Below are 57,671 nucleotides of genomic sequence, written 5' to 3' on the forward strand. Positions count from 1 at the left end.
CGAATTTGCGAGCCAATGTAACCATGGTCGCCCAACTTGGCGTGCATTTCCATTATCTCAACTAGATAAATTATTTGCTCGAGGAGAGTAGTTTTACATGTCAAACCAATTGCCCGTCATCAATTTAATGGGACCGACTGCAAGCGGAAAAACCGCTTTGGCATGTGAACTCTATGAACGTGGAAATTTTGAATTAATTTCAGTTGATTCTGCACTTGTATATAAAGATATGGATATTGGTACGGCTAAGCCAACACGTGAAGAGCAGGAGCTATATCCACATCATTTAATTGATATTATTACTCCACTTGAGGTCTATTCGGCTGCTCAGTTTGTTGAAGATGCTTGTGCTTTAATTGATGAGATGCATTCACGTGGCAAAACTCCTATTTTGGTAGGAGGAACCATGCTGTATTTCAAAGCTCTCTTAGAAGGATTATCAAGTAACTTGCCAAGTGCAGATGCAAATGTTCGCGCAGCAATTGAAGAAAAAGCAGCAAATGAAGGGTGGCAAGCTGTTTATGATGAGCTGGTGGCAGTAGATCCGGCGGCTGGAGTGAAGTTTAAGGTTTCTGATAAACAAAGAATTATTCGGGCGTTGGAAGTTTACCGTATTACAGGTCAACCAATTACCAAATTGCAGGCAGAACAACCAAAAAATGTACCATATCGATACACATTTCATAACTACGCTTTACTTCCAGATCGGTTAGAATTACATCAACGCATTGAGCAAAGATTAAGCAAAATGTGGGATATCGGTTTTTTGAGTGAAGTCGAGTCTCTAATTGAAAAATACGATTTAGATGAAAATTTACCCTCTATGCGTTCTGTTGGTTATCGACAAGCTCTAGAATTTCTATTAAAAAGTGATATGAGTCTCAAAAAAAAGCAGGAAATGGAGGATAAAGCCTTATTTGCAACACGACAACTTGCCAAACGTCAATATACGTGGTTACGTTCTTTGCAAGAAATACACGATTTTAAAACTTACTTGACGATAAAGCAGGCGAAAGAAGACTTGCGAAACTCTTATGGATAAAGCAAAATTTGCACACTGTCTTTTTATAATTTTTAGTTGAAAAATAAAGATAGTTTTTTTGCGCTGATTTAAAAATTTTTTTTTGGAGTTAAAAATGTCTAAAGGTCAAACTTTACAAGATCCGTTCTTAAATTCTCTCCGTAAAGAACGCATCCCAGTTTCTATTTTCCTTGTTAACGGTATTAAATTACAAGGTCATATTGAATCTTTTGACCAATATGTTGTTTTATTAAAAAATACTGTAAGTCAAATGGTTTACAAACACGCAATTTCTACAGTTGTTCCAGCTCGTAACCCACGTCCAGCAGGTGCACAAGGTGCAGGTTTCCCAGCTCAGGGTGGTAGTCAAGGTGGCTTCGGTGGTCAAGGCGCTGGCTTTGGTGGTGCTCAAGGTGCTGGCTTCGGTGGCCAAGGCGGCTTCGGTGGTCAAGGTGGCTTCGGTGGTCAAGGCGGCTTCGGTGGTCAAGGCGGCTTCGGTGGTCAAGGTGGCTTCGGTGGTCAAGGTGGCTTCGGTGGTCAAGGCGGCTTCGGTGGTCAAGGCGGCTTCGGCGGACATCAAGGCGGTTTTGATAACGATTCTAAATTTGAAGATGGTCAAGACGACGAAAACAATCGTTAATTGATTAGCTTGAAAAAAACCAGTCAGTGATGACTGGTTTTTTTATGGCTTTAAAAATATAAAAAAGCATATTAAAGCTACCTGCGGTCCATCTCTGTTTCTTAAAATTTAGATTAATAGGTTCTTTGCAAATGGTATTAATATTTGCTGCAGCATTGTGCAGTGTTCTGGTTTCTGTACTACTTAAAAATTTAAAGAAAAAGGGATATCAACCCATGCAAATGATTGCATGGAATTACGCAAGTGCCAGCTTGCTATGTTATCTGTGGTTTAAGCCAGATATTCAGCATATTTCTATACAACATACACCTTGGTGGCTAATTGTGGCGTTAGGCGTCATTCTACCGAGTATTTTTTTATGCCTTGCTAAATCTTTAGAGTACGCAGGTATTGTCAAAACCGAAATTGCTCAGCGGCTGTCCGTGGTACTTTCTTTATTGGCGGCTTATTTCTTTTTCCAAGAGCAGTTTAATTCTCTTAAATTATTAGGGATAGCTTTGGGAATTTTTGCTGTTCTCTTAATTTTATTAGGTCATTTCAACGAGTCTTCCGGATCTCAGTCAAAAAAAGCAATTTTTGCTTTGATGAGTGTCTGGTTTGGATATGCCGCTGTAGATATCTTGTTAAAATATACGAGTAGCTTAGGCCTACAGTTTACTTTGACTTTAAATCTAATTTTTATAACGGCCTTTGTTTTATCGATTATTTATTTAATATTTCAAAAAAATTCAGCATGGCATTTTAAAAATACTTTTGCTGGGCTAATGCTAGGTGTACTAAATTTTTCAAACATTGCCCTATACGTTAAAGCGCATATTTTACTCAAAGATTCTCCGGCCATTGTCTTTGCGAGTATGAATATTTTGGTCGTGTTACTTGGAATAGTTTGTGGCGTAGTTTTATATAAAGAAAAATTAAAATTACCAACCATCGTAGGAATTATTTTAGGAATAAGCGGACTGGTGAGTTTAGCCTTAGCTATGAAATAGGAGTTCAAAAGACTGTTCTTTTGAACTCCACTGAATTCTTATAAATGTGTAAAAATAACTTCATCCGGCAGACGAGATTTTGGCAATTGCGCATTGAAGTCATTTTCGCTTCTATAACCCAGTGAAACAATTACAGAGCTACGCAGGCCTTTTTCTTTTAAGCCAAATTCTTCATTTAAAACATTTTCGTCAAAGCCACCCATTGGGGTTGCATCTATGCCTTCAAGACCAGCTGCAAACAGTAGTTGTCCTAAAGCGATAAAAGTTTGATTTTCCATCCAGCCGAATAAATTCTTTTGCTCATTGCGGTAAAACTCAACATAGCCATGACGAGTATCCTTTTGACCAAGTTTGGCTTTCTCATCTTTAAAACGACCACTTAAATCATCTTGTTCAAGTAACTGGTTTAAATATTCGGATGAAATATCTGTTCTCGTACAAAATACAAGAGTATGTGATGACTCAAGAACCTTGGGGGCATTGTAGGCATATCGTCCTGTTAAGGCTTTGGCAATGCGTTCTTTAGCAGTAGGATTGTCTGCAACCAAGAAATGCCAAGGTTGAATATTCACTGAAGAAGGGGTAAAGCGTAAAATTTCTAATAACTTATTGAATTTTTCTTGAGGAATTTTTTTCTCGGGATCGTACGCTTTGGTAGTGTAGCGACTTTTAACCGTATTTAATAAATCCATACTTTACTCCATATCAATCTTATTACAATGGAAGGGTTCTAATCTTTGGCATCATACGCGATTTTAGAGAAAAACATCTGCATTTTAATGTGATAAAGAAATATAATACTTATATAAATTTTTTACTAATTTATTGAAAATGTTTGAATTAATACCAATTAATCGAAAAAGTAAGCTGCGAGAAATTAGAATTATTAAAGCCTTTCTGATTTTTGCATTTGTATTGTGTCTTTTAATTTTATATATCGAATATCAAAAGTATGCACATATAAACTGGAAATTTGTATTTATTACCTGTCTATGTATGATTTGGGATTTTGATTTAAATAAACAAGCTAAGCATTTGAAAAATAACTGAATATTAATTAATAATACCAATCAGTTAGTTTGATTTGCTGCAGATGTGAAGAGGGATCAATTTCTAAAATTTGTGCATGATCTTCACGCCAATCGCCAAGAACAATCCGCTGTTTATGTTGTAATTGATGAATTGCTGGACGGTGAGTGTGTCCATGAATAAGTATATCTACATCTGTGAGGGCAGAGAGAACAGCTTGTTCATTTACATCCATAATTTCATAACTTTTTTGCTGTTTGTCTGAATGGCTTCTTTTGCGAAAACCCTTGACCAGTTTTGTACGGAAACTCAAGGGGGTGCGGCGTAAAAAAGCAACTAGGAAGGGATTTCGGATAATTTTTTTAAATCTTTGATAGGAAATATCATCAGTACATAACGCATCGCCATGTTCCAAACGGTATTGGTGACCTGCAATGTTGAGATAATAAATATCAGGAAGTAATACACCATTAAACTTATCTAGGAAAACCTGATTTAAAGCAAAGTCTCGGTTACCCACTTGGAAATAAACGCGATTGCCTTTTTGGTTAAATACTTTTAAAGCCTCGACAATTTCATCGAGCCAAGGCGCTGAATAGTCATCACCAATCCAAGCATTAAACCAATCACCTAAAATATAAAGCTGTGTTTGTTTATTTTGATAATATACCAACAAATCTAAAAACCCTCGAACGAGTCGAGGGTGTTCAGGTGACAAGTGTAAATCTGAAATAAACAGATAAGTCACAGCTTTATCCTAAAATTATTCAGAAATAATTTTAGCAGATTCGATAACAACGTTTTCTAAAGGAACGTCAGCGTGATAACCACGGTTACCTGTACGTACGCCTTTGATTGCTTCTACAACGTCCATACCTTCAACAACTTTACCGAATACAGCATAACCCCAACCTTGTGCAGTTTTTGAAGTATGGTTCAGGAAAGAGTTGTTTTTTACGTTGATGAAGAATTGTGCAGAAGCAGAGTGTGGAGCTTGAGTACGTGCCATTGCAATGGTACCTACATCGTTGCTTAAACCGTTGTCAGCTTCATTTTCAATCGCATCACGAGTTGCTTTTTCTTTGAAGTTTTCGTCAAAGCCACCACCTTGGATCATGAAACCGTCAATAACGCGGTGGAAAATCACGCCATCATAGAAACCGTCACGTACGTATTCTAGAAAATTAGCAGCCGTTTTCGGTGCTTTTTCAGTGTTAAGCTCAAGAACAATACGACCTTTGTTGGTGTTTAATTCGACTTGAGGAAAACTCATTACATTAATCTCCTAAACATGGGCAAATTGACCATGGGTTTTTGGTTGAGAGAAGCATAAGCAAACTGTAAACTACAAGGCAAGTAAAAAACGTTAAAATCTTTGTGAAAAATGAAGATAGCGTTTATTTTTTCGAAATTTTATCTACAAAGAAGTGATTGATACACTATGAAGCCTAATGATGTTGTCTCGAACCTGCCAAACAACCCGACACCGAATACTCATGCCTCTGTCGATTCTGCGCAGCAAGAACAACAGGCTGGATTAGATTTTGTTCGCCAAGTCATTACCGATGATTTAGCTGCCGGACGTGCCAAACAAATCGTAACGCGTTTCCCGCCAGAACCAAATGGTTATTTACATATTGGTCACGTAAAAGCAATTTGCCTCAACTTTGGCGTTGCTGAAGAGTTTAATGGTCTTTGTAATTTACGTTTTGACGATACTAACCCCGATGCGGAAGAACAAGAGTATGTTGATGGGATCGCCAATGATGTGAAATGGCTTGGATTTAGCTGGAATGGCGAACCACGTTATGCTTCTGGTTATTTTGATCAGCTTTATGCTTGGGCAATTCAGTTGATTGAACAAGGTGATGCATATGTTGATTTGCAGTCTCCAGAAGAAATCAAATTAAATCGTGGTAGCTTTGTTGAGCCAGGTAAAAATTCGCCATATCGTGATGCTTCTGTTGAAGAAAACCTTGCTCGTTTTGAAAAAATGCGCAATGGTGAACTTAAAGAAGGTGAAGCTGTTTTACGTGCCAAAATTGATATGGCAAGCCCGAATGTACATATGCGTGACCCAATTTTGTATCGTGTTTTACATTCAGAACATCACCAAACAGGCGATAAGTGGAAAATCTACCCAATGTATGACTATGCTCATCCATTGTCTGATGCGATCGAAGGAATCACACATTCACTTTGTACATTAGAGTTCCAAGACCACCGTCCGTTTTATGACTGGATTGTTGAAAAAGTTAAGTCTAAAGCTGTGCCGCATCAGTACGAATCTTCTCGTTTAAACGTAGATTACACCATTACGTCTAAACGTAAATTACGTAAATTGGTTGAAGGCGGTTATGTGAATGGATGGGATGATCCTCGTATGCCAACGGTTGTCGGTATGCGTCGCCGTGGTTTCACACCAGAAGGCCTACGTGATTTCTGTAAACGTGTAGGTGTGTCTAAAACTGACGGTATTGTGGATGTCGCAATGCTTGAGTTCTGTATTCGTCAATCTTTAGAGAATACGGCAGCGCGCGGTATGGCAGTGTTAAATCCATTAAAAGTAACACTTACGAACTTACCGGAAGATTTAGACCTTACCCATGCTCGTCATCCTAATGTCGATATGGGTGAGCGCGTTATTCCATTGACTAAAGAAATCTATATTGACCGTAAAGATTTCGAAGAAGTACCGCCAAAAGGCTTTAAACGTTTAATTCCTGATGGTGAAGTTCGTTTACGCCATGCATATGTGATTAAGTGTGATGAAGTCATTAAAGATGCAAATGGTGAAGTCGTTGAGCTGAAGTGTTCAATCGATCCGGATACTTTAGGTAAAAATCCTGAAGGTCGCAAAGTAAAAGGCGTAATTCACTGGGTATCTGCAACTAAAGGTATTCCTGCTGAGGTACGTATTTATGATCGATTGTTTACAGAAGCGGACCCTGAAACTGGTGATGATTTCTTAGCAAACTTAAATCCAGATTCTTTGAAAGTGGTTCAAGCTGTAATCGAACCTGCTTTAGCTCAAGCGAAGCCAGAAGATCGCTTCCAGTTTGAACGCGAAGGTTATTTCGTTGCTGATCAATACGATCATACTCCTGAGAAGCCTGTGTTTAACCGTGTTCTTGACTTAAAAGACAGCTTCAAACCTGAGAAAAAGTAAGAGATTGCTTATCTCTTACTTTTTCGCAAGACGAATATCATGTGGTGAGTAAACAGAAGATATAAAAAGCCCAACTGTAAAGTTGGGCTTTTTATTCAGGTGTCTTCTCATATTTTCTTTTTCTTTATGATTAACGTCCTTGGCAAAGTAGCTTAGGCCGGGTTAATCACATAAAAATAAAGAACTAAGATGATGAGGAGAACGCATGAAAGCAATAAATAAGTATTGACCGTATTAAAGCTTTTAATAAATTTCCAGATATCCATAGTAATTCAGCGTATATTTTATGTTACAAATTAATAATACACTGAAAATTTTAAGAAATGTTTCCAAAGATAGAATATAAACTTTCCTTTGCTTGAAAAATAAACAATTAATACCAAATGGTAAACTCTAACCTTTGTAGATATTAGAAAATTTCTAATTTAACCACTATATCCGATTCGTTTTAGAAACTTTTGAATAACTTCAAATGCAGCATGTTCAAGTGCTTGAGCATATTGTAAGTTTTCTTCTCGTAGTTTCGGAATTGAAATTTTGGCATTACGAAGTTCACATGTATGGCCAATTAACCATTTCTCAAAATTTTCTTCTGTTGTTTCAATATGAAACTGCAAAGCAAGAATATTATTTCCAACTTCAAATGCCTGATTAGTATAAATCTCTGAACTAGCTAATAACACTGCGTTTTCAGGCAGGTCAAAAGTGTCGCCATGCCAGTGTAAAACATGCACATTATTAAGCAAAGGCGATAATACCTGATTAGGACGTAAACTTAAGCTTAAGGCTCCCCAGCCAATTTCTTTTTGATGGCCTGCATATACTTTGGCGCCAAGTGCATGCGCAATAAGCTGTGCGCCTAGGCAAATACCAAGTGTAGGTTTATCTGCTGCCAAGCGTTGTTTAAGTAAAGCGATTTCATCTTTTAAAAATGGATAATCTTCGGTTTCATAAACTCCGATTGGGCCGCCTAAAATAATAGTTAAACCATCATGTGTAAAAGCTGGTGTTAAATCATCCACACCTGCTTCAAAATAGCGGACACGAAACCCAAGTTGATAAAAAACATCTTCTAATGAACCTAGGTCTTCGAAAGCAAGATGCTGAATGGCATAAATAGTTTTAGGAAAGGCGTTTGTTGTGTTCATACAAATGATTCAGAGAGGACCAATAGGTGGAGTATAGCGATAAATATAAAGAAGAAAATATCCATACAAATCGTCAATACCTGAAAATTGCTATTTTTCGTTAAGATAATCTTGTTACGCATAAATATTCTGTAGGGAAGAAATATCTACGCGTAACCTGCTATTTAAAATAAAAGCTTTGCGTTTTCATTATGGTCGATATTTGAAAGTTGATGTTCATCTTTTAAATTCACTCCTGAAAAGCCAAGCTGTTTCGATTTTCTCATTAATGCCATTAAACGTTGTACAGCAACCGGAATACTTAAACCTGCTGAGCGAACATTTGAAATACAGTTGCGTTTGGAATCGAGACAGCCTGAATATGCATTCCATGTGTAGTAAATTCCCATACTGTCAGGAGAGCTTAAACCAGGGCGTTCTCCAATCAGCATGACTAACATGGATGCTTTAAAAATTTCTGCAACTTCATCGCCTAAAGCAACTCTGCTTCCTGTTGCAAGTACAATCGGGGCAAGGCTCCAATTTTCTTGCTGAATTTGTTCACTTAGCGCTGCAATAAATACGATGGCATTTGCTTCAATCGCTCTTGCAGAGAGTCCATCACCGACCACAATACAAACATCATACTGTTGCGGGTTTTCTGCATACTTCTTAATTAAGGTATCTTTTGATGGGTTTGAAAGCTGACGACCTAAATCCGGACGTTTAAGATAAATTTCTTTATTAGGTGCATTACTTTGTATATGAAAACTTTGCAGCTGCTGCTGTGCTAATTGCTCCAAGAGATAGGAAACATCCATCTCTTGATAAACTGCATCTTTTGCTTGTGCATGAGACAACTGAAACTCAAGTAAAGCGCGTGTTGGGATACTGCAACCTGCACGACCCAGAGCAATACGGGCATCGGTAAACTGTTTGAGCTTTTCCCACTGATCCTGATGGGTAGAGGACGGATATTGAATATCACGATTAAGTTTCATAGTGTTCTCCCTAGTTCATGAGCAGACGAGAGAATTGGTCAGGCATATGGTCTGCCCAACATATTTGAGAGTTTTGCTGTTTAAAAATCCCTTGTTGTTCAAGCCAAGCGGAGAACTCAGGAGCGGGTTTTAAACCTAAGAGTTGTCTTAAATAGAGGGCATCATGAAAGGAAGTGGTTTGATAGTTGAGCATGACATCGTCTGAACCCGGAATCCCCATAATAAAGTTAATGCCTGCGGCGCCAAATAGAGTAAGAAGTACATCCATATCATTTTGGTCGGCATCGGCATGGTTGGTATAACAAATATCGCAACCCATTGGCACGCCAAGTAACTTACCGCAGAAGTGATCTTCCAGTCCCGCACGTATAATTTGTTTACCGTTAAAGAGATATTCGGGGCCAATAAAACCAACGACTGTATTCACTAAAAGCGGATTGTATTTACGGGCCACTGCATAGGCACGAGTTTCTAATGTTTGTTGATCTACTCCGTGATGAGCATTGCTTGATAGGGCACTACCTTGTCCCGTTTCAAAGTACATGACGTTTTGTCCAATGGTTCCGCGCTTGAGTGAGAGGGTGGCTTCATATCCTTCTTGTAGTAAATCAAGTGAAATTCCAAAACCTTCATTAGCCAGTTGGGTGCCGGCAATTGATTGGAACATTAAATCAATCGGTACATTTTTTTCAGCCAGTTGAATGCCTGAGCTGATATGCGTAAGTACACAAGATTGCGTTGGAATTTGATATTCCTGAATGACGTGATCAAGCAATTTCAGTAGCTCTGACAAATTATGCAGGTTATCCGTGGCAGGGTTAATGCCAATTACGGCATCGCCATTGCCATACATCAACCCATCTAAAATACTGGCTGAAATACCGAGCACATCATCGGTAGGGTGGTTGGGTTGTAAACGGGTAGAAAGATGTCCTTTTAAACCAATTGTGTTGCGAAATTGGGTGACCACTTCACATTTGCTGGCGATATAAATCAAATCTTGATTGCGCATAATTTTGCTGACAGCAGCCACCATTTCTGGAGTTAAACCTGATGCTAAAGCTTTTAAGCTTTGGGCAGTGGCATCTTCTCCAAGTAACCAATTTCGAAAATCGCCTACTGTAAAGTGTGAAATAGGGGTAAAGGCTGCCAGATCATGTTCATCAATAATCAGTCGTGTAATTTCATCAGTTTCATAATCGATTACAACTTCATTTAAAAAGGTTTTTAATGGCACATCAGCCAAAGTCATTTGTGCCGCAACATGTTCGGTTGCATCTCTGGCAGCTACACCTGCTAACTCATCGCCTGAACGTAACGGTGTAGCTTTGGCCATTAACGTTTTTAGGTCAGCAAAGTGATACTGTTGATTGGCGACAATATTGCGATAACTCATAGTTACATCCTTTTATTTATAGTTCTTGTTCTGCGGCTTTAATATTTGCAAACTCTTCTTCTGGTGTTCCTTTCACTAAATGATAGCGGCTGTAGAACAAGAAGTAAGCAATAAATACGACATAGATACCGGCAGCAATAAACCACACTTTCGGATTAACAACAAAACCTGCGACCACAGCAGCGACTGCTAAAACTAGTGCAATGCTTGAAGTGATGACTCCTCCTGGAGTTTTATAAGGACGAGGCATGTCGGGTTTAGATAAGCGCAGTTTGATGTGGGATAAAAGAATCAGCACATAAGAAATAGTTGCGCCAAAAACCGCGATTAAAATCAGTGAGTCGCCTTCTTTGGTAAGTGAAAGTAAGAACCCGATAATGCCCGGAATAATAATTGCAAGATAAGGGGCTTTATTTTTATTGGTTAAAGAGAGTGAAGTAGGTAAGTAACCAGCTCGTGACAATGCAAAGATTTGACGCGAATAGGCATAGATAATTGAGAAGAAACTTGCGATTAAACCAGCTAAACCCACAAAGTTTACGAATGTCGCAAGCCAAGTGTTGGTGCCATAAACTTTAACCAAAGCATCTACCAGAGGAGCGCCTGAGTTTTGTAAAGTACTTGCACCTGCTGCACCTGCACCCAAGAACAAAATAAGCATGGCAAATGCTGTTAAGATGAGCATTGCACCGATTAAACCGCGTGGCAGAGATTTGGCTGGATCTTTTGCTTCTTCTGCTGCTAAAGGAACACCTTCTACTGCAAGAAAAAACCAGATAGCAAAAGGAACCGCGGCCCAGATGCCCAAGTAGCCATGAGGTAAAAAAAGACTTGTGCCAACACCTGTACTAACTGGAATATCAAATAAATTTTGTGCATTAAAGTGTGGAATCATTGCCCCAATAAACACGACAAGGGCAACAGCGGCGACAAGTGTAATCGCAAACATGATTTTTAAAGCTTCGCCGGCACCTTTGAGATGTATACCCATAAAAATGGCATAACAGGCGAGGTAAATCATCCAGCCATTAATACCAAATAGAGATTCGCAATAACCACCAATAAATACGGCAATAGCGGCAGGCGCAATTGCGTATTCAATTAAAATCGCTGTACCTGTTAAGTAGCCTCCGAAAGGACCAAAGGCAGCACGTGCAAAACTATAACCGCCACCTGCTGTCGGCATCATGGTGGACATTTCTGACATAGAAAGACATAGACATAAGTACATAAGCGCAGCAAGAGCAGTGGCAATAAACATACCACCCCAACCACCTTGGGCAATACCGAAGTTCCAGCCGGCAAAATCACCTGATATCACATAAGCTACGCCTAAACCAATCAGGAGTAACCAACCCACGGTACCTTGTTTAAGTTGGCGCTGAGCAAAATATTCTGCTGATGAGACTTCTGCACTTGAAGAAATAACGGAAGCTGTTTCTGGTTGATTCATACAATACTCCTGCGAGTTGGTTTGTATGAATGAATGCAAAAGCAATGCCTAAATGATGTGCTTTAAATATTAGATGATACTTTTTTATTCCAGATAGTAAAAATCTGAGAGCTGACTGTACTAAATAAAAAAGCCAGCAATTTAAATTACCGGCTTTTTATACAATTAATGATCTTGCTTCCTTCTAGCATTGATAGCTTGGTATCAACTTGGTGCGAAACTTAGAAGAAGCCCATTGGTTTGGTTGAATAACTCACCAACAAGTTTTTGGTTTGTTGATAGTGATCCAGCATCATCTTATGGTTTTCACGACCAATACCAGACTTCTTGTAACCACCAAATGCAGCATGCGCAGGGTAGATGTTATAGCAGTTTGTCCAGACACGACCCGCCTCAATAGCACGACCAGCACGGTAAGAAATATGGGCTGAACGTGACCAAACACCTGCACCTAAACCATACATGGTGTCGTTGGCAATTTTGATTGCATCGTCAAAGTCTTTAAATGTTGTCACAGCCAATACAGGACCAAAAATTTCTTCTTGGAAAACTTGCATGCTGTTGTGGCCTTTAAAAATAGTCGGATCAACATAGAAACCATCACCTACTTCTTTACGGCCACTACCGCCCAGTAAGAGTTCTGCACCTTCTTCTCGGCCCGTATTAATACAACGTAAGATTTTCTCTTGTTGTTGCAAAGATGCTTGAGCACCAATCATGGTTTCAGTATCGAGAGGATGACCAGTTTTAATACGTTTTACACGTTCAACAGCCAACTCTAAAAATTGATCAGCAATACTTTCTTGTACTAAAGCACGAGAAGGGCAAGTACATACTTCACCTTGGTTTAAGGCAAACATGGCAAAACCTTCCAGCGTTTTTTCTAAGAAGTCATCTTCTTTATCCATGATGTCTTCAAAGAAAAGGTTCGGTGACTTGCCACCAAGCTCTAGCGTGACTGGAATAATATTTTCGGTCGCATATTGCATCACCATTTGCCCAGTTTGTGTTGAACCGGTAAACGCGATTTTGGCAATACGTGGGCTTGTTGCTAACGGGCGACCAACTTCTGCGCCGAAACCATTCACAATATTAAGTACGCCCGGCGGTAAGATATCTTGGATGAGTTCGGCAACTAACAAAATACCTACCGGAGTTTGCTCAGCTGGCTTAATCACCACACAGTTACCAGCCGCCAAAGCGGGAGCGAGCTTCCATGCAGCCATTAAAATCGGGAAGTTCCATGGAATGATTTGACCAACCACACCTAGTGGTTCATGGAAATGGTAGGCAATGGTATCTTCATCAATTTCAGAGATGCCGCCTTCTTGAGCACGAATACATCCTGCGAAATAACGGAAATGGTCGATTGCAAGTGGAAGGTCAGCTGCCAAAGTTTCACGAACTGCTTTACCGTTATCCCAAGTTTCTGCAACCGCAAGCATTTCAAGATTTGCTTCTAAACGATCAGCAATTTTTAAAAGTATATTAGAACGTGTAGTCGGTGAAGATTTATTCCATGAAGCTTTCGCTTTGTGTGCTGCATCTAAAGCAAGTTCAATATCTTCAGCACTAGAGCGTGGAATGCGTGTGAAAGCTTTTCCATCCACTGGTGATACATTATCAAAATATTCACCCTTTAGAGGTGCAACCCATTCACCGCCAATAAAATTTTCATATTGTGATTTAAATTGAACTTTTGAGCCTGGTTGATTTGGATCGATATAGCGCATATAAATATTCCTTTGCTTTTTTAGGACTAAAGACTAACAAGAACCCTGTCAGTAAGTACTTTCGTACTTTGTATAATTAGGATATAAAGAAGAAGGTTGGAGAAAGGTTGGAATAGAAATGTGAATATATAAGGAATTTACAAATGTTCACAAAAAAGGATTTATTGCAGCAACGGATGTTGATTGATCAACTGCGCACGCAAAATAGTCTCTCTCCTCAGAACGCTGCCAAACTCGGCCAAAGTATTGCAAGCTCGTGGGAACGATCAGCTTCTGCTGCGATTCCTAAAGAACGATTTGCAGCACCTCTACTTGAAAGAAAATCTGCTTCACAAAATGCTTTGGATCTGGCACTAAGCCAGTGTGCTGATGACTTACGTCATATTGCAGAGCAATCTTCTATGGTCATTGCTGTGGGTGACATCGGTAGTACCATTATCTGGACAGCCTCAAGTGCTCAAATGCAGAGTGCCGCTGAACGTGTACATTTTGTACAAGGTGGTCAATGGCGTGAAGAATTTGTAGGTACGAATGCATTAGCGTTATCTTTAAAAACTCAACAATCAAGTTGTGTTTTTTCCAATGAACATTATATGGAGTCGATTCACGATTGGGTTTGTTATGCGGCACCCATTATCGATCCATACTCAAAACAAACCTTGGGCGTGGTAGATTTATCAACTACATGGAAAAACCATAATACCTTGGGCATATTGGCTGCTGAGCGTTGTGCCTCCATTATTCAATCTGCCTTGTTAGAACAACAGCGCCAGCACTTACACATCCGGGCATTTTCGACGCCGCAAGTTAAATTTAACGGCAAAAGTTTATTATTGACGCCGCGTCAAATTGAAATTTTAACGATATTGGCACTATGTCCACATGGTTTAACCTTAGAGCATCTCTATCAGGCACTTTATGGTGAGCGTAAAGTAAGCATGGGTACGCTTAAAGCTGAAATGTCTCAATTGCGAGATATATTGGGAGGTTTGCTTGGTTCACGTCCATATCGGTTACTTGTGCATGTTGAGGCCGATTTTTTACAAGCTGAACAAGCGCTTGATGCTGGATATGTCGCCTCTGCATTGCAGCTTTATACGGGCGTATTTCTGGCAAAAACCGAAAGTCCGTTTCTATGTGCATGGCGTGACTGCCTTGAGTCGCGTTTAAGTGATGCGATTTTTAAAACACAAGAAACAGATTTATTACTTAAGCATTTAGCTCATTTCCCTGAAGCAATCGATGCGGTAGAACGTCTTATGGAGTTATTACCGAGTGAACATCCTGCGCATCAATTGCTAGTGAAATATATTGAGTCACCTAAGCTAAGTTAGGTGACTTTTTGATCCAGCCACTGGAATAGTTGCTGATAGACTTGTTCCCGTACTGGCTGGGCCGAAAGGACTAAATCGTGTAAACCATTGTGAATAGAGACAACCCAGACGTCGCCTTTCATTTTTTTCCCAAATTTAGCAATGTCTTTAACGTCTAAAATGACATCGCTTTGAGTTGCATCGGGTCCCCATTTACGTGGGTTTTTAGTTTGGTGCGAATGCATAATCAGTGCGGGAACATTCAGTTTAACCCCGCGGTGAATTTCTTTTTGCGCAGTATGAATTGCATGTACAAAGCTGAGTTGAACTGTAGGGGCAGAGGTTGGTTTCCAATCGAGGTTGAAATCCCATTCACCTTTAAGCTGCTTATGAAGACTGGTGGTGTACCATTTGTTCAGTTGGCTTGGAAATTTAACTTTTGGCAGATATTTTCCTACTCGACTGAGCATGGGAATACCAAACTTCTTTTCGACTAAGCTTAAATTAAAATCGTAAAACGGACTATTCGCCCAGAGTGCTTTAATGAGGGGATGATCAGGATGATGCGCAGCATAAAGCGTTGCCGTTAAGCCGCCTGTTGAGTGACCTGCAAGTAAAACTTGTGTATGTTTTTCTTGACCAATAATCTCTAATGCTTGAGTAATTTCGGCATCATATTCATTTAAATCGAGCACATTATAGAAAATTTGATGAGGCAGTTTTGAGCGGCCATATTTTCTTAAATCGAGTGCATAGAAGTCATAACCATGGGCATTAAATTGCTCGGCCATTTCGGTTTGAAAGAAATAATCTAAAAAACCATGAATATAAAGTACGGCTTTTTGAGTCGGTTGAGTGGCTTTTTTACGAACTAAGGTGGCTACAACTTTACCTTCATAATCATCTGGAAAGTTGAGCGTTAGCTGTTCATAGCCGGCACCTAAAATATCTGGGGCGTAATTGTGTTTAGCTGTAGATGTATTCATTTTTATCGAGCTATTGTCATTAAGTCATGTTGAGTATCCTTCAATGAAATGGGCAAATTGTCAATTAGGTTTAGAGAAGGTTGGAGTATAGGTTTTAAAAAAAGGGAATACCGCTGGAGCTAAGTATTCCCCAAAAAGTAAGTCAACGGTCGGAGGGATTTGACTTACTACAGGAACATAGCGTTACATCAGTATTAAAGTGCTGCTTTGAAAATCTCCACAACTTGTGCATGGTTTGCTTTACGTGGGTTGGTGAGCATACATGCGTCTTTTTGAGCATTTTCGGCCATCACCGCGAGGTCCTCAGTTTTTACGCCAAGTTCTGTTAAGCCAGATGGGATACCAATTGAAGAAGACAGTTTACGGATGGCATCAATTGCAGCATATGCAGCTTCTGTTATGGTGAGACCGTGGGTATTTACACCCATTAATTCTGCGATTTTTGCATAACGATCTGGACAAGCAATTAAGTTAAATTCACAAACATGTGGTAGCAAGATTGCGTTACATACACCATGAGGTAGGTTGTAGAACCCGCCCAACTGGTGTGCCATTGCATGAACATAACCTAAAGATGCATTGTTAAATGCCATACCAGCCAAGTACTGCGCATAGCTCATAGCATCACGCGCTTCGATGTTTTCGCCATTTGCGACAGCGGGTTGTAACCATTGACTAATCATGGTGATTGCTTTTTCTGCACACGCATCAGTAATTGGGTTTGCCGCCGTAGATACATATGCTTCAACTGCATGGGTTAGTGCATCCATACCTGTTGCAGCGGTTAAACCAGCCGGTTTTGCAATCATGAGTTTCGGGTCATCGATCGCAATAAGTGGAGTACAACGCCAGTCCACAATAGCCATTTTTACATGAGTATCTGTATTGGTAATAATACAGAAACGAGTCATTTCAGATGCCGTACCAGCCGTTGTATTGACTGCAATTAATGGCGTCATTGGGACTTTACTTTTATCGATGCCTTCGTAGTCACGAATATGACCACCACCCGCAGTCACTAAGCCAATCCCTTTTGCACAGTCATGAGATGAGCCACCGCCTAACGACACAATAAAGTCACAGCCATTTTCGTTATAGGCATTCACACCGTTGTGGACATTAATATCGGTTGGGTTAGGTTCCGCGCCCGGGAAAATATGGCTCGCTACGCCTGCTTCGGTTAAATAGCTTGCGATAAGATCTGCAACGCCAAATTTAAATAGCCCTTCATCGGTCACAATTAATGCTTTTTTTGCGCCGAGGTTCTGCGCCTTTGTTCCAATTTCTTTGGCACATCCTGGTCCAAAGAGTGATACGCAAGGAATATAAAAACCGTTTGTTTGATCTGCAATATTTTTAAAAGCCATGGAGTGATTCCTTTTTCCATAAATCCATTGTTTGTTATTACAGGTGAGCCTCACCATGGCCTTAGTATTGTGATGTGTAGATTATTTTCCTACCTACCAAAAACCTACCAAATACTAACTTGATATTAGTTATTGATTTATATTGTTTTTATAGAAAATTTGGCTCATTCATTTAAATTTTTCGGGAAAATCGTTAAGCTATGGGCTGTTGAAGATGTACATATGAGATTATGAAACAGGAAACTGCACTTAAACTGCTAAAAGCAGGTGAAAATGTCTTTTTAACCGGTTCGGCTGGTGCAGGGAAAACCTATACACTCAATCAGTACATCCATTATTTAAAAGCGCGTAAAGTACCTGTAGCGATTACAGCATCTACCGGTATTGCTGCAACGCATATGAATGGCATGACCATTCATACATGGGCTGGTATTGGCATCAAAGATCATCTAACTGACGATGACTTGAAACGCATGAAAGAGCGTAAATATCTCAAGGAACACCTTGAAAACGCGCAAGTTCTTGTCATCGATGAAATCTCAATGCTCCATGCGAAGCAGCTTAATCTGGTCAATCAGGTTTTAAAATATTTTAAAGAAAGTGATGAAGCATTCGGTGGCATTCAAGTGATTGTAGCTGGAGATTTCTTCCAGTTGCCACCCGTAGGCCGTAATGGTGAAGCCAACCGTGACAAATTCTGTTTTATGTCTGATGCATGGGTCGAAGCCAAATTTCGGGTATGTTATTTAACAGAACAACACCGCCAAGATGATGAAATTCTGAATCAGATATTAAATGCGATTCGTGCGCAAAGTATTCAAACCGAGCATTTGCAAGCTTTGCATCAATCCCGTACTCATGACATTGGCGAAACCTTTACTCGTCTTTATACGCATAACATGGATGTCGACAATATTAATTATCAGCACTTAAATGAAATTGATAATGAAGGACATCAATTCAACGCTGTTTTAGACGGTAATGAAAAGTTATTAGAAACCTTAAAATCTTCAGTCCGTGCTCCGGAAGAACTCACACTTAAAAAGCATGCCAAAGTCATGTTTGTAAAAAACAACTTTGATATGGGCTATATCAACGGAAGCTTAGGTGAGGTGATCGGTTTTGAAGAAGATGACGAAAATGGGTTATTGCCAAAGGTAAAATTAACCGATGGTACAACTTTGCTGGTAGCGCCTGAAACATGGTCAATTGAAAATGAAGCAGGAAAAGTCATTGCAAGTTTCCAGCAAATTCCACTTCGTTTGGCATGGGCGATTACCATTCATAAAAGCCAAGGTATGACTTTGGAAGCTGCCGAAATTAACCTGATGCATACCTTTGAAAAAGGGCAAGGTTATGTTGCGCTCTCACGTTTGAAGTCTTTAACAGGGTTAAAATTATTAGGTTTTAATGAACAAGCTTTGGAGTTAGATAGTCTGGCTGTAAAAGCTGATCGCCGTTTTCAAGAACTTTCTAAAGAAGCCGAAGATAATTTTGCTAATGTCGATTTAACGGCTCAACATAAAGCCTTTATTCGTCATTGTGGTGGAACCTTAAATGAAACTGAAATTTCAAGAAATGAGAAAAAACTAGCGAGAGGCGAGAAGCAAAATTACGCCTCAGCGACTTTGGACGAAACTCGTGCATTGTTTGAAGAAGGCTACGAAATTGAAGATATTGCACATGAACGTGGTCTAACACCTGCAACCATTATTAATCACTTGGCTCGACTGCATAAAGAACAAAAGCTAGATATTTCGGTTGCCCATCCTGGTGAAGAAGTGGTCGAAGAAGTGCGTAAAATTTATAAGAAGTTGAAAAAACGCCAAAATCCGGATCATTTTTCTGATGATGGTTCGATCAAACTAAGACCAATTGTTGAGGCAACCAGCCCTCGAATGGGATATGATCAGGTTCGATTAGCTTTATTATTTATTGAATAAAGTTTAATGGGCTTAATGACTTATTATATAAATTGAGGTGGCTATGCCGCACGTTGTAGTTGATTATTCAGATAACTTAACTGGACTAAATGCAAAACAATTACTTGAAGAAATTAATACCACGCTCATTGAAACAGAGCTATTTAGTCCAGAAGACATTAAAAGTCGTGCACGTAGAGATGAGGTTTTTCTGATTGGCTTAGGGGTTGATCAAGCCTATATCCATGTAAAAGCCTATATTTTGTCGGGAAGAACTGCTGAACAAAAACAGCTTGTGGGTGAGCAATTATTAGCGGCGCTCAGCAACAAAAAATATCTACCACAAGAGTTTAATAAAGAAATTCAATTGTGTGTTGAGCTTATCGACATGCCAAGAGACGATTATTTTAAGCAAGTTGTATAACTCTAAAAAGCGCAATTTCGATCAAGAATAGCAATGAGCACTATGTAAAAGTAGTCTGATCTTATTACCGACATCTAGTTACTTTTAAAGTGAGTCTAGTGTAATTCAGGCATAGTTTAGGTTATGCCTGTTTATTTAAAAGTTTGATATCTGCGTATTGCTCAATCAGATTAGCATCTAACATATGGATATAATCCATAAATATGCTACTAAAACTACCCATCGTTTGAGCTTGATTTGCAGCAAGTTTACCTGCAATTGCAAAATGAATATGGGCTGAAAGAGCTGCAATGGTTGGTGTCGTCACGGCGCTATATGCAGCAATTAATGCACCCAAAGCGCAGCCAGTTGCAGTAATTTTGGGTTGTAACGGGCTTCCGCCGTTTACTTGGATCACAGCATCTAATTCTCTAGATAAAATATAATCTGACTCACCTGAAATAGCGATACAGTCCGCATGTGCTAATAGTGCATAAGCCTGTTGATAGGCCTGATCACTACTTAAGGTACTATCCACACCTTTAGATTGAACTTGGTTGCCTGCTAGCGTACTGATTTCTGAGGCATTACCACGAATAACGCTTGGTTTGAACTGTAAAAGCTCGTCTGTCATTTGACTACGCCAAGCTAATATTGGCCCATATCCCACCGGATCGAGTACCCACGGAATGTTATTGAGCTGTGCGGTCTTGGCAGAGATTTGCATGGCTTGCATTTGCTCTGAAGTCGGTGTGCCTAAATTAATGCTTAAAGCCGATGAAATTTTGGTAAAACTTTCTGCTTCATAAGGATTATCAATCATGGCAGGTGAAGCACCAGAAGCAAGTAATACATTGGCTGTGTAGTTGGCAGCAACGCTGTTGGTAATACATTGTACCAGCGGCGTTTTTGCCTGCATGTTTTGCCAAGCTTCAATCACCTGTTCAATGAGGTTGGATGTCGAAGTCATCTGATAATCCTTATTAAGCCAGAGATAAGAAAGTTAACGGGTAAAATAGTGATCTTGATGTTTGCAATTTTGGCAAATCAACGACACATAATCTGCTGCATCATAGTCCACGCTTAGATCATTTGAACCACAGTACATACAACGTTTAACCGAGTAAAAGTTTAAACGAGGTTCGATTTTTCGCCATGCTTTCCATACAGGTTGTACAAATATCTGTTCGTCATAACCTAAAAAGCGGTTAAATAATATATGGCTCATTTTACTGTAAGGAATATTGTAAGGGCGGGGCAACATCGAAGTTTCCCACTTTTCAGCCAAAGCTCGTTCCCGATATTGCTCTAAAGTTTTCTTTAATAAATTAGTATTAATAAACTTTTCATTACGTGGCTGTAGAGCTTTTTGCTTATAAAGATATTCAAGTGCAGTCTGAATAAGATAATAAATTTGACCAATGGCCAATGAGTCCATTAAACGGTAGCAAAAGGCTTGAAAATTAGAGCTTCCTGCAATTTGGATACCCCAAGTTCGGCAATAGAACTGAGTGAACTGAATAATTTCTTGATAGAGCACCTGAAACAGCACGTCTTTCACTTCATCGGCACTACGAAATGGAATACCAAGACTTAAGTTTTCATAAAACCAGTGACGTAGCTGCTGGGCTACACTAAATAAGCTTGGGTCACTATAACCATCTAAACGAATGTTTAAATAAAAGCATTGTGGTTCGTCAGATTGATCCTGTGCATTTAAAATCCCATCTTTATGAAGCTGTTTAATCAGATGGCTTTGGAACATCCAGTTGGGGGTAATCGGCTGATATTTTATCTGGTCCCAGTGAATGTATTCGTCATGTGCAACGTCATCACGAGCATAGTCATCAAGTAGGCTCAGTAAAAAAAGTTTATGTAAAAAACTCAGTTGTTCCAAACTGCGTTGTGGCTGATCTTTTGACTTAAACTGGCGTTGTTCTTGTAATCTGGTCTGCTGTAAAAGCTTTTTTCTTTGTTTAGTGCATTGGTCGCAATGACACGTCATTTTTGTGTCTTTAAATACACGGTGTTGGCAATGGCTACATTCATGAAATTGAACGTCTTGCTCAAATTGTTCGGCATCTACCCAGTACATCGACGCTTGGCAGAGAGGGCAATGGCTACTTTCATCTAGCTGTTTTTGTAGAATTTGTAAGGCCATTTCGCTCCGAACGTTTAAATTAATCATGACTGACCTATTATACACAGCCGCATTGCCGATAGATGAGATTGTCTTTTTGTTTGATGCAAAAATAGAAAACCTAAAGTCTTTGTTTTGACTTTAGGTTTTCATAAGAGGTTAAAAGTTAAGATTAAACAGGGCACGGCAAGGTCTCATCATTTTGTCCAAGTTTTTTGGCATTGATCAGTGCCTGCACTTTTTTACTTGGTAATTTCACTTTACCTAAGGCGTCATACGTATTAACGATAGTGGTTACCTCCTGAGCTGTCATTGAAATACCTTCGGCAGACAAGAACACGGCAATCACATAATGGTCGAGTCCTGCTGCATCTAGATCATGAATCGCTTTAATGTTTTCTATTCGATGTAAATAAGCTTTTAATTCCATAGTGAGTTCCTCTTGTTCTGATTGAAATACTTATACTGGTATATTGGATAAGGCAAGAACCATGCCCAAAATGTAAGCAGCTCCTCAAAAATGTTAAAAGCGAAAGGAGTTTTATTTTTATTGTATAGATTGATTATATAAGCAGCGATTATCGTAATTTTGGTCTAATCTGTGCTAATAAAAGACGATTCTAATTTGAAATGTATAAATGAAGTCCCATTAATTTTATAAAGGTAAACAAACATAGTATGTATGAATGTGTATGATCAAGTTCATAAAATTCGTACTACGGTTTCCAAAAGTATATAAGGAATAAAGATGAATATTGCGGCGCAGCCTCCAGTTCAGGCAGATCAAACAGTTTATTTAAAAGATTATCAAAAACCTGCGTTCTTGGTTGAATCAATTAATCTTGATATTCAAGTCTATGACGATAAAACAATTGTTGATTCAACATTAGTCATGAAGCGTCAAACTGCTGGAGACTTGGTGCTACTGGGCCGTGATCTTGAGTTGCAATCTATTCAGCTCAATGGCCAAGATCTTACTCCTGCACAATATTCACTCGATAGTGAACAACTGGTGATCACTGATGCACCAGATGAAGTCATTTTACAAACTCAAGTGATTATTCACCCTGAAACCAACACTCAGCTTGAAGGTTTATATAAAGCTGGTGACTTGTTTGTAACGCAAAATGAACCTGAAGGTTTCCGTAAAATTACGTTCTATCCAGACCGTCCAGACGTACTTTCAGTTTTTACTACACGTGTAGAAGCAGACAAAAAATATCCGGTTTTACTTGCGAATGGTAACTTGCTTGAAACAGGTGAAGTTGGTGAAAACCGTCACTTTGCGATCTGGCAAGACCCGACTAAAAAGCCAAGCTATTTGTTTGCTTGTGTGATTGGTGATTTAGCTGTATTGAAAGACCGCTATACGACTTCGGAAGGACGTGATGTCGCTTTAGAAATCTATGCCATTGAGAAAGACATTCCAAAATGCCATATCGCAATGGAAGCTTTAAAGCATTCTATGCGCTGGGATGAAGAGCACTATGGCCGTGCCTATGATCTCGACAACTATATGATTGTTGCGGTGAGCCAGTTCAACATGGGTGCCATGGAAAATAAAGGTTTAAATATCTTTAACACCTCATGCGTACTTGCCGATGAAGAATACACCACTGACGCAGCGATTATGCGTGTACAGTCTGTGATTGCCCATGAATATTTCCATAACTGGACAGGGAACCGTATTACTTGTCGTGACTGGTTCCAGTTGTGCTTAAAAGAGGGTCTAACTGTATTCCGTGATCAATCTTTCTCGGAAGATTTACAATCTGCTGCGGTTCAACGTATTGACGATGTCGCTGTTCTTAAATCACATCAATTCCCAGAAGATGCAGGTCCATTGTCGCACCCACCACGCCCAGACCACTTTGTAGAAATTAATAACTTCTATACAGCGACTGTTTATGAAAAAGGTGCGGAAATTAACCGCATGATGTCGACATTACTGGGTAAAGAAAAATTCCGTCAGGGAACGGATGAATATTTCCGCCGTCATGATGGACAAGCCGTAACTGTTGAAGACTGGGTTGCTGCACTCTCTGCAGGTTCAGGTGTTGATTTATCTGCATTCTTAACTTGGTATAATCAACCAGGTACACCAAAGCTTGAAGCGAAAGGTGAATATGATGCAGCAGCGCAAACTTATCGTTTAAGCTTTAAACAAAGCCTAAAAGCGCATCCGAAATATCCAAATTTAAAAGCTGTCCCAATTCCTGTAGCGTTGGCATTATTTAATGCGAAAACAGGTGAACAATATACGCTCCAAAACGAAAGCCTATTTGTAAATGGTGTTAAAGATGGCGTGTATTTATTTGACCAAGACGAGGCAACTATTGAGTTTACAGGGGTAACTGAGCAACCTGTTGTTTCACTACTACGTAATTTCTCTGCACCTGTAAATCTGGTATTTGATTACAGTGATGAAGAATTAGCATTCTTAATTCAACATGAAACAAATGGTTTTAACCAATGGCAAGCAACACAAACCTTGCTTGAACGTATTTTGTTAGAAGATCACTCTGCGGATACCTATATTCAAGCTATTCAAAGCACATTGCCTGAATTAGTTGGTCGTGATCCACTTTTAGCATCGCGTTTGTTTGATGTACCAACTGAAGGTTATTTAGGTAGCCGTATTGATCAAAACTATGCACCAGCCGATATTCATGTAAAACGTGAAGCCTTACTCAATCGTTTGGCTCAAGAGCTGGGTTCGTTCTGGAAAGATACGTACCTTACACTGGACCCTGACTTGCAAAAAGAATTTTCTTTAGCGATGGGTGTACGTGCATTAAAGAACATTATGCTCATGATGATGGCGCGTCAGGGTGATCAAAGTGCATTTGAATTAGCTTACGATCAATATCAAAGCACGGGGAATATGTCTGAACGTTTAGGTGCCCTGCGTGTACTAGTGTGGCAAAGTGCGCCTCAAGCACAAGAAGCCCTAGCTGATTTCTATAACCGCTTTAAAGACGAAGCATTGTCTTTAGACCAATGGTTTATGATTCAGGCAGCAAACCCAAATGCCACAGTTGAGACAATTGAATATCTAACTCAGCATCCTGATTATGACTTAACCACACCAAACCGTATTCGCGCCGTGAGTGGTGGTTTGTCAAATAACCCTGAAAATACATGGGGCTTTGGTGTAGCTCACTTTATTAATCTTGCAGAATATCTGGACGAGAAAAACCCGATTTTAGGTTCACGCTTATTACAGGTGTTATCTCGCTGGTACACGCTTGCCGAACCTCAGCGCACTCAAGTGCAACAGGCTTTACAAGCGTTGCAGCCTAAAGTGAAATCTAAAAACGTTTCTGAAACTTTAAATAGTATGCTGAGCGTTTAATAATATTTAAGCATATTGAATAGAGGCCTCTTGAGGGGCCTTTATTTTTTTATATAATTAACTAAATCAAAAAAAATATAAAGAAATAGGAATTATATCTCAATTAATACTTAATGATTTATTTTAAATATATCTTTTAATTATTCTTAAAAATAGAGACTAGCATATCGATTAATTAGAAAAATATTTTAAATTATTCTATAAATTTTATTTTTATTCTTATATTTTTTGCTAAAAATATTGAAATATTTATTTAAATTTTTTCTAAATTATTTTATTGGTATTAAATTAAATTAATAAAAATCAATTATTTGTTTTTTGTATTGTTAATGAATTGTTAATGGAGGGTTAGAATGGGTAATTGTATTTTATTAATTGAAAATTGAAATAAAAACATACTCATACAATTTAAATTTTTTTATGTATGATGCCAAAAATAGAGTAAAAAATATAAGCTTTAAAAGAGCAGTCGAATAAAAGTGATTGTAATGGTGAAGATTAATTTTTTTACATCTATTAATTCCAACAATTTAATGTAAAAAGGTTTTAACCATGAAAAAGACTTTTTTTTATTTATCAGCATTTGCTGTAGGATTATCTTCTCTCAATGCAGCCAATGCCGCTACAGCAACAGGTACCTTGACGGTTAGAGCTACAGTAACAAATAGCTGTGTCCTGAATACCTCAGCTACTGGTACGACAGCTAATGCAGTTCTAGACTTTGGCACCTTAAGTTCTCTGGCTGGTAATGTAGACGCAGATACTACGACTACTGGTGGTACTCCAATTAGGGTGTTGTGTAACAACACAGTGCCATGGACTTTGTCATTTGATGGTGGACAAAATGTTCTATCAACTCAACGTCGTATGATTGGTGGCGCGTCTACTACAGAATATATTCCTTATAACCTTTACTCTGACACAGGACGTGCTACGGCTATTGGAGTTGCAACAACTGCTTATAGTGGAACAGGCACGGGTAATGTCCAGACAGTTAACGTGTATGGCCGTATCCCTGCTGGTACAACTTTACCAAGTGCAGGTAGCTATGTTGACACTGTGACAGTCACAGTAACTTATTAAATTTTATAAATTATAAATATAGTTAGCCCTTTAAAAGGGCTAATACTTTAGAAAGATATACTTGGGTAAATTATGAAAAAAAACATTTTTATTATTACGGGATTATTCTTATCTTTATCGAGCACTATTTATGCCGCTACAATTCGTCTTTCGCCTGTAACGGTGGAAATTTTAAGTAATCAAAGTGCTTCTTCGATTAGTTTATATAACCAGTCAAATGAAAGTACCGATTTACAGGTGCGTGTATTTGAGTGGAGTCAAAACAATGGACAGGATCAATTAACCCCTACGGATGAAATTGCGGTTAGTCCACCTTTTTTAAAATTACAACCTAATGACTCTTATAATTTACGTGTAGTGAGGGTTAATCCAACGCCAGTTTCTGGTGAAAAAACTTATCGTATTATTATTGATGAGCTACCAAAACCTATGGATAGCCGCAAAGTTAGTCAAGGTGTAAATGTCTTACTTCGCTCATCATTACCTGTATTCGTAGTGAATAAAGATGCGATTACTCAATTAAATTGGAAAATTGATAATAGTCAAAAAACCACTTCTTTAAATATCAGCAATATTGGAAATAGGCATGCACTTTTAAATGACTTAAAACTTGTAGATCTAACAGAAAATAAGAGCTACTCCATTAAAGTAAATACAGTGAATGGTTATATTCTTGCAGAACAATCACGAAGCTATCCGATTAGTAATTTTTCATATCAGCCCGGCCATAAATACAGTATTTCCTTAACAGTTAATGGTAAGAAAGTCACGCTATAAGAGGCTTATATGAAATATATTATAGGTGTCTTATGTGTTACATATCTTCCTGCATATGCTTTTGCTGAACAGTTACAGGACAATACGAATGTGCCGGTTCCAAGTATTCCGGACACGATTGACAGCAAAAGTAAAAACACGCAGATAAAGATAAATGAACAGGAGCAAGATAATAACGTTGCACAGCTTTTTTTAAATATTTCTATTAATTCCAACCCTTCTGAGGATTTAGTAGCCGTAAGACAAGATCAAGATAAAAAATTATATATCCGTGCCCGTGGCTTAAAAACTTTAAGACTAAAAATGGATGATTCCATTTCTGATAGCCAGTGGATTTGTCTTAATGAGCTTAAAGATATCCGGTTTAAATACTTGGAGAATGAGCAGTCTTTAAACTTACAAGTACCTCCTCACATGATGACAGGCTATTCGGTTGACTTAAAAGGGCAGCAGATCACCAGTCCGCAGCTACTTAAAATAAAGCCTTTAAACGCTGCAATCCTGAACTATAGCCTGTATCACACCATAACTAATGATGAGAATGTTTTCTCCGGTTCGGCAGAGGGAATTTTCAACAGTGCGATCGGTAACTTTTCGTCTGGTGTGTTATATAACGGAAATGATGAAAATAGTTATAGCCACGAAAAATGGGTACGTCTGGAAAGTAAATGGCAATATGTAGACCCTGAAAAGATCAGGATATATACCCTAGGGGACTTTATCTCCAATAGTTCGGATTGGGGCAGCAGCGTCCGCCTTGCAGGCTTTCAATGGTCGAGTGCCTATACTCAACGTGGCGATATTGTCACTTCGGCACTGCCACAATTCTCTGGTTCAGCCGCACTGCCTTCAACACTGGATTTATACGTTAACCAGCAAAAGATTTATTCAGGACTTGTCCCGTCAGGCCCTTTTGATATTAAACAGCTCCCTTTTATTTCCGGAAATGAGGTCACACTTGTAACTACGGATGCTACTGGTCGGCAGAGCATTACCAAAAAGCCTTACTATTTTTCATCCAAGATTCTGGCAAAAGGTATTAATGAGTTTTCAGTGGATGTTGGGGTTCCGCGCTATAACTATGGCCTATACTCAAACGATTATGACGATGCTACCTTTGCATCAGGGGCAATTCGATATGGTTACAGCAACTCATTAACCTTAAGCGGTGGGGTAGAGGCTTCAACAGATGGTTTGTCTAACATTGGAACAGGCTTTGCCAAGAACCTGTTCGGTATTGGGGTGATTAATGCTGATATTGCAGCAAGCCAGTATAAAGATGAAAACGGTTATTCTGCCTTGTTGGGTTTAGAAGGTCGGATTAGTAAAAATATTTCTTTTAACACCAGTTACCGCAAAATATTCGATAACTATTTTGATTTGGCACGAGTATCTCAGGTTCGATATTTAAAAGATAATCAGAGTGATGCTGAGTCACAAAACTACCTTAACTACAGTGCGTTGGCAGATGAAATTTTTAGGGCAGGAATTAATTATAACTTTTATGCAGGTTATGGGGCCTATCTGGGGTATAACCAGATTAAATATAGTGATAACCAATATAAACTGCTATCGGCCAATTTAAGTGGGAGTCTGAACAAAAACTGGGGATTTTATACCTCTGCCTATAAAGATTATGAAAATCACAAGGACTACGGTATTTACTTTGCGCTGCGATATACACCTTCGAATAAATTCAATGCCATTACTAGTGTTTCTAGCGACAGCGGTAGATTGAGTTATCGACAAGAAATTTTCGGTTTGTCGGACCCGCAAATTGGGTCATTTGGATGGGGAGGCTATGTTGAGCGAGATCAGGATAACCATGACAACAATGCATCGATCTATGCCTCTTACCGTGCCCGTGCTGCTTATTTGGCAGGTCGCTATAACTGAATTGGAGATAACGATCAGGTTGCTCTTTCGGCAACGGGATCTTTGGTAGCTGCAGCAGGACGGCTCTTTGCGGCCAATGAAATTGGAGATGGATATGCTGTTGTCACTAATGCAGGCCCGCAAAGCCAAATCTTAAATGGTGGAGTAAATTTAGGCTTTACGGATAAATCAGGGAGATTTTTGATTCCTAGTCTCATGCCATATCAAGAGAACCATATTTATTTAGATCCTTCATTCTTGCCTCTAAATTGGAGCGTTAACTCCACTGAACAAAAAACTGTTGTAGGTTATCGCCAAGGAACAATGATTGATTTTGGCGCACATCAGGTCATCTCAGGATTAGTGAAACTTGTTGATAAAAATAACTCACCGTTATTACCGGGGTATAGCGTTCAAATTAATGGACAGCAAGATGGAGTGGTTGGCTATGACGGTGAAGTGTTTATTTCAAACTTATTAAAACAAAACAAACTTGTAGTCGATCTTCTTGATCATGGCTCATGCCAAGTTGACTTTACCTATAACAGTAATCAGTACTCAACTAAAAAATTGGGACCTTATGTATGTCATTAAATTTTATGAATAAGGCTCAAATAGAGAGCTATAAAAAACTTCCACGGTCTTTAAAATACTTCATAGGCATTTGCTTATTTTATCTCGTTTATGCATTTTTTAGTCCTGCACAAGCTGCTTGCACGGTAAGCGGGACTACAAATAGTACTTTTAATTACACTGCAGCAAATATTAATAGTGATGCAACCGTAAACCTTTCAGGAACAATTACTTGTACGAATTTAGGACTTCCCCAGATTTCTAATTTTATGTGTATGAAAACCGTATTTACAGGAGCAACCACTGCGAATAATAGTGTGACTTTACCCTATACAGTTACTGCAACTGTAGGCGGGGCTGGCTCTTCTACTACCAACCAAACCTCCAATGTGTGGTATGGTCCAGTAGCAACAGTCGCATCAAATAATATTGTGAGTTACTCGGTAAATATAAAAGTACCAGCTCGAACAGGGTCTCTCATTGCATATCCTAAAGGAACCTATACGGCTTCGGTTCGGTTGTATTGGGATATGGATCTTTTGGGTTTGTCATGTGGCGATTTACTTGGTGGCTGGGATTCTGGTGATACATTACTAACAGCAAACTTTGTGGTCCCAAGTCTGTGCCAATTAAACTCAACTTCAACTGTAGATTTCGGCAATATTAATGATATTGGTACGACTAAGCGTGATTACACAGCTCAAGGAGCAGTGAATACTACCTGCAACTATGGAACACCTTATAGCATTTATTTAGGGGATGGAAACCACCGCATAGCTGGTGGTTTTAGGCGTATGATTCATGACAATAATGATTATATTCCCTATCAGCTATATAAAGATTCTAACTATAGTACGGTATGGGATGCTACAGGAGGTGTAACCAATGTTGGTGGTTCAGGTGGAGTCTCAAAAACTGGTACAGGTAGCGCCCAAAGTACACCCGTTTATGGAAAAATTCCGCAAGGTACTTCCATCTCAACTAAACCGGGAAACTATTCTGATAGTGTTGTTGTGACAGTGACTTATTAATTTTAAAACTATACGTGGAGCTTTTATTTCAATAGATCCGCGTAATACCTTTGATATTGTCCACAATAGTTTGAGTATAAAAAGAGAAAGTTAAAATATTCTTAGTTTTTGAAACTTGGTCGTCATCAAAAACAGTTTGACTTAAAAAGACATTCTGTATATTTAATAATTAGTTCCAAAAAGGAACTGAATAGCAAAACAGGCAATTAAAAATAAAGGTGAATAAATGTCGGATATTATTTTGCATCAATGGGAAATTTCTCCATTTTGCCAAAAAATTGCAAGAGCTTTGAAATTTAAGGGAATTCCATACGAAACGATTAATTACAACGGCATTCTTGGAGCGAAAGTTCCTTTGCTCAGTAAAGTGGGCAAAGTACCTGTTATTGACCATAAAGGGCAGCGTATACAAGACAGTACCCGTATCGCTCGCTACCTAGACGAAACCTTTCCGGATACACCTCGACTTTATCCCGAAGACGCAAATCAAAAGGCACTTGCAGAACTTTGGGAAGACTGGGCAGATGAATCACTCTATTTTTATGAAGTATATTTAAGAGTAAATGATTCGGAAGCTTTAGAAGAAGCAATTCGTATTAGCAGTATTGGCCGCCCTGCATATGAAAAACCTATGGTGAAGGGTTTTATTTTAGCTGAACTCAAAACACAGCTTTTCTTTCAAGGCTTGGGCAGAATGAAAGCTGAAAATGTTGAAGAAGAATTTATACGACACCTCGACCGTGTTGAGCAGGTTTTATCACAAAGTGAATGGTTAGTAGGTGAGAATCAAACGATTGCAGACATAGCTGTAGTTGCTCAACTTGGTGAAGTCATTCGTACAAGTAAGAAGTTTGGTAAGGAAATCTTGGATCGTCCATTTATGGCAGCATGGTATAAAAAACAAACAGGTTGAGACGACTATGGCATCAGCAACACCAGATAAAATACGAGATTGTGCAGTTGTTATTGGCGTTGGGGCATCACAGGGCATCGGTGCTGCTGTCTGTCATCGCTTTGCAAAAGAGGGCTTAAAAGTTTACGTTGCTGGACGTACTTTCCAAAAAATTGAGGCAGTAGCTGCCGAAATCCATGCCAATGCAGGTGAAGCTGTGGCATTTCGTCTAGATGCAGAAGATATCAATCAAGTACAGGCATTATTTGACACCATCATAAGTCAGAATGAACGCATTACTGCAGTTATTCATAATGTTGGGGGAAATATTCCCTCAATTTTTTTACGCAGTCCGTTATCATTTTTTACTCAAATGTGGCAATCCACTTTTTTATCAGCCTATTTAGTTTCTCAAAGCTGTTTAAAAATATTTAAAGAACAAAACCACGGTACGCTTATTTTTACCGGAGCCAGTGCTTCATTGCGTGGAAAGCCTTTTTTCGCAGCTTTCACTATGGGGAAATCTGCCTTGCGGACTTATGCATTAAACTTAGCTCAAATTTATAAAACTCAAGGCATTCATATTGCTCATGTCATTATTGATGGAATGGTGGATGGCGACAGAATTAATAAAGCTTTATTTGGTCTAGGACGTTTCATTCGTCTCACACGGGGGACAGGTGGACTCAATATTAATGCCATAGCCGACAACTATTGGATGCTCTACCAGCAAAGCCCCGAGCTTTGGACACACGAGCTAGATTTACGTCCATACCAAGAAAAATTTTGAGAGACTCATATGCTAAAAACAATATTTCAGAAGTTTCAAAAAAAGCAGGGCTGTGTAGTTATTGCAGGTCATGATATAGAACTACTTGACCAGAACTTTGTAATTTTAGACAAAAATGAGCAATCTCCATTGCATGTCTATCAAGCTGTGCATGATTCTAGCGTTCAGAATATACAAGTAAACCGTGTAAATGATGGCATAACGAGTGTCCGTTTAAACTTGGTGAATACTGAGCATTTAAAAAGCTTACTCAAATATATTGCCAGCCATAGTCATAACATTGAGTTATGCGTGTTTCAGCCAAATTTTTCATCTGCGCCAAATATTGAAGCTTTATCTTTAGAAGAAATTGAGCACAGTTGGCAAACAACGGGTTTAAGCGCAGTGAGCGTGTCACAAGCAGTGATTAAACCAATGCTAAAGCAGCAGCGAGGCACTGTTATTTTTCTTGGAGCGCCATCTAATAACTCCACTCACTACGATGTGTTAAGTCAAAGCATGTTTGCGAGTATTCGAGCGTTATCACAGTCATTGGCAAGAGAGTTTCAGCCCAAAGGAATACACGTGACATATTGCATGGTGGAAAAATGGGATGGGCAAAACCAGCACTTTATTTCATCTGTTAAACAAGTCTGTCAGCATATCTATCAGCAGCCAAATTCTGCATGGAGCCAAGAGCTTAGCGTGTCTTGAGATTTTACTTTCGAGTGTTCTTAAAATAGAGTACTGCTTTGGAATGACAACAGAACAATAATTTTGAAGGTACTTAAATGTTAAATATTAAGAATATTCAACAAACGGTTAAAGTAGCAACTACAATGGCAGCTTTGATGTGCTTTTCTTCACTGGCACAAGCATATCAATATGAGCAAACCGCGCGTTTAATTAATGAACGCTTATCTTATATGAAAGATGTTGCAGGCTATAAGGCAGAGCAGCATTTACCGATTGAAGATTTAACACAAGAAAAGAAAGTACTCGATCAATCGCTTTCTGAAGCCGACTCTTTTGGGCTTAACAGCGAAACAGTAAAGCCATTTATAGTAGCGCAAATGGATGTGGCTAAAGCAATCCAGTACCGTTATCGCGCCGACTGGTTGTCGAGCCCGGAAACCAACTGGAAGCCTCAAAACTTAAGCGAAGTACGCTTAAAAATTAGCGCTTTAAACACAGAGCTGCTAAAAAATATCGCCTATGAACTTAAGAAAAATAATAACAAAGCGCCTCATGGCTGTAGCTATATGTGGCCTGTTCAGCATCCTCAACTTAAAGAAGCTGACAAGAGGGCTTTATGTGTAACATTGAATAAAATCAAATTAAAACAATGAACCACCCAAAGCCCTCCCTATAAGTAAATTATTCAATCAACATTAAATCGGCAGTATTGGCAGATTTAAGTGGTCGTAAAGCAAAGGTTGAACGCGTGTGGCGGATTCCTTTAATCGAGTAGAGCTTTTTACGTAAAAAACGTTCGTAATGCTCGGCATCTTTTACGGCCACTTTCACCAAATAATCATAGTCGCCCGTAACTAAATGCGCTTCGACCACTTCTGGAATGTCTGCTAAAGCCTCGCTAAAGTTTTCTAGCATTTCATCGTCGTGGCGTTCTAGGGTAATTTCGATAAAAAACAACTCATGAATGCCAATCGCTTTGGGGTTTACGTTTACGGTATAGCCTTCAATAATTTTTAGACTTTCTAAACGTTTGAGTCGAGTCCAGCAAGGCGAAGATGAAAGCCCGACTTCTTCGGCGAGCTGTGCAACCGTTAAACGGCCATTTCTACGTAGGGCAGATAATATTTTCCGATCTATGCGATCTAGTATGTATTCTGTGCTGTTCAAAATATAAACCAAAGAAGATTCTTCTGTTAATTTTAAATATACGTGATTTTTATGCTGATATCATTTAAAAAAACTGAAAATTCAGTAAACATTTTGAGCGACACAGCCATACACTATTTCTATGCATCGGACTCTACTGGATAGGAGTTGTGATGAAGCAAAGAGCACTGTTTCAGTAAGGGTGACTAAACAGTGCTCTTTGCGGATCTTACCCAAAAATCAAATATCAGGAATTTTTGATTCATACTTTAGAATCATTAAATACTGGTTCAATAATAAATATATTCTTATTGGTCATAGCGCTCATCTTTCCAAGAATCTTATTAAATATCCTAAATAGCTAAATATTATTATTGAAATTCATAAAAGCACATACTTTAATCCCTAACCAAAGTACTAATTTAACAATTAAATAAGCGAGTATAATAAAGATTATTAATTTGTTAAAACTTAATCACCTAATTTTAATAAGGTGATTAAATATTCGAAAGAGAAGAAGGTTATCCTGTTTTCTTTATTATTAATAGACACTTAGAGATAATTATTATTTAATACGCCCGCAATATTATGACTAATACTTTTAATAACTTTGTCGGGGAAATAATGCGTAATTTTTTAGTAACAATTTTCACTTTATTAGTAGGAACATCAATTTATGCGAGTCAAGAATCTAAAAATCTTCTAGAGCAAACACAATGTGAGAAAGCAGTAGAGCTTCATGGTTTTTTAAGCCGAGCTCAACTTGATTGTAACTATCACTATTATTCAGAAGAGTTAAAAGAGGCTGCCGCAAAATGTACTAAACATGATCTCGGCGAAAAATATGGTAGAGAGGTTATGAAATTTGGGATGAAGGAATTTGAAGAGCGGAAGAAAGAGGATACACAAGGCCACTTTTGTCATAAGGTTTTAAAAGAATTTCCAAAATATATTAAACAATAAAAAAATAAGGTTTTAAAAACCTCTTCTAGCAAGCCGATAAGATGGATTTAATTATTCATTTTATCGGTCTATAAATTTACTAGTTAAATTAGAGAATAATTCTTAAAAAATTAGCTAATATAAAACTTCACCTTGTTTTAGATCTAACAACAATCATTTTTTAGTTTGAATCCCTTATTGTAACCATAAAAATAACATTTCCTTCCTTGGATTAGCCGTTCGTTATGTATTATGGAGGAAAAATAAGCATCAGTCGGCATTCAAAGTCTTAATTAATATAGCGGAGTACATTTTAAGTTTACTTATATTTTTAAATTTCAAAAATAAAAGATTCTAGAATGGATGATTAAATCTTAAGTAAAGTTATTTTATAGAGTTTTTAAAGCTTTATTTCTAGCCAATATCACATTGACACCTAAAACCCCTCCGATTATCCTTTGCCTGCTGGCCTACATTGCCAGTTGGTTTTAGCAGACCATTAGCCAAAGAACACGAAAAAGTAATCACTTTTTTGTGGGAATCCTTGCGTGCCCCCTCTGCGGCGGAACGGGAGGGGGACACCTTCGGGTGTGCTGGATTCTTTGGCTCCAGTCTGCTAACCCTCTTTCGTTTCGCCACCATTATTTAGCAGTAATGTGGTGGAACTTCTTTATAGCCAAAGGAGTTCGCTATGCGTACTAATTCTTCTCATTTATTGGTTTTTGCCAAAGTCTTTCTGTCTATACCACTTAAACAGTCTATAAAGCGGTTGAATCGACTCTAGGTTTTTTCACCTAAACATTGTTACGACTAAAAAATCATAGCAACAATAAACCCGAGATAGGCGAGCACATCTTTATTGTGCGGCTTTTGCATGTCTGTTTTTAGCACTCAATTTAAGAGTGACGGCATGTCTATCTCTTTTATATACAACAAAAAATTATTTTAAGCGGTATAACTATGCCAAATTTAGAAGCTTCCTTTAGAGCACTTAGAGTGCTTCACACAGCAAGAGATTTATTTAAACAATACGGATTTCACAAGGTTGGTGTCGACCGAATTATTGCTGAGTCCAAAATTACCAAAGCCACCTTTTACAACTATTTCCACTCTAAAGAAAGACTCATTGAAATGTGCTTAACCTTTCAAAAGGACGGGTTAAAAGAAGAAGTATTTTCTATTATTTATTCATACCGTGAACTTATGGTATTTGATAAGCTCAAGAAAATCTTTTTTCTGCATGCCAACCTCGAAGGGCTGTACCGTTTACCTTTGCAGGCCATTTTTGAAATTGAAAAGTTTTATCCAACTGCCTACAAGGTGGTGGTTGATTATAGAAACTGGTTGGTGACCCAAATACATCAATTACTTTTAACCATTAAAGCCGCAGCTACACTCGAAGATGCCTATATGTTTTTGTTTGTGATTGATGGGGCAATGGTCCAGCTTTTGAGTAAAGATAGAATAGATGAACGAGATAAATTATTAGATTATTTTTTAATAATGATGTCCTAGACTAAAAATAAAAGCCCCGATAATGGGGCTTTTATAATGTTAGTTACTAACTAAAATCTCAATTACCACTTATGGCTATAAGTCACTTTTAACGTTACACCATTTGCAACTAAGTGACTGGTATTATCGCTTGTTCTTAATAATTGGCTATATAGAGGATAGTACTTGCGGTTAAACATATTCTCTAAACCAATCGTCATGGTGTCTTTTTTATTAAGTGCAAAGCTACTGATTAAATCTGCTGTTGTATAAGATTTTACATCGTAGCGACCAAAACTATTCTTGCCGTTTAGGCGGTAATCTTCTGAACCGAAGTAAGTGGCTTGTAAACGGTTTGTCCAAGTTTCTGTTGGGCTATAAGAAATATAACCTGTGAGTTTTAATGGCGGAATACGGAAGCCTGTCATGTCTTGCTCAGCACCGTTTTGCGGTTTTTCACGGCCTTTCATCCATGTAACACTACCACCAGTTCCCCAAACATTGGCATCGTCCAGATAGTCAAAAGTTGCTTCAACACCAGTGACTTTTTCTTTAGTTCTAGCGAGGACTAAACCATTGTTGAATGATTGTACAGCACCAAGGTCAGAAGTAGAGTGGAAGACCGCTAAGCTTGAAGAAAAATTATTGAAATTTCCTTTCCAGCCCAACTCATAATTATCGACTTTTACAGGTTCTAAGAATGACGAACCAAGGTTAAAACCTTCACCAGCATTACGAATAATTAAACCTACATCAGGTAATTGAAAACCTTGGTTAAACGATGCATAAATTGAATGTTGGTCGTTTGGAGAGAAAGTCACATTAGCATTGTACAACCATGCATCAGCTTTCACTTTTCCGCCCTGAACGGTGTAAGGGTTAGTTTTGCCTAATTGTGATAATGGAACAAAGCTATCAATTTGGGCATAGCTGTCTTCATAACGCGTACCAGCTTCTGCCGACCATTGGTCATTAAATCGATGCTTTAACTGTAAAAAACCACCAATACTTTGTGTGGTGAGTTCCGGTAAATAAATAAGTTTGCCAATTTTTACAAACTCTAGGCCACCAGATTGGTCATAAATTTTTTGATCAAAAATATCTAAAGGCATTTCGCTTTTTTCGCGGCTAAAGTCACCACCCCAAACCAATGAGGTGTCACCTAAAAACTCAAGTGGTGTAGTCACAGTTAAGCGGCTACCGAGTACATTATTTTCTTGATAGATCTGATCGACTTGTCCACCACGATTTGCATTTTTTCGTGCATCAAATGGTGAAAAACGAGTAAAGAAGTCGCGGTAATAAATTTGAGCATCAACCTTATTGCCAAAAAAGTCTTTATGGTTATAGGTTAAATTGTATATCTGGTTTTCGTTTTTATTTTGGTCTTTTAGCTTTAAGCCTTTAATTGCTTTCGCTGGCACTGTTCCGGCAGGGGCATTCTTCACACTTGGGTCAGATGCATAATCTGAATCTTGCTCGGCATTATAGTAGTTTGCAGCAAACTGGACATATTGGTTGTCATCAATATGATAACCAAGCTTACCGCCGATGCTATAGCCATCAGAATCATATAAATCACCCTGACTTGGTTCTGGAGCAACACGGTCACCACTTGCATCGTACGGACTACCAATACGTTGGTAACCAAAGTCGAGTGCATAGTCAAAAGCGTTAAAGCTGCCTGTGAAATATTGATGAATATCGCCACTTAAAGCATTAGAACGGAAATTTGTTAAAGGTGTTTGTAGCCCAACGACTGTTTTGGCGGTAGGTTCGCCACCAGCCGCTTTCGTGGTAATTGAAATAATACCGCCAGAAGCGCCACCACCATAAATTGCGTTACTACCGCGAATGACTTCAATGTTAGCAATACTTTCAGGGTCGATAGCTGAAAGACCTCTTGATGTGTCACGTGTCAGGTTCATTGGAACCCCATCGACCAAGATGAGGGCATTACGACCACGTAAAGTTTGACCATAATCGGTAATGGTTCGGCTTGAGTCGGAAAGGCCCGGTACGGCTTTAGCTAAAACAGTTGCAATATTCCCAGATGAACCATTTCTTAAAAGTTCAATTTGTTTTTCATCTAGCTTGGTTACTTGTTTGGCAGATGTAGAAAGTTCATCTGCACGTGAAGCGGTGATTGTAATTGTAGGGAGTGCTTCAGGTTTTTTTTCAGCATCTGTTGTCTCAGAAGGTGAGGCTGCAAAGGCCGAGTTTGAGAGAAAGATGGCTCCACCAAGTGATAGAAGTGGAATGATATTTTTTGCTTCAGACTTCCTAGTAAAAAGTTTATTACTTTTTATCTTATTTCCCATTTTCTCGCCCTGAGAGTGATTGTAAATTCGTCGAATTATAAATGAGAATGATTTTAATTAATAATATTATTAATCTATATAATAGAAGTATTTGTGGCTCTTAAATAAACATAAATAACAAAGATCTTCTAAGAGAGTTAAGAGTTTTGATTAATTTAATATATTTGAAAAGCCTTAAATTTTTTCATATGCAGCATTCTTAAGGAGTCAAAATCTTTTTTTATATAGGTACAAAGAGAAGCAGTGACTTGAGATCAATATCTTTCCACCTATTCCATACTTGTTAATCTATTTATTGTCTAGTCGAATAGTAGTGATCAGCTTTTATCTAAATTTACGATTGAATATTACTTCCTTGTTGTATTTATGACGACATATGTAAACAAGCCTTAATCTATAACACATGAACACTTTAAAATTATTGAAAATAAAGTTTTAAGGTGTAGGTTTTGGATTTTTTTAATTTTTATCGTGATCTTCAAGCTGAGTTAAGCAACTATCCTTGGCTAGAAATGCTAGTTTCGCTCACACTTTTGATCCTTTTTGCTGCATTAGCAAATTTCATTGCTAAACGAATTATTGTTCGGGGAATACGTCATTTAGTGACTAAAATTAAGTCACTCAACCAGTCAGTTTTTGCCCAGCATAGTGTCATTAAGCGATTTGCCAATATTGTGCCGGCCATTGTTATTATGAATGGTATTACCACCGTTCCGCATTTGTCGGAAAAAGCGGTTGCTTTGGTACAGATGGGCGCACAGGCATTTATTTTCCTTACGATTGCGCTCACCATTAGTGAATTATTAAATATATTTAATTTAATCTATCAGCGTAATCCAAAATCTAGAAACAAGCCGATTAAAGGTTACTTGCAACTCGTTAAACTCATTATTTTTGTTGTTTGCGGATTAATGATTTTGGGTACATTCCTGAAAAAGGATGTATTTACGTTGTTGGCTGGCTTCGGCGCAATGGCAGCCGTATTAATGTTAGTTTTCCAAAATACGATTTTGTCATTGGTCGCGAGTGTACAAATTGCCTCTTATGACATGGTACGTATTGGGGACTGGATTGAAATGCCATCGCTCAATGCTGATGGTGATGTCATTGATATTTCATTGCACACGGTGACCGTTCAAAACTTTGATAAAACATACACCACGATTCCAACCAATAAACTAGTGACAGACACTTTTAAAAACTGGCGTGGTATGAGTAATGCGGGCTGTCGCCGTATGAAGCGTTCTCTTTATATCGATCAAACTAGCGTGCACTTCATGACCGAAGAAGAGCAACAAAAACTCAAAGATTTTTTATTGCTAGATCAATACCTCAATGCCAAGCAATCTGAGATTGACGAATTTAATAAGCATTTAGGTAGTCAGTCACGTTATAACAAAAGACGCTTAACCAATATTGGAACATTTAGAGCATATGTTGAATTCTATTTGCGCCAGCATAAGGGTATTGCTCAAAATCAAACGCTTATTGTTCGCCAACTACAACCAACGAGTGAAGGTCTACCATTAGAAATCTATGCATTTACCAATACCACCGCATGGGTTTCTTATGAAGCAATTCAGTCAGATATTTTTGATCATCTGATTGCGATTTTGCCTGAGTTTGGCTTAAGAGTGTATCAGGCACCTTCAGGCCATGATTTTCAGAAATTAACAGTAGAATAAACAACTGTTAGCGTGCTATCTATTTTATTTTCAAATAGATAGCATCTTTTTAATAATTTTATACATTAATTTATAACTATTCTTAGAAAATTATTATTAAATAGCTGTATAAGTTGACTTTGAAAGCTACATGCACATTGTAGCTTAAAAGATTTTAAGCAAACTCAATCTAAAACTTGCAGGAGTAAGGCTTAAGTAACAAATTTGACACTTTGAACAAAGAAAATACTAAATGTTTAAGAATAACAAACAATAAAGTTGCTTTACTAAGATTTGTTAGGTGAGTTGGAGTGTTTGAATGGCTACAGCAATTGAGAACAGAGCTAGACAACTTAAAAACGCTAAACGTGGAGGATATGCGCCAACCATTGCCAAAGACGTAAACAAACATAAAGTACAAAAAATAAGGAGAGCTCTAGACGAAGCCCGGCGATATGTGAGTGAACTAAATGATGAAACGGTTATCTTTGACGATCAGGACGCAAGGCAAAAGGCAGAAGGAGCCAAAGCAATTATTGAAATGTTTGAAGCAGCTTTAAGCGGTGCGTGAGCAGCATCAAACTAAAACATAATCATAAAAGACCTTGCTGAAGACACGGTTAACGTTCTAGCCCCTCGACTAGGCAACTTGGTTATTCAGCAAGGCAGTAAAATAAAAATAATTCAAATATTTCTATATTCTATTTTTTACTCAAAAAAACCAAAAAATACCGGTCAAATAATATTATTGATGAGCTTAATTTTTTTAGAAAATTATTACTAACTATAAAAATTTTTCGGATTGAAAATGTGATGTATTTTACATTTTTATTCATTGCTGTGGTTCGTTATGGAAGTCAGTTTCAGAACACTCTTATAGATTACATTTGGTATTTCAACACTTACATATTGTAATAATATATTCATCATACTTCCCTAAAAGTCTGATCAATCGCGATGGTCAATATAAGAGGGAAGGAAATATGCCAAAATTTCTAATAATTGCCGAGAAGGTTTATAAAAAACTAGAAGAAGATAAATTGTTTTCAGATAACCTGATCGAACAACTAAATAACTTGGTCAGTATTATTCGTAAAGAGATAAAGGGAACTCCCTGTAAACTCAAATACAATTTTATCGATTTTGAAGAATGCCTAAGTAAACCCTTAAGTGAATGCACGATTAAACTCGACATGAGTTTAATGCCTAAATATAAGAATAAGGGTGAATATATTATGTGGCTAGCGAGCTTTATTGAAAGAATCACGGTTGGCGGGCAGCCAAAATTACCACCACTTTCAAGTATTGTGCCAGCCGACTTTAACGTAAAAAAAGAAGCTCAGACGGTAGATGAAAATAAAAAAGCAGTATCGGAAGAAAATGCAAAGATGATTGTGAATTATTTTAATTCTGAAGAATATCAGAAAAATAATAAAAAAATAAATCTGGTTTAAAACCATATAAAAGTGTGTGTCCACCGCACTTTTATAATCGCTGGAAAATTTCAGCAACCGCCTTCTGGGGCGGTTTTCTTTTGCCATATACATACTTAAACAATTACATCATAAAAAATTCCATAACTTATCTGTATAGCATGTTAAGTTTTTCTACACATCTATAAAAATTACGGAAGGGTTTAAACATGAAATGTTCATATCAAGATCTAGATGGAAATATAGTCGAATTAACTTGTGAAAGTTATATACATATACCGTCAGGTGCCAGTGGAAACAAATTGGGAATAGATAATAGGGCAGAAGACTTAATATATATCACTGAAGATTTTAGTTTTTTTAAGAAAACAGAGGCAGATTCAATACCACTCTATCGATTCGCTGTAGATGCTAATTACAATGTTTTTAATAGTGATGAGCTACCAGCTTTGGCGCAAATTGGAACCGATTGGAAAGTACTTAATGAATAACTTTGCGATTGTTAGGTAGCCTATAAGCTAATGCTTTAATATTTTGTAAAATTTATCGAATAGTAAATATTTAACTTATCTTAATACAGGTATTATAAATAGCTAACTGAAAATATAGTCTAAATATTTATAGGCAGTTTTAGACTAGATGTTGATTAGATAGAGAGAAAGAACATGAAGCGCCTTATTATATTATTTCTATTAGCTTATGCTACAAGCTCCTTTGCTCAAGTGCCATTCGAAGTCAGTAAAAGTTGTTTTGTAGTGAATGGTAGAAATATTACTGAGCCTTGCTTACTTTCTTCTACAAATAACTCGACATCTAACTTTGAAAGATTAACTTTTGCTAATACAAAAGTTTTTATTAAAGAATCAAATATTTGTTCAAATAACGATTCATGTGTTTCTGTAGGAAGTAATTTGTCCAATTTAAAAGATGCGACTATTTATTATCGTGATTTAAAAACTAAAAAAATTATTGAAAAACCGGAAAAAGATTCATGGACCTGTTTTAAGCAACCAATTGATAAATTAGACTTTTGTATTTCTTATAATTAATAAAATCTATTTTTAATAAAGAAAATTCTAAATTAGTCTTGGGCATTAAATGCTTCATGGTAGCTTACATCACCTTTAGGAACATAATTTTGAAAACTTAAGGCTTGGAAGTATTCAGGGGGCACACCAGATAGTTTTAGGTCAGGATATGCCTTAAAACCAAAGCGACTGTAATACTTTGGATCACCTAATAAAACACAACCTTTTGCGCCTGATTTTTTTAATTTTTCTAAAGAGCTATTCATAAGCAATGATCCAATGCCTTGTCCTTGCTTATTCGGCGCGACAGAAATAGGTCCTAAGCCATACCAATTCTTTTCACCTGATGAAATTTGCACTGGTGAAATTGCCACATGCCCAACAATAGTATTATCTTCAACCGCAACTAAAGAGACTGTAAGTTGTTTATGCTTTCTTAAACTATTAACAATAAAGTGTTCAGTATGGCTCGTATGTTCAGCATTTAGAAATGCCGCTTTAGTCAATTCTTCAATTTCTTTAATATCTTCTTCTCGCTCATCGCGGATAAAAATATTCATCTTAAGTTTGATCCGTTTTTCTCATCTACTCTTTTATTTTTAGCATCAATCGGCTTAGTTAGGAATAAATTTCAATCATAAAAACTTGTATAATTCATAAATAAAATAAATGAAAGTAATATTGATAATTAGTATCAAATGATAATTATTCTTTGTATTATTCATGTAATTTTTTAAAGCTACTTAAAGATTATGCAAAGGACTACGAAACACTTTCAAATTAATGCATTAGCACTTGCTATAGCAATGAGCACAATTTCAGCGCATGCAGAGACTGATCAGCAGACTTCGGAATATGGAACTCTTCCTACCATTAAAGTAAAAGCTGGAAGTGGCCAAGAAAATGAAAAAAGTTATATAGCAGGGAAAACAGATACAGCGGTTCCACTGGGTTTATCTGTTCGTGAGGTTCCACAATCTGTTTCTGTCATTACTCAACAGCGTTTACAAGACCAGCAATTGTCAACTTTGGTTGAGGTCGCCGAAAATGTTACAGGGGTAAGTGTCAACCGTTATGAAACCAACCGAGGTGGAATCTATTCACGTGGTTTTGTAGTAGATAACTATATTATTGATGGTATTCCCACCACATATAGCTTGCCTTGGTCTTCAGGTGAAATTTTCTCAAGTATGGCCTTATATGATCATATTGATGTAGTTCGAGGGGCAACAGGTCTTACATTTGGTGCTGGAAACCCATCTGCTGCAATTAATATGGTTCGTAAGCGTGCTACGAGTACAGAGCCAACTGCTAACGTAGAAGTGAGTGCAGGGAGTTGGGATAATTACCGTGTTATGGGTGATATTGCCAACTCCCTTAATCAATCAGGGACAGTACGTGGACGAGCAGTGGCCCAATATGAACAAGGCGACAGCTATACCGACTTGTTATCTAAAGAAAAGCTATCTTTACTGTTAAGTGCTGAAGCAGATTTATCTGAAAATACCCTTTTATCGGGCGGGGTAACTTATCAGGAAGATGATCCGCGTGGACCAATGTGGGGAGGTTTACCTGTCTGGTTTAGTGATGGCACAAAAACGAACTGGTCTAAAAATACCACTACAAGTGCTGACTGGACACGCTGGAATGTTAAATATACCAACCTATTTGCAGATTTAACTCATAAATTTAATGATAACTGGTCAGCTAAACTGTCTTATTCTCATGGTAAGCGTGATGCTAATTCTAAACTTTTATATGTTTCAGGTAGTGTAGATAAAAATAATGGTCTAGGGCTATCTCCTTATGCATCAGCGTATGACCTTGAGGTAGAGCAAGATAATGCTTCTTTGCAGCTCAATGGTAGTTTTGATTTGTGGGGCTTAGAGCAAAAGGTTGTTTTGGGTTATCAATATTCCAATCAGGACTTTACAGCATATGCTCGTTCAACTGGTACAAAAATGGATATTGGCAATTTCTTTGAATGGAACGGCAGTATGCCTGAACCAGTATGGAATGCGCCTAAACTCAATGAAAAATATAATATTGAACAAAATGCACTATTCGCTGCGACTTATTTAAATCCGACTGAGCCTCTAAAATTTATTTTAGGTGGACGTTTTACAAATTATGAAAAGAATATATATGGTCGTAGTTCATCCATAAAATATGATCACGAATTTGTTCCTTATGCAGGGGTTATCTATGATTTCAATGATGTCTATACTGCTTATGCAAGTTATACCAGTATTTTTCAGCCCCAAGATAAAAAAGACTTTGATGGTAACTATTTAGACCCGGTTGAAGGAAACAGTACTGAAGTAGGCCTAAAATCCGCATGGTTTGATGGACGTTTGAATGGTACTTTAGCGCTTTATCATATTAAGCAAGATAATTTAGCTCAGGAAGCAGGGGACGTCACTCGTAACGGGGTAAAAGAAATCTATTATCGGGCAGCAAAAGGTGCGACGAGTGAAGGTTTTGAAGTTGAAGTAAGTGGACAAATCACACCAGGCTGGAATATTACAGCAGGTTATAGCCAGTTCTCTGCCAAAGATGCAAATGATGCCGATGTTAATACCCAACTTCCTCGCAAGATGATTCAGACATTTACCACCTATAAATTACCGGGCAAATTAGAAAACATAACCGTGGGTGGCGGGGTAAATTGGCAAAGCAGTACCTATATTAATGCCGAAAATCCCAAAGAAGTTATTGAGAAAGTTGAGCAAGGAGATTATGCACTTGTAAACCTTATGGCTCGTTATCAAATTACAAAAGATTTTTCGGCTCAGCTTAATATTAACAACGTATTTGATAAAAAATATTACGGTGTTTTCCCGGCATATGGCCAAATTACTTTAGGTGCCCCTCGAAATGCTGCACTAACACTACAATATAAGTTTTAATGAAGTTATTTTTTTAAAGCACCTAAGGGTGCTTTTTTTATAATTCTAAAAAAGAGCTAAGTATCAAAATAGCACTGGTTTTCACCTCTATTTTTTACCATTTGATAAAATTATTTTTAACTAGAATTTTACCGTTCGTCTGCTAATTAAGATAACTAAGTCATGAATTTATATATGAAAATGTGATGGATTTAACTTAAATTCATTTGCTTAAAAATTATACTAATTGATAAAAAATATAACTTGGCTATATTCCAAGAACATATTGCAGAGTTAGCAATATGCATTTCTAGGATGGAATAAAAATGAAAATAAAATTATCGAAAATAGTAATAGCCAGCTCATTATTGATATTTGCAAATATGAGTTATGCAGAGGGAGTAAAACGGTTTTCTGTCTCGGCAGGTTGGTTACATGTAATGCCTCAAGGTAAAGCTAATCCATTTAATATCAATACAAGTGTTAAAAATGGAACAGTTGCTAAAGTTGGAAGCATTTCGCCGACCAGTTTCTTAAACTCCGTTGATCCTAATGCTACAGAGGTAGATGTAGGCGGTGAACCTTTTAATCAAAAAGAGTTTCTTGAACTCGCTTTAAATGATGACTTTTTAAAAGGGCTCTTACTTGATGAAGAAGGCAATATAAAACCTGAGGTAGCAGGTGAGGCAACGATTCAAGGGTTAGAGCAGTGGCATCAAAATGATGCCGGCCTTGAAGTAGATGACACAGACACATTAGGGCTTATGTTTAACTATTACCTCAATGACAATGTGTCTTTACAATTTATTGGAGGCATTCCCCCTAAAGTCGATATTAAAGGCCAAGGTGAAATCTTGGCACCATTAAGCGGTGTCGCGTTGTCACCAAATGAATTAGTTAAAATTCTTTTTCCGAACGGCATTACCTTAGGTCAAGCAGTCCCGATTACCAATTTAGGCAATAAACCTAAAGCAGCTAGTGTTCGTGCTTGGACCCCTGCAATTGAAGCACAATATCAATTTGGGAAGAGTGGGGTGAACAAGTTTAGACCTTATTTAGGGGTGGGTTTAATGTATGCTCATTTTAATGATATTAAGCTGAATGACGAAATTCGTTCTGACCTGATCTCTGCAGGTCATATGATTCAAAATGTATTAGATGGTAAGGCTGGGGCTGCCTTGGATCGTAAAGAGTCTAGTGGAAATATGGTGGTTAAAGTAGATGCAGATGATGCGATTGCGCCTATATTTACTGCCGGTTTTACTTATGATTTTAATGATTCTTGGTATACAGTTGCCTCAGTATCTTATGCAAAACTAAATAATCGAACACAAATTGATGTCATTAACCAAAATACGGGCGCTCGCTTAATTCATGGGTCAACTAAAGTTGATATTGACCCGATCATTACATATTTAGGGGTGGGCTACAGATTTTAATTTTTTAATCATTTGAAGCAGTATCCTGAAGAAGAATTCAATAAACTAAAATCTTTGGGATACTTTCTCATTTTACATTTCTTTGTGAACACTACAAAAAAGTCTATAAATCTATGCTGATCGTAATATTGATAGCCAGTATTTATAAGCTAATCAATTAAAACTGTATGAGGTGAGATATGTCTAAAATTATCGCTACCCTAGGTTTAGCAGCAATCATTTCGCTTTCTGTAGCGGCTTGCCAAGGTGAGAATGATACTAAACAGCAAGATAAAACCACGACTCCACACTCAATGGATAAAGACTCCTAATTTTTATAATTTTAAAGCCTATCGTTAGATGGGCTTTAAAATAACTTTGCTGTGTCTTGCTATTCCTAGCTATTGTTAGGGATCAAACTAATCTTGCGTTAATAAGACAGCCCTACAGAAAAAATATGAATCTTCTTTTATATGTGCCAGTTGGTTTCCATAACTTGCATTGAATTAAATACGGTTTTTATATGGCATGTACTTAAGCCACTTTTATAAAATGACTCATTATGGCCATTACCATAAATTTCGTTTGTAAAATTTAAAGGGCTGATAAGTTAATTTTAATGACACTCACTTTTGAATAGCGATGAAATAACTTACAAATCCAAACGCTACTCATCAAATCTATACATAAAGTTAAATTTAATAAAAATTATCTTTCATATAATAATTTAAAAATAATTTTGAGGGCTAAAAATGAAAAAAATCATTAAAATTTTATTATTATCTAGTTTGATTTCATCTATACCATTATCTGTAGTTGCTAAAAATATTGAGACTAAAGTAAGCTTTTTAAAAGGTTCTTCTCAAACTACATTAACCGGAAATTTTCAAGGTTATGATGATGTAAGATATCGAGTTTTTGCAAAAAGTGGACAGATTTTAAAATTTAATATTAATAGTTATGGTAATTTAGCTTATATTAATATTTTCGCTCCAGGTCAAAAGCCTGGTAAAGATAAGCCATTATTCGTGGGTTCGACTGTAGGTTTTTCAGGTGAAGTAACGCTACCTGTTGATGGTGATTATATTGTTCAAGTTTATCAAATGAAAAAAAGCGCACAAAGAAATAGAGCAGTTTCTTTTAATCTAGATCTACAAATATTAGATAATAAAAAATAAAATGATAATTAAAAGATTTATATAAAAGCTCTAATAGTTAGAGCTTTTATATAGGCATAAAAATAGCGTAGTGTTAATTTAAATAAATTGAATCAACAATCCCGCATTTTTCAACAAAACTTAGATCATGTGAAACTAATAGCACAGCACCTTCATAACTAGAAATAGCATTTGCAAATAACTCTCTTGACTCGATATCTAAGTGGTTTTCTGGTTCATCAAGTAGTAAAAGTTCAGGCATAGGCTGAGCATGGCTCAAACCTAGTAAAGCAACTTTTAACTTCTCACCACCACTGAGTTGAGCTAAGGGATATGTGCTTTTATCACCACGAATCCGAAGCTGACCTAATAAATTTCTCCACTCTAACTCAGTAATATTTGGGTTAATATTTCTTAAGTTTTCAACAGCAGAGAGATGGTCTAATAAAAAGCTAAAGTTCTGATCGAGATAGAAGCAATTTGCAAACAGTTTAATTTCATCTGTAGCAGTTACAGCTGATTGATCAATCTGTTTCAGCAAAGTTGATTTCCCAATACCATTTCGGCCAACCAAATGAATCTTTTGACAAGCTCTTAAGGCGAGATGAATTGGTTGTTGTGTCCCATAGTTGAGTTTTAAGTTATCAATTCTAAGAATTTCTCCTGTTCTTTTGTTAAAAGAGGGGAATATAAATTGTTGGGGCTTAACAGTTTCTAGAAGTACTTTTTTACTCTTCAAGTCTTGCTGGCTTTGATCGATTTGACGCTGATGTTGAGAATGAATTGCTCCTAGGCTTTGCCCAGCCTGTTCTTTTTTAAAATCGAGCAAAATTTTAGCTTGCGAGTTTGAGTCACGAAGTTTGTTGCCAGCACGTTCACGTTTTTGGGCTTTCATTAAAACTTCATGCTGCTTTTGCTTCATGTGCTTAACTTCACGTTGATGCAGATGTACTGACTGTTCTAAAGCCTCGATTTGGGACTGATATTGCTCATAAAATTTTTCATAATTTCCTGTAGTGTGCTGTAGGCCATGCTCATTTAAGTGATAAGTATGGTCGACTTCATTTAACAAAGTCAGATCATGACTAATAATAAAAGCGCCTGCTGGATGTTTCTTTAACTGAGCAATTAACCACTGTCTAGCTTCTTGATCGAGATGGTTGCTTGGCTCATCAAGTAATAGGTAATGATCAGTTTTTAAAAATAATGCGGATAAGGCTAACTTGGTTTTTTGGCCTTCGCTTAGCTGCTTAACAGGAAAGTCTAAATCGGTTGGTAGCTGAGCAGACCGTAGTAAAGCCTCCCAAATATTAGGAAGATCCCAATGTCCTTCTAACAAATCATAATCATCGTATTCAGCTTCGCCTTGTTCCACTCTTTGAAAAGCGTTGTAAAGATGGTTGACCTCTAAAGCTTCTACAATTGTGTCTGATTGGAGACGAGTGAGCTGAGATAAATATGCATGGTTTGTTTGCCAGTTTATTTGACCACTTATATGCATTTCTGTAGTGGGTGAAATCTTGTGAAGCAATTGCATAAGTAAAGACTTACCTTGACCATTGCGGCCAATTAAGGCTGATACTTGATGATGCTCAAGTGAGAAATTCAATTCTTTAAACATCACTTTTGAAGGAAACTCCAAAGTGAGTTGTGATATTACACATGCCTGCTGAGTCATAAGAACCTCATAAATACAGGATGTACAAAATAGGAATGTAAAGCTTTAAATAAAGACGCTAAGTCACTAAAGAATAGTCTATTTTGCACATCAAAAAAGAGAAAATTGATGAGAAAAAAGACTTACTTCATTGGCGTGACTCACAAAATAGAGGGTAAGAGAGCAATAGTGTATAACGGTTTTTAAGCTGTGTAAAACTTATGCATTTTTTATGATAAAAAGCCTAATCAATGGATTAGGCTTTTAGTCGACTCAGCAATTATTCTTTTACCACCAAAACTTGGATTTTAGTGCTGTTTAGAACATCTTGCGCAAAACTACCCAAAATAAGTTTTTGGAAACCTTTACGACCATGTGAACCAATAACAATCAGGTCTGAACCCAACTCTTCTACAGCTTTAAGAATGCCATCAGATGAGATTTCACCTTGAATAATTTGTGTTTCAATATCAACACCTTCTTCAGCGCATAGGGCTTTTACTTTCGCAAGTGTTTTTTCTGCATTAGCACGCGCTTCAACAAAATAATCTTTTACAACAGGAGAGATGTAATAGAAATCAACACCACTAAACGGGTCCACTGCAACCAGACTAATTGCTGTAAGTTTACTACCAAAAGCTTTAGCGATATGGGCCGCTTGTCGTGCTGCTGCCAAAGAAATCTCAGAACCATCTACAGGTACAATAATATGTCGGTAATTCATAATGTTATTCCTCTTATTTACAAGTTGTTATATGTATGAAGCTTTTCTTACTTAAAGATTAACACATTTGTTTAAAGGTAGAAATCAATTCAATTCACTTGTAGTTAAATTAAATGGTATTTAATTATATATTTGATTTTTAATGATTTTATTAGAGGTTAATAAAGAGGGAGTTGAGACTATGCCAAATTTAATTTTTTAGAAGAACTTTACAATAAATTACCTTTCATATTTTTGTCACACAGAAATCGTATAACCAAATCATATGTAAGGGGGAAGTAGTAAGATATGGCCGATTTAACAGCAAAGAAAGTCAGTAAACTTATCGAGGAATTTCGCCAAACTGGTAAAGAGCCAGAAAAGCTAGTGATTGGATATAAAACTTATGCAAGACTCATGGCAGATGATAAGTTTGCAGAAAAAGTTGTTCCTTCGTTAGAAAACTCAAAAGATCGATTATATAAAAATCTAAAAATAAAGCTTATTACTGAAAAACATTATTTTGAAGTTAAATAAAATATAAATGTGATATTTATCACATTTATATTTTTGTTGTTTACATTTAGTAGGAATTATTAACATATTGTTTTTAAGTTGATACAAATATGGGGTGTAATCAACATTTGAAAACAGCATTCCTTTACAGACTCGATAGAATAAATTGCTTTTATTTTTAAGTAGTGGAATAAATTGAATGCCAAGTATTAGTGTAATTTTATTTTATATTTTAGCTATTTTAGGCTTTTGCTCTGCTGTGGGAGGATTATTAAGTTTAAGCATGTTTTTAATCATCATCGGTATTGGGCTTATTTGTGCAGCTTTTTTGCTAAAAAAAGAATTTAAAATTGATGTTTTATTCTGGAAATAATCATTGGTTAGAAATGATCCAATTAATAAATATAATTAGCTTTCACCTCATACAAATGAGGTGTAATTTAAATATTTTAATGTGATATATATTATTTAAACTTAAATTGATCTGGCTTTTATTTTCAAAAATCTTATTACAATTCTAAATAGAACCGGAAATTAAAAAATACATTAAGTATTTAAAAATAAAAAGATTTCAATTACGATGAAAGACGAATAAATTAGTTACTGTGGTATTAGGTAAAAAATAACAAAAGCGAGGTGAACACATGACCTATAAATATGAATATGCAGGGTTTTGGTTAAGATTTGGCGCAATGATCATTGATACTCTTATTCTTTTTTTAGCAATTATTCCAGCCGCATGGATCTTTTATCATGGAGATTACGATCTCATATTTGCTACAGGTATGAGTAGTAAACCGCAAAACTATTGGTTTGATATGATCGTAAATTATGCATTTCCATTTTTATATACTGTTTTGTGTTGGATCTACTTTGCAGGGACACCAGGAAAACGTCTAATGCGTTTAAAAGTTCTCGATGAAAAGACAGGTAATAAGTTAACTTTCATACAATCTCTCATTCGCTATATCGGATATATTCCATCTATTTTAGTGTTTTGTATTGGTCTTATTTGGGTCGCATTTGATGCTAAAAAACAAGGATGGCATGACAAGATGGCGAAAACAGTGGTGGTTAGAGAACTATGAGTTATAGTCACTGATGAATTAATAAAAAATTACAAAAAAAATCTTGTGCCTTGTAGAGTAAAACCTATACTTGCCGCGAGTTTATTTAACGGAGATCCTAAATGGGTAGTTGTTCGAGGTTCGAGTTTAATTATCAATTAAACCAAAGCCAATACTGAGCAAGGTAACCTTTAGGAGAGGCTATCTTGCAATGAGATAGCTTTGTTAAAAATTAGATTAAACCTATACAAATTACTTGATTTGTAATCATTCACTTCAGCATTTATCTGTTTAGTTTCTCGCTAGAAATGGGGAGAAGCCAATGTTTTTATACGCTTCCATACACGACCGTTATATCTACCAGATTTTAATCTTGGTAAACAATTCGTCTCATGCGATTCAAAGCATTCGGACCATGTGCAGTTATGTGACATTCCGTCAACGTTGGTCTGGCTTTGGGCTAATTTTCTCTTCTTCATCGTAAGTCTACGATCTCCTATTTCTTTCTAAATTAAAAAATTTAAAAGGCTTTATTTTCAATAAGGTCGAGAGCTTTGTACGCCTAAAAAATGGAGGATTTCGTGATGAAATTCTGGCAACGACTCTTCACAGCATTTTTAAAAAGATTTCATTTGATGCGTTTTTTCGGTCGTAATCGATCTTTTAAAGAGCTACATCAATCTAGTTATGCTCAAGAAATTAGCAAAAATTTATCTAAGCGTTTGCTTAATGCATCAAGGGTTCAAACGAATGATCTATTAAAACAATTCGATACTCATTTGACGGGGCTTACAGAAGAGCAAGCGTATACCCAACAAATGACGGTGGGGCTTAATGAAGTTACTCATGAAAAGCCATTAACTTGGTGGCAACACCTTTGGTATTGCTACCGTAATCCGTTCAATATTTTACTTAGCCTTTTGGCATTGATTGCTTTCTTTACCGATGATCTAACGGGTTCAACCATTATTAGTGTGATGGTAATTCTTTCAACACTACTTCGTTACTGGCAAGAAGCAAAGTCAAATCAAGCTGCGGATGCCTTAAAGGCAATGGTGAGTAATACTGCTACAGTATTGCGCCATCAAGTCAGTGCAGAAGATTTAGAACTTATACATGAGCGTTATGGCATTGATACTAAAAATCAAACCACTCACCAATTTGAAATACCAATTCAGTATTTAGTGCCGGGTGATGTGATTTTATTATCTGCGGGTGACATGATTCCTGCGGATTGTAGAATTTTGTCTGCTAAAGATTTGTTTGTCTCTCAAGCTGCAATGACTGGTGAATCAATGCCTGTCGAGAAATTTCCGTTGCAGAAAAATCTTGAAGAAACCAGCGCTTTAGAGCTAGATAATATTGTATTCATGGGGACCAATATTGTTTCTGGTTCAGCTCAGGCAGTGGTTTTAAGTACGGGTATTCAAACATATTTCGGTGCATTGGCTCATCGAGTTACGGCTACTGATCGGAGCACGACTGCATTTCAAATGGGTGTCAACAAAGTAAGTTGGTTGCTCATTCGCTTTATGTTGGTGATGGCACCTGTTGTACTTTTCATTAATGGCTTCACCAGAGGCGATTGGGCTGAAGCATTTTTATTCGCATTATCTGTAGCTGTCGGTCTTACTCCAGAAATGCTACCGATGATTGTGACTTCAACTTTGGCAAAGGGCGCGGTTTTCTTATCTAAAAAGAAAGTGATTGTTAAACGTCTAGATGCGATCCAAAACTTTGGTGCCATGGATGTTCTATGTACCGATAAAACTGGAACTCTGACTCAAGACAAAATCTTTTTATCCCAACATATTGATGTTCAAGGCGGGAAATCAGACTTTGTACTCATGCAGGCATTTTTAAATAGTTATTATCAAACAGGCCTAAAAAATTTGCTTGATGTGGCTGTTTTAGAAGCTGTTGATGATCAGATCAAAATACAGAAGTTACGTTACAAGAAGTTAGATGAAGTTCCTTTTGATTTTGATCGCCGCCGTATGTCAGTCGTGGTACAAACGCCTCAACAAAAAGCCCGTATGATTACCAAAGGCGCAGTTGAGGAAATGTTAAAGGTTTGCCGTTATGTCGAGGTAAATGGCAAAGTAGAGCCTTTAACAAAGCAACGTGAAGTGGCAATTGAGGCATTAACTCAACGCTATAACCGAGATGGTTTAAGAGTGGTGGCAGTAGCGTATCGTGAGTTTAAAAATCATCAGGAAAATTATTCAGTTGTTGACGAAAGTGATCTGATTTTAATAGGTTATATTACTTTTCTTGATCCACCTAAAGAGTCTGCCAAAGAAGCTGTACAGAGTTTACAGGCCCATGGCGTAACGGTAAAAGTGCTGACTGGGGATAATGAGTTTGTCACCCAAAAAGTGTGCCGAGAAATTGGCCTGAATTATGATCAAGTTTTATTGGGCGGTGTAATTGAAACCTTAACTGATCAACAACTCAAAAGAGCAGTAGAGCAATACCACATTTTTGCGAAATTAAGTCCGGTTCACAAAGAACGTATTGTTGAGCAGTTAAAAGTAAATGGTCACGTGGTTGGTTTTTTAGGAGACGGTATTAACGATGCCGCTGCTATACGTGCTGCCGATATTGGTATTTCAGTAGATACCGCAGTAGATATCGCTAAAGAGTCTGCAGATTTAATCTTGCTTGAAAAAAGCCTGATGGTTCTTGAAAAAGGTGTGATTGAAGGCCGTAGAACTTTTGCCAATATGCTGAAATATATCAAAATGACGGCGAGTTCAAATTTTGGTAACGTTTTTTCGGTACTTATTGCGAGTGCTTTTATTCCATTTTTACCAATGCTGCCTATTCACTTACTCATTCAAAACTTACTTTATGATGTTTCACAAATTGTGATTCCTTTTGACAATGTGGATGAAGAGTTAATTGCAAAACCACAGCGTTGGCAACCTGAAGAAGTTGGCCGCTTTATGGTGGTGTTTGGACCGATTAGCTCCATTTTTGACATGATTACCTTTGGGTTAATGTGGTTTGTATTTTCAGCAAACACTCCTGAACATCAGACGCTATTCCAATCAGGCTGGTTTGTGGTGGGTTTACTTACCCAGACATTAATTGTCCATATGATCCGCACAGCTCAAATTCCATTTATTCAGAGTCGTGCCGCGACTCCATTATTAATAATGACAGCGGGGATTATGTGTATCGGGATTTTCTTACCAATGGGCCCTTTAGCAAGCTATTTAAAACTACAAGCTTTACCTTTAAGTTATTTTTTATATTTACCTGTAATTTTAGGTGCTTATATGTGTGTTACTCAATGGGTAAAGAAAATCTATATCCGCCGTTATGGCTGGCAATAAAACAATAGGTGCAAAATGAAATTGCAATTTCTACAACATACAGACTTATCAAATATTATTGATACTTTAATTAGTCTCTCGGCTGCTTTTATTTTAGGGGCGTTAATTGGGTTCGAACGTCAGTATAGGCAACGTACAGCTGGTCTTCGAACAAATGTTCTAGTTGCGGTAGGTGCAGCAATTTTTGTAGATATTGCAATTAATCTTACTGGAGCAGATGGAGCTGTTCGGGTAATTGCCTATGTTGTTTCGGGTATTGGTTTTTTGGGTGCGGGTGTCATTATGCGCCAAGAAGGCAACATCCACGGTTTAAATACCGCAGCGACTTTATGGTGTTCTGCGGCAGTAGGTGCTGCCGCGGGTGCTGATTTAATTATTGAAGCAATATTGGCGACAGCCTTTATTTTATCTGCCAATACGCTATTAAGGCCGATTGTCCATATTATTGACCGTCGTCCGTTAGACGATGACACAGAAGTTTTACATGTAATCTACATTATATGTGACCGAAGTCAGAGCAAGGTTGTTATGGATGAATTAAACCTAACCTTAAAGCATCATAATTATCCTGCTAAAGATATTGATGTCACACCTTTTGGAGAAAAAGAGGTTGAGATAGAAGTAACGCTAATTGCAACTTCAATTGAAGCAGAAGAAGCACAACACATCATTAATCACTTAAATGCAATGCCGCAAATACGGCAAGCATTTTGGGATAAAAACACAATTAATTAATTTAACGAGAGTTTACGCTTAATTTTTTATGAATTTCTCTAAATGATGAAGCGGAAACTCTTTCGTTTAAGCCTTATTTTTTAGCTTTAAATTTAAGGACTATAAATACAACAATACCGACAACCAGTCCCCAGAAAGCTGAACCAACACCGAAAAATTGGATACCTGACGCACTACATAAAAAGGTAAATAATGCCGCTTCGCGGTCTTCAACTGGACCAAACGCAAGCGCAATGTTGTGACTAATCGTACCAAGTAAGGCAATGCCTGCTAACGCTACAATAAAAATATGAGGAAAAGACATCAGTAAGCTTGTGAGGGTTGCAGCAAATAGCCCCATCAACACATAAAAAAAGCCACAGCTTATACTCGCAATATAACGTTTGCTTGGGTCAGGATGAACTTGGTCGTCTAAGCTTACGGCAGCACTTATCGCAGCAATATTAACGCTGTAACATCCAAAAGGTGCAAGCACAACTTGGGTTAGACCTGTCCAGCCAATCAGTTGATTAACATGCGGTTTATAGCCATAACTCTTGATCATGGCTATACCGGGTAGATATTGCGATGCCATGCTAATCACAAAAAGTGGTAATGCTAAGCCTAAAAGTGCTGACCAGCTAAATTCAGGACTAATCCAAACGGGTTTAGCCAAGGACCACTCAAGAGTAGGCATATGAAAGTTTAAAAAGACAGGGCAGAGGGCAATACCTGCCAAGGCGGTAAATACAATGCTGTAACGCGGCCATAATCTTTTTGTAATGACATAAATAGCGAGTAAAGATAAAACAAATATCCAATCATTTTGCAAGCTCGCGAAAAGCGAAATCCCAAACTTAAGCAAAACTCCGGCAAGCATGGCACTGGTTAAGCTTTGTGGTATATAGGAAAGCGCTTTTTGGAATATACCTGAAAAGCCTAAAATCGCAGTAAGTAAACCACCTACTAAAAAAGCGCCAATTGCTTCATTTAAACTATAGCCACTACCTGTTGCCATAATTAAAGCGAGGCCCGCAGTTGACCAAGCTGTTGCTACGGGATATTTAAATTTCCAAGAAAGGATGAGTCCTGATAAACCAATACCTAAGCCTAAAGCCCAAAACCATGAGGTGATTTGTTCAGATGACGCACCTAAAGCTTGAGCAGCCTGAATCACTAAAATAGCTGAAACACTAATACCAATAAGAAAGGTAATAAAACCAGCAAATACGGCTGGTATTGAGAAATCTTGAAGAATCTTTTGCATAGCTAAATGTTCTAAGTCCCTGAAAAATTAATATGTTTCTGCCTATGTTTTCAGCTAGGTAAATCTAACAATTTTTTTTAAGAAGGTGCTTTCTATTTTTGACTTTAAAATGAAAGAATATTTTTTAAATAGCCATTAATGATATTATTTATTTCATAACAAACGGTGAATTTGG

53 protein-coding genes and 1 pseudogene (1 of these 54 cut by a window edge) are annotated in these 57,671 nt (G+C 37.5%); 35 read left to right on the forward strand and 19 right to left on the reverse strand.

Annotated features, from left to right (window positions below):
- The 4 genes from mutL to NQ782_RS01445 form a co-directional block, all read left to right on the forward strand.
- Positions 1–91 carry the 3' portion of a DNA mismatch repair endonuclease MutL gene (gene mutL / locus NQ782_RS01430; RefSeq protein WP_057094059.1) on the forward strand. It extends 1,862 nt beyond the left edge of the window, so the window shows 91 of its 1,953 coding nt (coding positions 1,863–1,953); its start codon lies beyond the left edge, outside the window; its stop codon occupies positions 89–91.
- A gap of 6 nt (positions 92–97) precedes the next feature.
- On the forward strand, positions 98–1,042 hold the full coding sequence (gene miaA / locus NQ782_RS01435; protein WP_000070779.1) for a tRNA (adenosine(37)-N6)-dimethylallyltransferase MiaA: 945 nt from the start codon (positions 98–100) through the stop codon (positions 1,040–1,042).
- A gap of 94 nt (positions 1,043–1,136) precedes the next feature.
- A complete protein-coding gene (hfq, locus tag NQ782_RS01440) occupies positions 1,137–1,661 on the forward strand; it encodes an RNA chaperone Hfq (protein WP_000033652.1) in 525 nt (174 codons plus the stop codon).
- Between the two features lie 131 nt (positions 1,662–1,792).
- Positions 1,793–2,650 (forward strand): DMT family transporter, encoded by an 858-nt coding sequence (locus NQ782_RS01445; RefSeq protein ID WP_015451563.1) that lies wholly within the window; start codon positions 1,793–1,795, stop codon positions 2,648–2,650.
- A 38-nt stretch (positions 2,651–2,688) separates the two neighbouring features.
- Here NQ782_RS01445 and nfsB read toward each other — a convergent pair whose 3' ends face one another.
- A complete protein-coding gene (gene nfsB / locus NQ782_RS01450; RefSeq protein ID WP_057094057.1) occupies positions 2,689–3,342 on the reverse strand; it encodes an oxygen-insensitive NAD(P)H nitroreductase in 654 nt (217 codons plus the stop codon).
- Positions 3,343–3,481: 139 nt separating this feature from the next.
- Between nfsB and NQ782_RS01455 the strand changes: the two genes are divergently transcribed.
- The gene (locus NQ782_RS01455) at positions 3,482–3,700 is read left to right on the forward strand and encodes a hypothetical protein (protein ID WP_086231039.1); all 219 of its coding nucleotides are present in this window, start codon (positions 3,482–3,484) and stop codon (positions 3,698–3,700) included.
- 7 nt (positions 3,701–3,707) lie between these two features.
- Here the strand turns inward: NQ782_RS01455 and NQ782_RS01460 are convergent, their stop codons facing one another.
- Together NQ782_RS01460 and NQ782_RS01465 are read right to left on the reverse strand one after the other, a co-directional pair.
- Positions 3,708–4,427, reverse strand: coding sequence for a UDP-2,3-diacylglucosamine diphosphatase (locus tag NQ782_RS01460; protein ID WP_057093632.1), 720 nt, complete (start codon positions 4,425–4,427; stop codon positions 3,708–3,710).
- 15 nt (positions 4,428–4,442) lie between these two features.
- Positions 4,443–4,952, reverse strand: a complete 510-nt coding sequence (locus NQ782_RS01465; protein WP_000009660.1) for a peptidylprolyl isomerase — start codon at positions 4,950–4,952, stop codon at positions 4,443–4,445.
- A gap of 168 nt (positions 4,953–5,120) precedes the next feature.
- Between NQ782_RS01465 and NQ782_RS01470 the strand changes: the two genes are divergently transcribed.
- Positions 5,121–6,848, forward strand: coding sequence for a glutamine--tRNA ligase/YqeY domain fusion protein (locus NQ782_RS01470; RefSeq protein ID WP_000803938.1), 1,728 nt, complete (start codon positions 5,121–5,123; stop codon positions 6,846–6,848).
- 425 nt (positions 6,849–7,273) lie between these two features.
- Here NQ782_RS01470 and NQ782_RS01475 read toward each other — a convergent pair whose 3' ends face one another.
- The 5 genes from NQ782_RS01475 to NQ782_RS01495 form a co-directional block, all read right to left on the reverse strand.
- Entirely contained in the window at positions 7,274–7,996 is a 723-nt protein-coding gene (locus tag NQ782_RS01475) for a glutamine amidotransferase (protein WP_001098471.1), read from the reverse strand.
- 164 nt (positions 7,997–8,160) lie between these two features.
- Positions 8,161–8,976 (reverse strand): ethanolamine ammonia-lyase subunit EutC, encoded by an 816-nt coding sequence (eutC, locus tag NQ782_RS01480; protein WP_057094024.1) that lies wholly within the window; start codon positions 8,974–8,976, stop codon positions 8,161–8,163.
- 10 nt (positions 8,977–8,986) lie between these two features.
- Entirely contained in the window at positions 8,987–10,372 is a 1,386-nt protein-coding gene (locus tag NQ782_RS01485) for an ethanolamine ammonia-lyase subunit EutB (RefSeq protein WP_057094022.1), read from the reverse strand.
- A 16-nt stretch (positions 10,373–10,388) separates the two neighbouring features.
- Positions 10,389–11,825, reverse strand: coding sequence for an ethanolamine permease (gene eat / locus NQ782_RS01490; protein WP_001075440.1), 1,437 nt, complete (start codon positions 11,823–11,825; stop codon positions 10,389–10,391).
- A gap of 221 nt (positions 11,826–12,046) precedes the next feature.
- Positions 12,047–13,558, reverse strand: a complete 1,512-nt coding sequence (locus NQ782_RS01495; RefSeq protein ID WP_001269055.1) for an aldehyde dehydrogenase family protein — start codon at positions 13,556–13,558, stop codon at positions 12,047–12,049.
- A gap of 143 nt (positions 13,559–13,701) precedes the next feature.
- Between NQ782_RS01495 and NQ782_RS01500 the strand changes: the two genes are divergently transcribed.
- Positions 13,702–14,892, forward strand: a complete 1,191-nt coding sequence (locus NQ782_RS01500) for a helix-turn-helix domain-containing protein (RefSeq protein WP_000494375.1) — start codon at positions 13,702–13,704, stop codon at positions 14,890–14,892.
- On the opposite strand, the gene NQ782_RS01505 is transcribed toward NQ782_RS01500, so the two are convergent.
- Both NQ782_RS01505 and NQ782_RS01510 read right to left on the reverse strand, forming a co-directional pair.
- Positions 14,889–15,857 carry an alpha/beta hydrolase gene (locus tag NQ782_RS01505; protein WP_057094020.1) on the reverse strand — a complete coding sequence of 323 codons (969 nt, stop codon included), beginning with the start codon at positions 15,855–15,857 and terminating at the stop codon, positions 14,889–14,891. The two genes, NQ782_RS01500 and NQ782_RS01505, sit on opposite strands and share 4 nt — an antisense overlap.
- Before the next feature lie 194 nt (positions 15,858–16,051).
- Entirely contained in the window at positions 16,052–17,224 is a 1,173-nt protein-coding gene (locus NQ782_RS01510) for an iron-containing alcohol dehydrogenase (protein WP_020753242.1), read from the reverse strand.
- A 230-nt stretch (positions 17,225–17,454) separates the two neighbouring features.
- Here NQ782_RS01510 and NQ782_RS01515 point away from each other — a divergent pair, with 230 nt between their 5' ends.
- On the forward strand, positions 17,455–19,167 hold the full coding sequence (locus NQ782_RS01515; protein WP_000808297.1) for an AAA family ATPase: 1,713 nt from the start codon (positions 17,455–17,457) through the stop codon (positions 19,165–19,167).
- Positions 19,168–19,210: 43 nt separating this feature from the next.
- Positions 19,211–19,570 carry a 5-carboxymethyl-2-hydroxymuconate Delta-isomerase gene (locus NQ782_RS01520; RefSeq protein WP_001120984.1) on the forward strand — a complete coding sequence of 120 codons (360 nt, stop codon included), beginning with the start codon at positions 19,211–19,213 and terminating at the stop codon, positions 19,568–19,570.
- 121 nt (positions 19,571–19,691) lie between these two features.
- Here the strand turns inward: NQ782_RS01520 and thiM are convergent, their stop codons facing one another.
- From thiM to NQ782_RS01535, 3 genes are all read right to left on the reverse strand, one after another.
- A complete protein-coding gene (gene thiM / locus NQ782_RS01525) occupies positions 19,692–20,519 on the reverse strand; it encodes a hydroxyethylthiazole kinase (RefSeq protein WP_000204867.1) in 828 nt (275 codons plus the stop codon).
- 33 nt (positions 20,520–20,552) lie between these two features.
- Positions 20,553–21,710 carry a hypothetical protein gene (locus NQ782_RS01530; protein WP_057094018.1) on the reverse strand — a complete coding sequence of 386 codons (1,158 nt, stop codon included), beginning with the start codon at positions 21,708–21,710 and terminating at the stop codon, positions 20,553–20,555.
- Positions 21,711–21,861: 151 nt separating this feature from the next.
- The gene (locus NQ782_RS01535) at positions 21,862–22,119 is read right to left on the reverse strand and encodes a hypothetical protein (protein WP_057094016.1); all 258 of its coding nucleotides are present in this window, start codon (positions 22,117–22,119) and stop codon (positions 21,862–21,864) included.
- A gap of 318 nt (positions 22,120–22,437) precedes the next feature.
- Between NQ782_RS01535 and pepN the strand changes: the two genes are divergently transcribed.
- From pepN to NQ782_RS01580, 9 genes and pseudogenes are all read left to right on the forward strand, one after another.
- Positions 22,438–25,044 carry an aminopeptidase N gene (gene pepN / locus NQ782_RS01540; RefSeq protein WP_001017220.1) on the forward strand — a complete coding sequence of 869 codons (2,607 nt, stop codon included), beginning with the start codon at positions 22,438–22,440 and terminating at the stop codon, positions 25,042–25,044.
- A 552-nt stretch (positions 25,045–25,596) separates the two neighbouring features.
- Complete coding sequence (locus NQ782_RS01545; protein WP_000750672.1) at positions 25,597–26,127, forward strand: spore coat U domain-containing protein; 531 nt, start codon at positions 25,597–25,599, stop codon at positions 26,125–26,127.
- A gap of 72 nt (positions 26,128–26,199) precedes the next feature.
- On the forward strand, positions 26,200–26,904 hold the full coding sequence (locus NQ782_RS01550) for a molecular chaperone (RefSeq protein ID WP_057093639.1): 705 nt from the start codon (positions 26,200–26,202) through the stop codon (positions 26,902–26,904).
- Between the two features lie 9 nt (positions 26,905–26,913).
- Positions 26,914–29,373, forward strand: a pseudogene (locus NQ782_RS01555) (fimbria/pilus outer membrane usher protein).
- Positions 29,364–30,383, forward strand: a complete 1,020-nt coding sequence (locus NQ782_RS01560) for a spore coat U domain-containing protein (protein ID WP_000055764.1) — start codon at positions 29,364–29,366, stop codon at positions 30,381–30,383. Before NQ782_RS01555 ends, NQ782_RS01560 begins: the two are co-directional and overlap by 10 nt.
- Before the next feature lie 226 nt (positions 30,384–30,609).
- A complete protein-coding gene (locus tag NQ782_RS01565) occupies positions 30,610–31,296 on the forward strand; it encodes a glutathione S-transferase family protein (RefSeq protein ID WP_057093636.1) in 687 nt (228 codons plus the stop codon).
- A gap of 7 nt (positions 31,297–31,303) precedes the next feature.
- Positions 31,304–32,065: an SDR family NAD(P)-dependent oxidoreductase gene (locus NQ782_RS01570; RefSeq protein WP_000135428.1), complete on the forward strand. Its 762-nt coding sequence runs from the start codon at positions 31,304–31,306 to the stop codon at positions 32,063–32,065.
- Positions 32,066–32,074: 9 nt separating this feature from the next.
- The gene (locus NQ782_RS01575) at positions 32,075–32,758 is read left to right on the forward strand and encodes an SDR family NAD(P)-dependent oxidoreductase (RefSeq protein ID WP_046879490.1); all 684 of its coding nucleotides are present in this window, start codon (positions 32,075–32,077) and stop codon (positions 32,756–32,758) included.
- Between the two features lie 77 nt (positions 32,759–32,835).
- Positions 32,836–33,393 (forward strand): chorismate mutase, encoded by a 558-nt coding sequence (locus NQ782_RS01580; RefSeq protein ID WP_057093634.1) that lies wholly within the window; start codon positions 32,836–32,838, stop codon positions 33,391–33,393.
- 28 nt (positions 33,394–33,421) lie between these two features.
- Here NQ782_RS01580 and NQ782_RS01585 read toward each other — a convergent pair whose 3' ends face one another.
- Entirely contained in the window at positions 33,422–33,907 is a 486-nt protein-coding gene (locus NQ782_RS01585) for an Lrp/AsnC family transcriptional regulator (RefSeq protein ID WP_057093641.1), read from the reverse strand.
- A 603-nt stretch (positions 33,908–34,510) separates the two neighbouring features.
- On the opposite strand from NQ782_RS01585, the gene NQ782_RS01590 reads away from it, so the two are divergent.
- Both NQ782_RS01590 and NQ782_RS01595 read left to right on the forward strand, forming a co-directional pair.
- A complete protein-coding gene (locus tag NQ782_RS01590; protein WP_001243508.1) occupies positions 34,511–34,849 on the forward strand; it encodes a hypothetical protein in 339 nt (112 codons plus the stop codon).
- 939 nt (positions 34,850–35,788) lie between these two features.
- Positions 35,789–36,343, forward strand: a complete 555-nt coding sequence (locus NQ782_RS01595) for a TetR/AcrR family transcriptional regulator (protein WP_001133115.1) — start codon at positions 35,789–35,791, stop codon at positions 36,341–36,343.
- A gap of 62 nt (positions 36,344–36,405) precedes the next feature.
- Here the strand turns inward: NQ782_RS01595 and NQ782_RS01600 are convergent, their stop codons facing one another.
- On the reverse strand, positions 36,406–38,643 hold the full coding sequence (locus NQ782_RS01600) for a TonB-dependent receptor (RefSeq protein WP_057093523.1): 2,238 nt from the start codon (positions 38,641–38,643) through the stop codon (positions 36,406–36,408).
- A gap of 449 nt (positions 38,644–39,092) precedes the next feature.
- Between NQ782_RS01600 and NQ782_RS01605 the strand changes: the two genes are divergently transcribed.
- The 5 genes from NQ782_RS01605 to NQ782_RS01625 all read left to right on the forward strand — a co-directional run bounded on the left by NQ782_RS01605 (position 39,093) and on the right by NQ782_RS01625 (position 42,789).
- Complete coding sequence (locus tag NQ782_RS01605; protein WP_000345328.1) at positions 39,093–40,328, forward strand: mechanosensitive ion channel family protein; 1,236 nt, start codon at positions 39,093–39,095, stop codon at positions 40,326–40,328.
- Between the two features lie 298 nt (positions 40,329–40,626).
- Positions 40,627–40,878 (forward strand): hypothetical protein, encoded by a 252-nt coding sequence (locus NQ782_RS01610; RefSeq protein WP_000179474.1) that lies wholly within the window; start codon positions 40,627–40,629, stop codon positions 40,876–40,878.
- 412 nt (positions 40,879–41,290) lie between these two features.
- Complete coding sequence (locus NQ782_RS01615; protein WP_005123777.1) at positions 41,291–41,761, forward strand: hypothetical protein; 471 nt, start codon at positions 41,291–41,293, stop codon at positions 41,759–41,761.
- A gap of 188 nt (positions 41,762–41,949) precedes the next feature.
- Entirely contained in the window at positions 41,950–42,231 is a 282-nt protein-coding gene (locus tag NQ782_RS01620) for a hypothetical protein (protein ID WP_057093741.1), read from the forward strand.
- 174 nt (positions 42,232–42,405) lie between these two features.
- Positions 42,406–42,789 (forward strand): hypothetical protein, encoded by a 384-nt coding sequence (locus NQ782_RS01625; protein WP_000825559.1) that lies wholly within the window; start codon positions 42,406–42,408, stop codon positions 42,787–42,789.
- 32 nt (positions 42,790–42,821) lie between these two features.
- On the opposite strand, the gene NQ782_RS01630 is transcribed toward NQ782_RS01625, so the two are convergent.
- A complete protein-coding gene (locus NQ782_RS01630; protein WP_001019959.1) occupies positions 42,822–43,328 on the reverse strand; it encodes a GNAT family N-acetyltransferase in 507 nt (168 codons plus the stop codon).
- 192 nt (positions 43,329–43,520) lie between these two features.
- On the opposite strand from NQ782_RS01630, the gene NQ782_RS01635 reads away from it, so the two are divergent.
- From NQ782_RS01635 to NQ782_RS01650, 4 genes are all read left to right on the forward strand, one after another.
- The gene (locus tag NQ782_RS01635; protein ID WP_057093420.1) at positions 43,521–45,677 is read left to right on the forward strand and encodes a TonB-dependent siderophore receptor; all 2,157 of its coding nucleotides are present in this window, start codon (positions 43,521–43,523) and stop codon (positions 45,675–45,677) included.
- A gap of 305 nt (positions 45,678–45,982) precedes the next feature.
- Complete coding sequence (locus NQ782_RS01640; RefSeq protein WP_004712981.1) at positions 45,983–47,095, forward strand: OmpW family protein; 1,113 nt, start codon at positions 45,983–45,985, stop codon at positions 47,093–47,095.
- Positions 47,096–47,274: 179 nt separating this feature from the next.
- Positions 47,275–47,406 (forward strand): hypothetical protein, encoded by a 132-nt coding sequence (locus NQ782_RS01645; protein WP_057093509.1) that lies wholly within the window; start codon positions 47,275–47,277, stop codon positions 47,404–47,406.
- A 420-nt stretch (positions 47,407–47,826) separates the two neighbouring features.
- Complete coding sequence (locus tag NQ782_RS01650; RefSeq protein WP_086231117.1) at positions 47,827–48,252, forward strand: DNA breaking-rejoining protein; 426 nt, start codon at positions 47,827–47,829, stop codon at positions 48,250–48,252.
- A 73-nt stretch (positions 48,253–48,325) separates the two neighbouring features.
- Here NQ782_RS01650 and NQ782_RS01655 read toward each other — a convergent pair whose 3' ends face one another.
- Positions 48,326–49,909: an ATP-binding cassette domain-containing protein gene (locus NQ782_RS01655; protein ID WP_057093486.1), complete on the reverse strand. Its 1,584-nt coding sequence runs from the start codon at positions 49,907–49,909 to the stop codon at positions 48,326–48,328.
- Positions 49,910–50,168: 259 nt separating this feature from the next.
- A complete protein-coding gene (locus NQ782_RS01660; RefSeq protein WP_001109442.1) occupies positions 50,169–50,612 on the reverse strand; it encodes a universal stress protein in 444 nt (147 codons plus the stop codon).
- 288 nt (positions 50,613–50,900) lie between these two features.
- Here NQ782_RS01660 and NQ782_RS01665 point away from each other — a divergent pair, with 288 nt between their 5' ends.
- The 6 genes from NQ782_RS01665 to NQ782_RS01690 all read left to right on the forward strand — a co-directional run bounded on the left by NQ782_RS01665 (position 50,901) and on the right by NQ782_RS01690 (position 56,250).
- Positions 50,901–51,128, forward strand: coding sequence for a hypothetical protein (locus NQ782_RS01665; protein WP_000774578.1), 228 nt, complete (start codon positions 50,901–50,903; stop codon positions 51,126–51,128).
- Between the two features lie 178 nt (positions 51,129–51,306).
- Entirely contained in the window at positions 51,307–51,480 is a 174-nt protein-coding gene (locus NQ782_RS01670) for a hypothetical protein (protein ID WP_001139332.1), read from the forward strand.
- 271 nt (positions 51,481–51,751) lie between these two features.
- On the forward strand, positions 51,752–52,195 hold the full coding sequence (locus NQ782_RS01675) for an RDD family protein (protein ID WP_000221474.1): 444 nt from the start codon (positions 51,752–51,754) through the stop codon (positions 52,193–52,195).
- A 301-nt stretch (positions 52,196–52,496) separates the two neighbouring features.
- Complete coding sequence (locus NQ782_RS01680) at positions 52,497–52,658, forward strand: hypothetical protein (protein WP_171251904.1); 162 nt, start codon at positions 52,497–52,499, stop codon at positions 52,656–52,658.
- A 100-nt stretch (positions 52,659–52,758) separates the two neighbouring features.
- On the forward strand, positions 52,759–55,515 hold the full coding sequence (mgtA, locus tag NQ782_RS01685; RefSeq protein WP_057093129.1) for a magnesium-translocating P-type ATPase: 2,757 nt from the start codon (positions 52,759–52,761) through the stop codon (positions 55,513–55,515).
- Positions 55,516–55,530: 15 nt separating this feature from the next.
- Positions 55,531–56,250: an MgtC/SapB family protein gene (locus tag NQ782_RS01690; protein ID WP_000775740.1), complete on the forward strand. Its 720-nt coding sequence runs from the start codon at positions 55,531–55,533 to the stop codon at positions 56,248–56,250.
- Positions 56,251–56,323: 73 nt separating this feature from the next.
- Here NQ782_RS01690 and NQ782_RS01695 read toward each other — a convergent pair whose 3' ends face one another.
- Positions 56,324–57,496 carry a benzoate/H(+) symporter BenE family transporter gene (locus tag NQ782_RS01695; RefSeq protein WP_057093126.1) on the reverse strand — a complete coding sequence of 391 codons (1,173 nt, stop codon included), beginning with the start codon at positions 57,494–57,496 and terminating at the stop codon, positions 56,324–56,326.
- Positions 57,497–57,671: the final 175 nt, after the last annotated feature.

The sequence above is a fragment of the Acinetobacter sp. BD54 genome, from assembly GCF_044778325.1.
Lineage (GTDB): Bacteria > Pseudomonadota > Gammaproteobacteria > Pseudomonadales > Moraxellaceae > Acinetobacter > Acinetobacter baumannii.

Bases quoted from the DNA above. Each gene is read 5' to 3' on its own strand.
- miaA (WP_000070779.1), top strand. From the start codon at position 98: ATGTCAAACCAATTGCCCGTCATCAATTTAATGGGACCGACTGCAAGC.
- hfq (WP_000033652.1), top strand. From the start codon at position 1,137: ATGTCTAAAGGTCAAACTTTACAAGATCCGTTCTTAAATTCTCTCCGT.
- NQ782_RS01445 (WP_015451563.1), top strand. From the start codon at position 1,793: ATGGTATTAATATTTGCTGCAGCATTGTGCAGTGTTCTGGTTTCTGTA.
- nfsB (WP_057094057.1), bottom strand. From the start codon at position 3,342: ATGGATTTATTAAATACGGTTAAAAGTCGCTACACTACCAAAGCGTAC.
- NQ782_RS01455 (WP_086231039.1), top strand. From the start codon at position 3,482: ATGTTTGAATTAATACCAATTAATCGAAAAAGTAAGCTGCGAGAAATT.
- NQ782_RS01465 (WP_000009660.1), bottom strand. From the start codon at position 4,952: ATGAGTTTTCCTCAAGTCGAATTAAACACCAACAAAGGTCGTATTGTT.
- NQ782_RS01470 (WP_000803938.1), top strand. From the start codon at position 5,121: ATGAAGCCTAATGATGTTGTCTCGAACCTGCCAAACAACCCGACACCG.
- NQ782_RS01475 (WP_001098471.1), bottom strand. From the start codon at position 7,996: ATGAACACAACAAACGCCTTTCCTAAAACTATTTATGCCATTCAGCAT.
- eutC (WP_057094024.1), bottom strand. From the start codon at position 8,976: ATGAAACTTAATCGTGATATTCAATATCCGTCCTCTACCCATCAGGAT.
- NQ782_RS01485 (WP_057094022.1), bottom strand. From the start codon at position 10,372: ATGAGTTATCGCAATATTGTCGCCAATCAACAGTATCACTTTGCTGAC.
- eat (WP_001075440.1), bottom strand. From the start codon at position 11,825: ATGAATCAACCAGAAACAGCTTCCGTTATTTCTTCAAGTGCAGAAGTC.
- NQ782_RS01495 (WP_001269055.1), bottom strand. From the start codon at position 13,558: ATGCGCTATATCGATCCAAATCAACCAGGCTCAAAAGTTCAATTTAAA.
- NQ782_RS01500 (WP_000494375.1), top strand. From the start codon at position 13,702: ATGTTCACAAAAAAGGATTTATTGCAGCAACGGATGTTGATTGATCAA.
- NQ782_RS01505 (WP_057094020.1), bottom strand. From the start codon at position 15,857: ATGAATACATCTACAGCTAAACACAATTACGCCCCAGATATTTTAGGT.
- NQ782_RS01510 (WP_020753242.1), bottom strand. From the start codon at position 17,224: ATGGCTTTTAAAAATATTGCAGATCAAACAAACGGTTTTTATATTCCT.
- NQ782_RS01515 (WP_000808297.1), top strand. From the start codon at position 17,455: ATGAAACAGGAAACTGCACTTAAACTGCTAAAAGCAGGTGAAAATGTC.
- NQ782_RS01520 (WP_001120984.1), top strand. From the start codon at position 19,211: ATGCCGCACGTTGTAGTTGATTATTCAGATAACTTAACTGGACTAAAT.
- thiM (WP_000204867.1), bottom strand. From the start codon at position 20,519: ATGACTTCGACATCCAACCTCATTGAACAGGTGATTGAAGCTTGGCAA.
- NQ782_RS01530 (WP_057094018.1), bottom strand. From the start codon at position 21,710: ATGGCCTTACAAATTCTACAAAAACAGCTAGATGAAAGTAGCCATTGC.
- NQ782_RS01535 (WP_057094016.1), bottom strand. From the start codon at position 22,119: ATGGAATTAAAAGCTTATTTACATCGAATAGAAAACATTAAAGCGATT.
- pepN (WP_001017220.1), top strand. From the start codon at position 22,438: ATGAATATTGCGGCGCAGCCTCCAGTTCAGGCAGATCAAACAGTTTAT.
- NQ782_RS01545 (WP_000750672.1), top strand. From the start codon at position 25,597: ATGAAAAAGACTTTTTTTTATTTATCAGCATTTGCTGTAGGATTATCT.
- NQ782_RS01550 (WP_057093639.1), top strand. From the start codon at position 26,200: ATGAAAAAAAACATTTTTATTATTACGGGATTATTCTTATCTTTATCG.
- NQ782_RS01560 (WP_000055764.1), top strand. From the start codon at position 29,364: ATGTCATTAAATTTTATGAATAAGGCTCAAATAGAGAGCTATAAAAAA.
- NQ782_RS01565 (WP_057093636.1), top strand. From the start codon at position 30,610: ATGTCGGATATTATTTTGCATCAATGGGAAATTTCTCCATTTTGCCAA.
- NQ782_RS01570 (WP_000135428.1), top strand. From the start codon at position 31,304: ATGGCATCAGCAACACCAGATAAAATACGAGATTGTGCAGTTGTTATT.
- NQ782_RS01575 (WP_046879490.1), top strand. From the start codon at position 32,075: ATGCTAAAAACAATATTTCAGAAGTTTCAAAAAAAGCAGGGCTGTGTA.
- NQ782_RS01580 (WP_057093634.1), top strand. From the start codon at position 32,836: ATGTTAAATATTAAGAATATTCAACAAACGGTTAAAGTAGCAACTACA.
- NQ782_RS01590 (WP_001243508.1), top strand. From the start codon at position 34,511: ATGCGTAATTTTTTAGTAACAATTTTCACTTTATTAGTAGGAACATCA.
- NQ782_RS01595 (WP_001133115.1), top strand. From the start codon at position 35,789: ATGCCAAATTTAGAAGCTTCCTTTAGAGCACTTAGAGTGCTTCACACA.
- NQ782_RS01600 (WP_057093523.1), bottom strand. From the start codon at position 38,643: ATGGGAAATAAGATAAAAAGTAATAAACTTTTTACTAGGAAGTCTGAA.
- NQ782_RS01610 (WP_000179474.1), top strand. From the start codon at position 40,627: ATGGCTACAGCAATTGAGAACAGAGCTAGACAACTTAAAAACGCTAAA.
- NQ782_RS01615 (WP_005123777.1), top strand. From the start codon at position 41,291: ATGCCAAAATTTCTAATAATTGCCGAGAAGGTTTATAAAAAACTAGAA.
- NQ782_RS01620 (WP_057093741.1), top strand. From the start codon at position 41,950: ATGAAATGTTCATATCAAGATCTAGATGGAAATATAGTCGAATTAACT.
- NQ782_RS01625 (WP_000825559.1), top strand. From the start codon at position 42,406: ATGAAGCGCCTTATTATATTATTTCTATTAGCTTATGCTACAAGCTCC.
- NQ782_RS01630 (WP_001019959.1), bottom strand. From the start codon at position 43,328: ATGAATATTTTTATCCGCGATGAGCGAGAAGAAGATATTAAAGAAATT.
- NQ782_RS01635 (WP_057093420.1), top strand. From the start codon at position 43,521: ATGCAAAGGACTACGAAACACTTTCAAATTAATGCATTAGCACTTGCT.
- NQ782_RS01640 (WP_004712981.1), top strand. From the start codon at position 45,983: ATGAAAATAAAATTATCGAAAATAGTAATAGCCAGCTCATTATTGATA.
- NQ782_RS01645 (WP_057093509.1), top strand. From the start codon at position 47,275: ATGTCTAAAATTATCGCTACCCTAGGTTTAGCAGCAATCATTTCGCTT.
- NQ782_RS01650 (WP_086231117.1), top strand. From the start codon at position 47,827: ATGAAAAAAATCATTAAAATTTTATTATTATCTAGTTTGATTTCATCT.
- NQ782_RS01655 (WP_057093486.1), bottom strand. From the start codon at position 49,909: ATGACTCAGCAGGCATGTGTAATATCACAACTCACTTTGGAGTTTCCT.
- NQ782_RS01660 (WP_001109442.1), bottom strand. From the start codon at position 50,612: ATGAATTACCGACATATTATTGTACCTGTAGATGGTTCTGAGATTTCT.
- NQ782_RS01665 (WP_000774578.1), top strand. From the start codon at position 50,901: ATGGCCGATTTAACAGCAAAGAAAGTCAGTAAACTTATCGAGGAATTT.
- NQ782_RS01670 (WP_001139332.1), top strand. From the start codon at position 51,307: ATGCCAAGTATTAGTGTAATTTTATTTTATATTTTAGCTATTTTAGGC.
- NQ782_RS01675 (WP_000221474.1), top strand. From the start codon at position 51,752: ATGACCTATAAATATGAATATGCAGGGTTTTGGTTAAGATTTGGCGCA.
- NQ782_RS01680 (WP_171251904.1), top strand. From the start codon at position 52,497: ATGTTTTTATACGCTTCCATACACGACCGTTATATCTACCAGATTTTA.
- mgtA (WP_057093129.1), top strand. From the start codon at position 52,759: ATGAAATTCTGGCAACGACTCTTCACAGCATTTTTAAAAAGATTTCAT.
- NQ782_RS01690 (WP_000775740.1), top strand. From the start codon at position 55,531: ATGAAATTGCAATTTCTACAACATACAGACTTATCAAATATTATTGAT.
- NQ782_RS01695 (WP_057093126.1), bottom strand. From the start codon at position 57,496: ATGCAAAAGATTCTTCAAGATTTCTCAATACCAGCCGTATTTGCTGGT.